Here is a 55,824-nt window from a genome sequence, read left to right as displayed (position 1 = left end):
GGAATTCTAACTGCAGCCGGTATGAAGGGGCATTATTGGGTTGTTGCCAACGTACATGGAATGCTCTTTGTTGTCGATATCACGGCAGATCAGTTTGGCATGGACAAAATCGTATACAAAGGGTTAAAGGATGCTCCAGAGTACATTGAGGGCCACCAAATCACCATTGATGACCATGTTCATGAGACCCTTCATCAGATTATAGAGAGTCAGCGTTCAGAATATAACCAGCCGTGAGCCCTGTAAGAAATGACAAAGAACAGGAGTCCTGGCTCGCCAGAGCTCTTTGTACTGGTTAAAAACCCAGATATCATTCCCCCTGGGTTATATGAGTGATAGACTATCACTCATATAACCTTTGGAGGTAAGAATGTCTGAATTTGAATCCCTTGCAGAAGAGCTGGTAGAAGAAGCACGAAATGAAGAGGCCAAGCAACAGCAACGGGACCTGACACTGATAGGTAAAGTCCTGGAAATTTATGATCAGAAGTTCGTTGCAGAGCTTCTCCGTAAGCTGGGTAATTCAGACTGGACCAGGGAGACCCTGAACCGCTGGATTAATGGTAAATGTGGACCTCGTTCGCTCACAGTAACCGAAGCGTCTCTGCTCGAAAAGATGCTCCCTCAGCCGCCTGCTAACCACCCCGATTATGCATTTCGCTTCATCGATCTCTTCGCCGGTATCGGCGGCATCCGTCATGGATTTGAGGCCATTGGCGGCAAGTGTGTTTTCACCAGTGAATGGAACAGCTATTCAGTCAAGACTTATAAGGCTAACTGGTACTGTGACCCCGACGCACATATCTTCAATTCAGACATCCGGGATGTCACGCTCAGTCATAAAGATGATGTCAGCGAAGAAGCCGCCTACGCCAATATCGACAAATCGATACCCGATCACGATGTCCTGTTAGCTGGGTTTCCATGCCAGCCTTTCAGCCTTGCCGGTGTCAGTAAGAAAAACTCACTTGGCCGTAAACACGGTTTTGAATGTGACACCCAAGGGACCCTATTCTTTGATGTGGCCCGCATCATCATGGCGAAAAAGCCAGCCATCTTTGTCCTGGAAAACGTCAAGAACCTCAAGAGCCACGACAAAGGCAAAACATTCCGCGTCATTATGGATACCCTGGATGAACTCGGTTACGACGTCGCCGACGCTGAAGCAACAGGTGCCGAAGATCCAAAAGTTATAGATGGTAAACATTTCATCCCGCAACACCGGGAGCGTATTGTTCTGGTGGGGTTCAGACGTGACCTGAATTTAAGCCAGGGATTTAGTCTTGGTGACATTTCTTCTCTGTACCCGGAAAAAAAGGTCCTGTTCAGAGAGCTTCTTGATAGTGAAGTAGAAGATAAATATACACTAACGCCAAAGCTGTGGGATTATCTCTATAAGTACGCCAAAAAACACCAAGAGAAAGGCAATGGTTTTGGTTTTGGACTGGTGAAGCCTGAAAATGATGATGCAATTTCTCGCACAATATCAGCGAGATATCACAAGGATGGTTCAGAATCGCTCGTTGATCGTGGTTGGGATAGCGAACTCGGTGAAAAGAACTTTAACGACCCAGAGAACATGACCCGACGTCCTCGTCGTCTAACACCGCGTGAGTGTGCCCGGCTAATGGGATTTGAGCAGCCAGGGAAAGTAACTTTTAGAATCCCCGTATCCGATACTCAGGCTTACCGCCAGTTCGGAAATTCCGTCATCGTGCCGGTATTCGATGCAGTAGCGAAATTGCTGGAGTCACGGATCATCGAGGCTGTGAAGGCGCGGAAATAGAAGGTATTGAAAGAGCCCCAAGGGGCTCTTCAAATATCTATGCTGGTATCATCCCATTGCGCATACGACTCTCGCCAGATGTGGGGGGATGTCACCAATAGAGTTTTTTAAGTTCATCTATAAACGCAGATAGTGACATTAGCTCACCCCTGATTTCCTCGGGAAAGGCCTTATGCAACCCTACCGGTACAACGAGCCGTATCCCCTCAGACTGCATTTCCCTGAACTGTGCCACAGATACGCCCTGCTGTAAGGTGAACAGGTGTACTGTATCAATTCTGTCAGCCTCATTCAGTACCTGCCGCCAGCGGTCCTTACAGGTGGTTTTAACCCCCAACATGCGTAACTGTTCAGCAGGGTAATAAGGATCGCGATAGGCAGCACCGGAAGGAAAGATGAAATCGGGTTTTTTCTTACCTTCCGTGATAGCCTGAGTTTCAAAGCTCATTACACCGTGTTCTTTGAAAAGAGATTCAAGATGGAGCTCAAGACTTTTCCCGGCACGAGACTTCCTCCGGTTACTCACTGAGTTAGCAAGCGTAATAAAATCATTCACCGTGGCAAAGCCTTCGGCTATCTGACCCAGCACGTGCAGTTCCTCAACGGCTAGAAAAATTTCAAACTCAATTTTCCGCCGCCACGTCAGTTGAGTGTCCGGATCGTCAGATTTTTTATCGTAATGACATGCGGCAAAACCAATAATTTCCCTTCCTGAAGGAAAGTGATGGGCCCATTCCGGCGGCAGCTCATACCTGGTCCTGGCTGGGGAGTGCTCGGTAACGAATCCCCCAATTATTTTGTCTCCAGGACCAAATATTGTTCCTCCCGGGATAACTTCTCCAATAATAGGTTCAAGAACCTCCTCCTCGGTCAGGTCTTTGCAGACCCAGACATCGCAATAACTGGAAGATGTGCCGGGGATATGGTCGAACGCGAGAAGGGCCAGAGCTCCTGTATTCTCCGGATTCTGGAGCGGATTTTGTCTACCAAAGCCCGTCAGCCGTTTTTCATCCCGGGTGCCACCGAAAAACTTATTGTTATAGTAAATGGCCCTTACATCATTAAGGTCAGGGCAATCAGGATGAGATGACATGTGCACTGAAAAAAGTGCTTCTGGATTTCTTAACTGAGTATCACGGAGTGAAGGGAACAGCTCATCAATGACTGCCCCTGGCATGTAAAGACCAGACTGGTGGGATCTTGTCGCGCCGGTATCGTTCGCGGATAGACGCTTCACGTATACCCAGACATTAGCAGAGCATTTTTCTTGCAACCACTCAGCCAGAATACTCATCCAAACTACTCCATCATAAACATTCACTGTTTATGAAAGATGTTACGGATCCTGAGGTTAGAAGCAAGGCTAAAAGAATCGGAGTGGGCTGGAGTGAGGGGATGATTAACAGTGAATTGCTTATACGTTCAAAAGGTTATGCTCATAAAAATACACTAATACTAAACCTTAATAATTTATAAAATCGTTAGTTACCCGGACTGTATATCAACACTACCTTCACATCATGTTCCTCAACGTACGCTACATCATTAAAAAAATCAGTCAGAAAAAAATGGCGATGTGTATTTCATATAATTTCTCACTGTTTATGAGATGAAGGACTCCTCCAGCATTTAAATATAGCATACGAACAAATCAGGGGATTGACGAAGCAACTTAAAATGTAAGAATAGAGATGCGCGATATTCATCATCAATGACAGACTCACATGAAATAGCATTAAAATCGTTCATGCACGTCTGAAACAGGCATGATCAATATTATTTTTCACAATCAAAACCGGGATTATATTGACTAAACATTTATATGTGGAAAAATAGACTAATCCCGTATCACTCTAAAAGGTAACATATGAAAATCCGAGATAAGATTGCTGCTGAATTGAATTACCAGGCATCTGTAGAAGGAGAGACGGGTAATATAAAAATGTGTCGTATTATTCTGGAGTCTGTGAACAATGCTGTTGTTTTCAATACAATGACAAAGGTAGAGAAGGCACCTGACTCTGACGCAAAAACCACCAATGAGCAGTATTTCCACTATGTTCAACCATGGGTTATCCCGTTCATTGAAAAAATGCATACAGCCAAAGACGAATGACGACAGCATCCCTGGAAAGGAAGAACCTATGGCATTACTGATTTCAGCAGATGATAGTATTCGAAAGCTATCCCCTCAGGACCTTGACGGTAGCCGTGATAATGAAGGTGTATTCTCGCTCGCCGATATGCAACAAATGGTAGGCGGTTACATTCAGGCAGTGAGACTTAATCCTGTTATCGTACATGAAGATACGCGTTACACCTGGTTAATTATCAATGAAGAAGGGAAGCTTCTATCTTTGCCAATTAACAACAATGCGACCCTTATGGCAGTCACTGCTATCAGGCATGATGATTACATCGTCGGTGATGCATTGATGCTTGAAGAACACGAATTTCAGTAACTTTTTGTGATACACTATTCTCGTTATTATTCAATGTTCGTTAGTTAAATTTGCCTGTCGATGACAGGCTTTTTTTTGAAATAAAAAGCCCGGAACCAGGCTTTAAGTGGAGTACCATCAGACAGAAGAAAGTTACTTTTTGGATTTTTCGCTACCAGGATGGAGTGCTAAGGCATCAGGCTTAACATCAACCATTGCCATTAAACATTCTTTATGCCCGTATGTGCTACCGCCTGATTTGTCGATATACACAACTCCATTTTCTCTCATTCTCTCCCTTCCATAGCGGGCCGCATACGACTCTGGCATATTTTTCGAGCAAATCTCACAGGGCCCCAGATAGTCACTACCCCTGGCCGTTGCCCTAATGACTTTTACCAGTCGACCCGTTGGTACGTTAGAAATCATTTGATTAAACCTCAAGCATTATCCAAAGGGCGATTAAACATTACCCTTAAGAAAATTGAAAAGAAAAAAAACTAACACACTAGCACCCAACATATAGATCGTGATGATAAATATTCTGGCTGAAATGGTTGGGGTCATTCTTGCGTTAAATGCACTGATGAATAGTGCGATTGCCGCAATGATTTTTATAATATACTCAGGGATAACATTGTTTTCACCTAAAATCTCGTATACCTGTGAGCTTAACAGGCAAAAAGAAAGAATAACAAGCGGACTCAACCATTTAAGGTTGCGAATTAAATACCAATCCTCTTTGCTGTTTTTCATACTCATTCATACCCTCTAAATTTAATTATCGACCAGATTCTAATTTCACATTACTTTTTTAGCTTTGACAGTAACTTTTTGAACGGGGTGTACTCATACACGATCAATGCAGTCAATAAAATCAAACTCACAGAAAGAATAAAAAGGTGAATGCAATTTATATAAAATTCGAGCTTTATGCTCAATTTTTTCAAGTTTTCAAGTTCCTTAAACTCATTTCCGACATCATACATGTCCTGATGACCTGCTAATTTTGCCGAACGAAAGAGAGCGTCTTTTTCAATGGCGGTTTGAGTTTCCAGGGCTTCATTTATCTCACTCTTTTTTAACATTAATTTATTGAGTTCCGCACCAGCGCTCGAAATATCCGTCTCTTTGTTTTTTCTTTCAAGAATTACAATTAAATTCTTAATGTTAGAATTAAGTTCTTCAATGTCACTTTGTTTAACTGTTTTCAATAACATCGTAGACGTTTTATTTGACAGTTCATCCAAATCTGGATGACCTGCGTACTCCTCTGAAATCTTCGCTGAGGCAGTGTCTCGCTCATTAATCAGCTCGCTAATGTGTTTCAACGGTCGAGAATCATTAGATGAAAATGTATCTATGGGTGGCTCATCAATACTGCGAGCAACGCTACCAGAACTCATGAATATCGTCAGCAGAAGGGCGGGCAGTAGGGCACGGGGAACATTTGAAAATTTTGAGGGTTTCATAATAGCTTCCTGAATTTTTGAGATGTGAGTAGTTTCACGATCGTAAAGGAAAATTCTGTCGATTTCCGGTCTTTGCTGACCATAAAAAGGATTTAGAACTTTTTATTTTCTTTAGTTAGCCTAAGCATCCCCCCCCTTTAACAGATAGGGGGGGGTAGAGGCTATCAGCATCCCATCATCCGTTCCATTTTTTCCATTTGAGCTAAGTCCGCCAACTCACGACGTTCGCGGCGTTCTACGACAAGAGCTCTTTTTTCCCCAAAAGTCAGAGCACTGATAATGGGGACCTTAATTTTCCCACTGCCTTTACAGGTGGTGCAGGCAACATCATATGTACCGTTTACTATCCTGTGCCGTTCCTCTGGCTCCATTTCGTAAAGCTCAGCGCTGGTAAAACCATCCGAAAACGCTGGGTTGTCAATGGTACCGTGGCCTTCACAGTGATGACAAATTGCCCAATAAAACTTACCCATGCATGGCTCCCTTTATCAGCTGTTACACCATTCATCGTAAGTTTTTAGTGGCTTTCCGGTAGTGACGTCAATACCTTTTCCATTATCTGCACAAGCAAGGTAAATTTGGTATTCACTGTCGTTATCACCACGAGAACGAGTCTGCCAGTTTTCATTTTGTTCAAGTTTCATGACACACCTCACTTTAATTTATTAGTGTTATCCTACTCTATTTGACTCGTCCATCAACCCCCTAATTACTAAACAAGAAATATTTTAATGCTATTGTTTAGCAACTTTAAATCGTGTTTAACAACAAGCGTGCGTTAAAGAACATTACCAGCGACAATAGAAATAAAATAATACTTAATGCCACTTCTTTTAAGGCTTCATTTACAACTATCTTTCTGAATCCTGAGGAGAAGGGGGCGGAAGGATTCAAACATCTCAATGCTGGGATTAAATTCATAATGGCGAAAATTAAGAGAGTAAGTCCAGCCGATACGAACAGTGTAATCACACTGTATGATACATGCTCATGCTTATAGAACATATTGTATGCTATCAAGGTTATACCTATGAGTACAAGGAATAAACCTGTGATGTTAACAATAATGAATATGGCGTCCTTTCTGTTATATAGGGAAGAAATCATCACTCTACCAATCATCAACAATACAATGATGTCAAGAATTACATTTAATGAAAATATAGCGATATAATAAAAATCACTCATATCCTTTCCTTTTCCCTACAAACAAAAAATGTTGCTTGTGATGTAATGTTAAATATATTAAAAATCATTGATTTGAAGTCATATCATAATACTGTCCATAGGTTAATTTTATAAAATCAGGGGGAATAGACACTTCATTTTTGAATCCATCAACTCTATTCGGAATGCAAAATACCAGAGCATCATTTCTTTCAAAGAGCATACCGCATTTCGTTGTCAGCATAGCCGTTGCATGCTTGCGGAAGGAGGATGGACCGCCTTGTGCTGTTCGCATCACGCCATAGTGGTTGATAATGTAAGATTCCCAACAAGGATACGAACCGAGCCTTTCATTTGCTGATTTAATAACCGAATCCAGTTTTTTATTGTAGTCGCGACCTTCCTTTGTGTTGCCTTTGCCGCGTACAACTATCACCGGTTTATTATTGAATATAGATCGCTCTTTAATCGTTATGGGGCACGGAAAGGTACACTCAGCATCCCAGGCAAAGGCACGCAATTTATCCCCTTTATCTCCCAATCCGTATGAATTAATGAATGCAATTGCCCCGACTGACCTGCAGGCTTCATCAATAACCATGGAACGTTGCTCTCCGACAGTTTCATAGGACTGAATTAACTCCTTAACCTTTGGTCCTTCAACAAGGTAATAATCATAATACTTAGCCTGGTCCGACATCGTGGTCCCTCTCGTGTTATGGATGGTTACTGCAATCAAAGAAAGTTACTTTTTTGCGGCAGTAAGCCCAAGAACTTCTTTCATCTGTTTCTGTGTCCATATCGTTTTGGTAATGGTCAGATCTACATCACCGCGATAGGCTGTACCATCTGGCAAAATCACCAGGCTAATTATTTTTTTCCTGGTTTAGAAACTTCAAACCGATCTCCACTTCTCTTTACGGTATAACCCTTTAACAGAGCCTCCTGAACGATTTTTTCTTTTCCTTTCTTAGCCATAACCCCCTCCCGGCTTTTATAGCATAGCAATCAGGGTAAATTATCAAATATCAAGGACAACATCGCCACAGGGACGACAGCAGCATGGCAGAATTTCATCCGCACCTACGTAAGCCAGGGGGAAGCAGTTGTAAGTGACTTTTCCTGATTTTTTCTTGAGCCTGCATGCACCACAAAAACCTGAACGGCATTGTGATTCAACAGGAACCCCCGCCGACTCTAGTTGCTCCAGGATAGAGTTTGCACTATTTTCAGAGGTTATAAGCATTTTGCTTTTCTCAGCAAAGATAGTCTGACAATTGATATAACCTGACATAAGCCGCCCCCTTTTATCTTTATCATATTATATCATTTTACCAGGCTACCATAACCCCCTAATTATGCGATGAGTGAAAATTAACCCGGAAAAGTTTTATCATCAGAAATATTCAGAAATTATCACATCAGAGCCAGCCACATTGGAAAACCACAATCATAAATGGCGGGTGTTTATGAAAAATAATTTTAAATTTTCACGCTCAAACTAAAAATGACCCCTTGATGCAGCGTTTTAATATGCAATCATGTATTCAACAAAGGAGAAAATATGATCCATTCATTTGAAGAAAAGAACCTTGAGAAGTTATTTAAGAGCGGGAAATCGCAGTCAGGTCTTCCAACGGATATTACCAACAGTCTGAAAAGGGCGCTTGAGGAGCTGCATAATGCGGCAAGCGAAGCTGACCTGATCCGTCTTAAAAGTCGTAACTATGAAAAAATTCACCATACACGTTTACGAGAACGTGAAAGGGCGGGAGATATGTCATCTATCCGTGTCTCTTCAAAATATCGTCTGCTGTTCACCTGGGCCGATGGTGGCGCAAACCGGGTGAAACTTACCGCTCATGCCCATGCGTAAGGATTCGTTTATGCAGCATTGCACAGCACGTCCTAATGACGAAGTCCGGGCTATCGATCTGTTTACATCCTTAGGTCGGGAAGGGGTGCAGTTTCGCCTGGACAGCCTCGCTATATTGGCAGCATCTCGCTGGGAGCAGGCGTTACCTTTGCCTCCTGATTACACAGGAACACCGATTGATTTTCTGTCGGATGCGGAACGCGAGGAAAGGCATATCCTTTTAACCGGTCAGATGCTTTGCATCGATGAGATAGCTGAAGCACGTGAACGTATAAAGCAGCGTATAGCCAGTCGTAAAAAGCTATGCGGTACACGGAATGCTGACTCACATATTGAAAGCGTTTGAATGGGACTACCATGTTAGAGAAAATTTATTATCTGGCCCTTTTTCTGATTGCGGTTTGCATTATCTGTGGTTTCGTTTTTGCATGGCGCAGACGTAGCCCTATGGCCCTGACGTTGACTATCAGCGCTCTTGTGATCTGTATTGCTTTTCATACGCTGGAGAACTCTGTTGCGACAGGTAAGGATGAGTTATTGCCAGGTGCCAGGGACTTTACACAGTGCGAGCTGGTTGACCAGCAATCAGCTGAAATCAGCGGTTTTGGCTATCCGGTCGTTGTTCTGATTTGTGATGACGGCCAACAGATTTTAGATGCAGGGATATACACGCAGCAGCTGAAGCAAAAACAGGATTGCGCCCCGGGCAGTGAGGTAACAAGCTGTCATTAACTGCCAGAAAAGTTACTTTCCCAAATAATTCTTATCCGCTGCAGTATTTCCTGTTTTCCAGCGAGAAAGTATCCGTTAGTATCTGTTAACATCATTGAATCAAACACAGAGAGAACAAAAAAAATTAACCGCCATAGAGGTATAAATGACTTCCGACGACAATCAGAATAATGCAAGCGGCAAAGGTGTGGATGATTCTGTTAAATCAGGCCAGAGCCAACAAAACACAATTAGCATTCTTAAACCAGGATCAAATAACGACCTGATTGACCAACTTCGTGGTGGGCCTCTGGACAAAACATCCGTTGACTATGAATACCACTCACCGGATCCTACTGAAACTGCCCAACGTCTTGCTTTAATTAGTTATTTGATTGCCGGGGAAGAAAAAAATGGTGCCTTTTAAACCTGTTAATTTGCTTCAAATTATGTCATCTCACAAGATGGAGACAGATGATGTTGCACTAATCGCCGGTACCGATTCTGTTGTAGTGGAGTCCTGGTTCAAGGATGGGGTCGCCAGTGAGACAGCCCTGCACAACATCGCATGTGCAGTCGGAGTATCGACGGAATGGATTCGGGGCTTTGTCTCCGGTGAGGATGAAACACTTAAGGCAAACAGTGAAGGCCTGACGAAAGAGTTGCAGAATCTTCCCCCTGAAGAAATCTCCGTTCTGGCAAAAAGCTTCAGTTTGCGTTTGAAAGATATCAGTGAACTCGATAACAAGCAGCAGGGGCAGGCTCTTTCAACGGTCAATAATAATGCGGTTTTCAATAGTGATACCGAAGAACTCCTTGCGGTATATCGGTTATTGCCAGAAACAGAAAGACGAAATCTATATCGTGTGGTTTGTTTGAGACACAAAGAACTAGCACGGCTTTACGAAAAATATATTAATAATAAACAACTTATTTAATAATGCTACATGGCTACAGAACTGGACATTAGCAATAGCCGGTGTCCGGTTTTTATCCGCACGCGCTAGTTTTAAATGAAACTAACAATCAGTCATAAACACTGGGCAAAAACAAATTATTTCCATTTCAATCTCATTTCACCCCTGGTCATAGCATTTATTTCTGGCATAATAGCTTTATAGTGAATAACACAGCTTGCCCTGAATTGTTACTCTCTTACTAAATTATCAAGGATAAACTAATGATATCTAAAAACGAGGCATTAGATTTTTTAATGATGCCAAGCCAGGGTGCAACCTTTAGCGTTTTTGTTGGTGCTATTAGTTTATTATCAATCCATACACAAGGGTAAAACATGACGAACAAAGATGTCAGCAAAGCGATTTCAGTCAAAGACAAAGAAGCTCTTCATTTAGAAGTTGTAGATGGAAAACTAGCTGTAAAAAGAATATGCGAAGATTTTGTTATCGTAAATTTGAATGATATCCCTTCGAACCGTGAAGAACTCATTCATTTCAATAATAAATATTTAGCTCCAAACGGACTCGGTATTGATGCAGAGTCACTTTCTGATGTAAAAGTCGAGCAACTTATTGAAACAATAAAAGAAACATTCACTAAGGAGAATGGGGTTGCCACTATGACTGACTATACTGGCCCTCTTAATTAACCCAACACTAGCTATCAGTGAGGCGATATGTCGACAGAAAACAGTGCAAAGATCACTTTTACTTTTAACGGTAATGCTCCTCAACACTGGATAACTACATTAAATAGTCAAAGGAAAGGTACCTGGATTGATCCGCAATCCAGCGGCAGCAAAGTACTGCTGGACATCCTCACTAGCAGCGGCATTGATGCGGACAGCGTTCGCGGTGATGATGTTCTGGTGTTTTCAGTTCCCTCTCAGCGTGAGATTTTGTCTGAACTTCTTGGTATCTATGCCGTTTCTGATGCCAGAGTGTTGCTTATCGCCGCTACGCCATTCTGTCCGAACCTTTCTCGTGTTGTGGTAACAACCCACCAGCTTCTTTCGGACGGCAGCTCTGTTTCCAGCGAACAAAAGGCATTACGCAACCTGTTTTTTATGACACAAAACGGCATCTGTATTCAGAGTGATTTATCTTTGAATCTTGACCCGGCCAAACTACCTGGTTCCCGTTTCTTTGCCTGTGAAGATGATATGGAACAAGCAGGAATTCAGCGTTGGGGAGAAAATGGTGGTGATGCCTGGCGTGCAATGGCAACGATTATGCATGGAAAGAAAATTCTCATCAACGGGGCCGGACAAATGCTGGAACTAGGGAATACCCCGGAAGAGCGGATTAACGCCGTCAATAATTAAATTCATTTATAGGTTGTACCTATGGAAACAACATTTTTAGGAAACAACGAGTTTATCAAACATGGAGGCCAGTTATTCCTAAAAACTGAGGAAAGCTGTTTCGCTTTTTATAATATAGAATGGGCGAAAAAAATCTTATCCAGTGATAATGTTAAGTTTCAAAATGGAAGGATGTCCCATGACGTCGCCCATGATGTTCTTGAGGAAGCTCAGGATAACTTATTATGTTTTTTGTGTGCAACATTACCTAAAATGTCCACCAGCTAAAACTAACTGTTTGCGTGAAATGACGCTATCGAGCCCCCCCCTAACACAGGGGTTCTCGTAGCCATAACAAGAATTCCATCTAACACTGCAATCAAAGGGAAATGGTTTTTGGGGATTCGAAAGTTATACATCCATAAACAGTGGATGTTTATAAATCATATAATTTTTTATCGGATTATTTTTTAATCTAATGAAAATCACCCCTGGCACTCAATTATAAATATGAGATAATGATTTTACGAATTCAACAGGGGTATGTTATGTCTCGTCTGAACCTGGATTTAATTGAAACTATTTACTCTGATGCTGACCGTGAACTCACCAATGATGAGTTGTATCGGGAGGTACAGTCTCGCCTTTCAATTTCAGATAATGATTTCAATTCAAAAGAAAAATTCGGTTTGGCCGGTGTTCCTCATAACAAAATTAAACACCGTATCCGTTGGTTCCAACAGACACTAAAAGCCATGAACGTCATCGAACGTTTAAGCTCCGGCCGCTCTCTATGGCGTCACTGCAGGAAAAAAAATTCCGGACTTTCCGAAGCGCGGGAAGGGACACGTATAGTGGCATTCAGTACAGATCTCGGGGTAGCGATTTTAGGCAACTCTACAATGGTGTTGCCTGGCAATACCGAACCGGTCCATCTCTGCCTGACATCTCCACCGTATCCACTCAGAAAGCAGCGGGATTATGCCGCAGCCTTCAAAAACGACAGTGACTATATTGATTTCATCGTGGAAGCCATTAGACCAATCGCCCGCCAGCTGGTTAACGGTGGTTCTGTCGTGCTGAATATCGGTCAGGATATTTTTAATCCGGGTCAGCCTTCACGTTCCCTCTACCCGGAGCGCCTGCTACTGGCCTTGTGCGAAAAACTTGACCTCTACCTGATGGACCGGGTGCCGTGGGTGAATATGAGCAAACCACCCTCACCGACATATTGGGCCTGCCGTAAGAAAGTTCAGCTGCTGGCCGGTCATGAAATTATTTTCTGGCTGACCAATAATCCTGATGCTGTCCGTTCCTGTAACCAGCGCGTTTTGCAGCCCCATACAGAGAGCCACAGCGCGTTGGTTGCCAGAGGCGGAGAGAACCGTACGACCATCTACGGTGACGGAGCCCATGTCGTGAAACCAGGTGCCTTTTCTCAATCCACTGACGGGGCTATTCCCAAAAATGTGATAATCCGAGGCCATGCGTGTGCTGACACTCGCCGCTTTCACAAGGAAGCTAAACGGTTAGGGCTTCCTGGACATGGGGCGATGTTCCCTACGGCCATCCCCGACTTCTTCATACGGTTTCTGACGGAAGAAAACGAGCTGGTGGTTGATCCTTTCGCTGGCTCTCTAAAAACAGGCCTTGCCGCCGAACGGCTCAACCGCAGATGGATGTGTTTTGATAGTATTCTGGAATGGTTACGAATTTCAGCCACCGGCTTTTTTTCTGACTTCCCGGGATTTGAGATGAACCCGATTATTGATAACGGCGAGTTGTTCGCGTAAGCGGGCGTTAGAACATTTTTCATTCTGCACATCGTGGAGTGAACGATCACAGGAGATGGCAATATGCCTGACATTATCCCGCACCAACAGCAGCCGGAACAATTTCATAAATTCTACTCCCTCAAGGGGGGGCAATACTGGCGTGCCAAAAACGCGATTCCTGAACAACGTATAGAGCAGGATGAGGTTTTGCTGATTGAGTCGCTTCGCTGGGTCGATAATGCACTCCATACCGTGATCCTCCGCACCCATCCGTCAAAATTCGACAAAAACTTTGTTTTCAAATTCACCGATGCTGCTGGCCGTAGCTACAGCACGACGAAATCGTTTAAAGAACACCGCTTTCTGTTCGACGATTTTCTGGACAAATTTGAGTTTGCCGATGACGGGCAGGAAATCCGTGGTCAGGAACTGCTGGCCGCTCAAAACCGGGTTAGCCAGCTGACACAGCAAATGACCGACACCATGTCCGATCCTGATGCTCTGCGTACGGAACTTCTTGGCAGGATTGAAGCGAAAAAAGCCAGTTCATCAGCTCCTGGGGATGAGAAAAAACAACTGCCTATGGTTCCGGGCCTGTCGTCATCTACGGAGTTAGCATCTCTCGGTTCCGCTCTTTCTTCCGGAATAGATGAAACAAAAATAGTACAGCTCAAGCAGGCAGTTGAGTTCAGACATGAAATCGCGCAGGCCCAAATCGACTGGATCAAAGAAAAGAACTCTGTGATTTCGAAAGCCGTCATGGCTATTACACCCTATCTGGAAGAGTCGGCCGCCGCACAGTTGGCTATTGCTGAAGATAGTCGTGAAACGCTGAATAAGCTGATGGACGGTATCAAGTCCCTTGACCTTTACATCGGTAAAGATGTGGTGGTTAACACGATCAGAGAGGGCGATTCAGCACCGGCACACATTCCCTTAACGTTCGTACAGCGTAAGCTGGCCGTCGACGAGGAAACCGCTGTTTTTCTCGATATCGGTGAATGGTTTGATTTTGAAAAGCTGCCACTTTTTTTCCAGGCATTAAAGAACCATCCGGGGCTGGTGGAGCAGATCTTCCCGTCACAGCGCTGCGTGGTCTGTATGACCACGACCCGGCGCTATATTGATTATCAGGACCGCTGGGCGAACTGGGAGCTTAATGCCAAAAACCAGACCGTTTTCCTGATGGTTCGGGACGGCGAACGGCTGTTCCAGGTCTACTCCGGTGTTGAATCTCACCTCGGCGCTCATACGCTTTTCCCGACCACCGATGAGCAGGGAAATATCTTTCGTGGCGTTGACGGTTCGCAGGTGACGTTCAATGACGTGTCCTACACGGACAAACTCAAAGCCCATGAGATGGTTGCTCTGCATTATTACCGGTTTCTTATCCTGTGCTGCGGGCTCGACCACCGGCTTAAGCTCTTTGGCGAGTTCTACGACCCTCAGGACCGCTTAAGTTTCGTCTCTATGGCGTTCCAGGAGACGTATTGTCGATTCATTTACGATCATGATGGTACTGGTCTTCTGGACGATCCTGATGCGAAAGTGCGCCCCTCTATTGAGGAGTATATAACCCAGGCCAATAGCCATTTGCGCTCAGGTTCAAGGGTGTTCTGCGAGTGGAGAGCTGTTTGTACACCAAATACCGCGCCAGGTGTTGTGAAAGTCGATACTGGTACCAGTTACCGATCCTATTATTTTACCGCCGATTTCATCGATGATGAGGGAATGGCAGTGGCCTTTACCCGCAACAATGAGATTTGCGTGGAGGTTCCGGTCAAAAAAGATATCTACCGTCGCACCCGGGCTAATGATGTACGTGAATTTAATGCGAAAGTATCCCTCACGAATTTTCAGCGTGATCCGTGGGATGACGCCAGCAGCGTGGGATTCCTCTGTCTGGACGCGGTAAAAGCCGATGATCTGGATTATTACATCAACAGCCGCTCCAGCCGTAGGGATTTTATGTACTACATAAAGCTCTTCAAACGCCTTTCAGCTGTCCTGAGAGCGGAAGAAGAGCAGGAGATGCCATATCGACAAAAGCTCCTCAGAGCGCTGGTTGATGGCAACATAGGCACTAAAGCTAACCGTGCTGAAATCGTCGACAAGACAGTTATCACCTGGCGGGCTGACAAAAAAGGTCAGCCGCTTAGTGAAGGAATTGACAACGAGAAAAGCTGGAAGGCATTACTTGGCATGATGGACCTGATCGCCTGGCGCGGTTTGAGCCATAAAGAGGCCGCAGTGGAGATGGCCATCTCCCGGGGTAGCAAACCGTTACGTCTGATAGTCATGACAAATGCCAGACTGGCTCTGTACGTAACCCCTACAGACGAGGAACGTGATGATCGCGTGGAAAAACATAAGTGGGCCATGCTGCTGACCTTCAAAATGTCAGCAAAAGGGCTGACTCTGGATTCCAGCAAGCCTGCTTTGCTAAGCAAAAATAGTGTCTGCGAAACAACCCTCTATGAATGGCCGGAGGCCAATGAGTGGAAAGGGCTGAAATCAGTGTTCTCCAGCTTCCACGAAAAACAAAGAGCTTTTGAATACATTGAGACAGGTAAAGAGGACCTGCGAAAACTGTCTCCGGCTAACCCTGCTGAATTTGAGGCTGGGGTACGTGAATGGATGACGGCCTACTGCGAAATGAATGATTACCGCAAAACCGGGGGCCAGGTGCAGCATCCGAGATTGATGATACCGGTAGGCATCTACATTGACCGGGGAGACTGGCAATATATCTACGTCACTACAGAGAGTGAGGCCGCAGGGTATTTTTATCACAACGCCAGCGAATCCCTGAAAAAGGAACTTTTTCAGGAGTATGTATCACGCTTTGCTCATCAGGAAGGAAAACTCGAAAGGCTTGAAACTCGGGGGAACCGGCTGGCATTGGGCATGGCTAACAAAACTCCCGACATCGGGATGTTCAGTGCAGATCGCAATGTTGAAATGGATAGCGTGAAATATGGTTCTCTGTCTTACAGTGCTTACAGCCAGCTTCAGATGATAGAAAACCGTTTATATTTTGTCATTGAGGAAGCTGAACGTGGGGTACATCGTCGGATTTATATTGCCGATAACCTAAAAGACGATAAGGATGAGTTTATCATAGACAAACTCCTTGGTTCTTCACATCTACAGGAGTCGTCTGGCGTTGATGTATTCGAAGTTATGCTGCCTAAGTCGCTGTCAGAAGGGCCACTGCCGGTATTGAAATCAAGTGGTGAAATCTACCGTATTCACCACTGGTTCGACATTTGTCCAAAAGGGACTGACTCGAATGTATCATTGAGCAATATTGATGCCCCTGTAAATACTGTTACCAGACACAGTTTTGATAGCAGGGAGGCGGCAATTATGCATATCCTGAGGCAGGATAATACAGTTAGGAAAAACACCTCTGGTGACATATTTAATACGCCAGAAGGTATTAACGAAAGATGGTATTAGGAGGGGCTAATGTTTAGCATGTTCTTTGTTTTAACCAGTATTGTTGTGTGGATTATGCCGGTGATGACCATCGCCGGAGCAATTTTCCGTAAGGACCTGTTAAACCGGAATGAATGGACATTTCTCGTATTCTTTAGCGTTATTGCTGCATCGTACGTGTCATATTCCAGCTGGCAGGACAGAAATATGGGCCTGGTACCAATAGGGAAAGAATATTTATCTTGCCAGTTAAAATCGCGTAATGAACCTGACCTCACAAGTTTCAGGACCGTGACACTTGATTGTGGCGGAGAAGAAAAAATGGCTAAAGAGGAATTTTATGATGCGGCCGTAAAAGCCGCCACAAAATACGGTTATGAGTAAATCGTCAAGATTCACTTTCCTCCATTTTACCCCTCAGCAATTTCAATTTCGTTCAATCCACCAGCACAGGCCCACGGTCCCGGTAAACCCGGTACCGGGACCTGTGCCGTGAGACCACTTTAGACGGGTCACATCACTTCAAAGGGAAGCTGTCGCCGTCTCAGTCACCCGGTCTCAAAATTTTTACAGGCGTTCAGCCTGCAAAAACTTTGAGCTGCGGCTTCCTTCTCCGCCCTTTTTCGTTCTGTTTTCCCCGTCTGCGTTTGTCTCACGGCACAGGTCAAGCCGCATACTATCCTCAACTGCTGGAGAACTCGCTATGAACGTTTTTAACAATCTGTTTAATCGTCACTGCCAAAACACTCTGCTGGCGCACGGCTGGCCCGCCGATCTGGAGCTGGACTATTCATTACGTTATTGCCAGGGAGATGGTGTGGCATTTTACGGCGTGCTGCATGACAAAGAAATTTTGACTTTGCTGTCTGGTCTGCTGAGAGATAACCACATCACCGAAAAGCTGGCAGAAGAGGTTGCCGAAGTAATAAAAGACAGCGACACAACACTCACCCTTGAGCGCAACAGTTTTGGCTACCGGTATTCTCATGCTAATACCATCCGGGCAGAGTTAGAGAATTACCCAGACGACATTGGATATGAAGAGCGCTTTAATGACATGCTGGAGAGTGTCCGTGGGAGCATTGAGCAGATTTGTAGCACACTGGAAGGTGACGGATATAAAATTCATGAAAGCATAACGCCTTCGTATGAAGGAGACCTGGTTATGTCACGTTCCACCGCCAATTTTGAAATCATTGTGACAGAAAGCGAAGAGGAATACTGGGACACATCTGATACCTGGGATGATGAATGCAAAGATTTATGCATCGCAGATATTCTGAGTGGCAAATGTGAACTGAAAAACCTAGAAATCCAGGTCAGAGGTAGACACACAGGCAAGGTCTATGGGCAACATTATGCCGAACTGGTATTTATTAATAAAAACAGCCCGGTGCGAAGCTGGTTTGACAGGGAATGGTTAAGAACAGCGCTTGATGATGCACGTGGCAATATTGAAGAAAACCGTAGTGAACTGAAAAACATAAGGTCATAATTTATATTTAAGGAGGTGCGACTATATATGATGTCGCACCTTTTTAAAATATTGGCAAACACATAAATGCCTGTCACATTCAGAAAGGAAAATCATTGTAGCACTATTCTGAAATTCATAAGGAATTACAGCGTTGAGAATATCCGATGTTTACTGGCTTAACTTTCGCTGAAAACTACGGCTGTTCAGTAGATACAGGTATCGGAATGCCCAGAGCTTCCATCATTCCGGCCCCCGGTCGTGCAGTGGAACAGCGAAACGAGATTGCCGCGCTTCGCCTGTCCATCCGGTGACGGCGAACGGAAAAAACTATTCGTCCGCGATGGACGATTCCGGTTAAAGTCCTAAAATGGTCAATGTCTCCAGGCTTTCAGGGATTGGGATCCGCCTGGCCCGCTTATCCAACATTTCACTGATCCTTTCTGGATCAAACAGGATCCAACCTTTCAGCAACCCTATCCTTAAGTCAATTAGCCCCTCAGAAGCCCGTAAACGCTCTCTGAGGACATTTTTCAGAAAAAAGGTATCTACCTACGTATAAATTCTACTATTAATCCTGTGGCGTTTCAGGGGCATTTTGTCATTGGGGGGGGATTGTCTTCACTGTTAGCTGTTCCCAAATACTACCACCAGCATTACCAGGCAGAGATACAACACACATTGACTTTTTTTTATCATATTAATAAATAACAGTTTTTAAAACAAAACATCAGCGTTCGTACGTTGCCTTTTACGCTTGTTTGCCGTTGTTTATCTCGATCTGGAATCCAGCTTCGGGAGGATCAGGGGGGGAATGCCCGGAAAGAAGCTATTTTGCTGGTTTTGTAAGCAATCTGGAGGGGCAAGACACTTATCACCGTTATCCACAGGGTATAACCAATAATAGATCCCAATATGATCCAAGATCTAACCTAAATAAAACCCAAAGGATCCCCGCTCCTTCATCCCATTGATTTTATGATAAAAATCGTCACTTTCCCTCATCGTTCGTACGTAGTTTTGTCAACGTTCGTACGTGATTATGTCATTGCTAGGTTGAAATTCGTCATCGTTGGTATGTATTTTTAACATCGTTCATATGATATTAAGTAATCGTTCGTACGTTTGCAGAAGGATAACCTGTGAAGAAAGTAAACAAAGAAATATCTAAAGATATCAGTGGGAAAGGTTATTTTTCTTTTGAAGTGACAGGACAAACAGGCAAAGTTACTCACTTCGCACCAGGGAACACAGGCACTGTCCAGCCCGTTGCGCTGCTAAGACTAGGGGTATTTGTCCCGACTCCCTTGGCTACAGGCAAAACACGTTCCATTGATAAAGTTGTGACTATGGACGTGTCAAACGAGCTCCAGCATATGGAGGTCGCTTCCAGTGAAGGGTACAAGGAGATCTCCCTATCTAGCCCCCGGCTGGATATGAACACCGATTTTCGAGTCTGGCTGGGAATTGTCAGGACGATTCACGATTTTAACGATGTCTCAGTTTCGGGAAGAATAAAATTACCTTTCTCAACGTTCCTCAAAAACTGTGGATTTGACCCGACACGATCGAATAAGCACATGAAAGCACGTATCGACGCCTCGATGGTTAAGCTAAGAATGGTGACATTTCAGTTCAGAAACGAAGATTCCACGCTTACTACCGGCCTGATAAACTGGGCACGTTATAACATCAAAACAAATGAGATCGAGATAGAAGGTGACCCCCGCATCAAAGAGCTTTACGCGATTGATTATAAGGTTTTTTTGCGGCTTAAGGCACTGGACAGCTTACAACGAAAAGAGTCTGCACAGGCGTTGTATACCTATCTGGCGAGCTTGCCGAAGAACCCGGCCCCAATCAGCATGAAACGATTCCGAGACCGACTGCGGTTAACTTCCCACGTCTCCGCTCAGAATGAAATTATACGGCGCTCACTTCGTGAGCTACATGAGATAGGTTATCTGCAATACCATGAAGAGAAGGTCGGTAGAAATATCAAATTTCATATCCTAAAAAGAAGCCCATCTCTCGGTGCGAAAAAGGACCCTATTCAGGCACCGGCACAAAATGCCCCGATCCTGGATGACCCGTTGCTTGAAAAACTGAAAATGATGAAAGCAGCTGGATTTACCGGCGAAGAGATTGCTGCAGTTCTTGTTTCCATCGATAAGATGAAAAAGATAAACGGCAAGCATCATGATGAAGAGGCTGAAGACGCGGATTTTAGCGAGGAGTGAGACTGCTCAACTAACAGAGGGAGTCTTGGCTTTCTGAGACTCGTTCATTTCCTGATTGCCTTCCTTCAGACGCAAAAAAACCTGGGGCATTCCCCATCTAATTATCAAAACGTCATCGTTCGTACGTTCACGGTTGACGGATGCGTGTATCCGGACCTATTGTCATCGTTCGTACGTTAACGTGCTTTGCTCGTTAAAAACACTCCCGATAAAATGGCAGATGCCAGGAACGTTCTGGAACAAAAACAGATTGTATGAATTGATATTTAAATTAATAAAAATCAATAAGATATACTTTCGTGAGCTACATATACACCTTCCCTAAACTCATACTGTCTTCTAAATACAGTTTCCGCTAACACTAGCGCAACGCCAAAAAGTCATCGTTCGTACGTATGAACGATGACGAAATGGATCAGAGGCATTGTTCTACTGAACAGGCAATCTGATAACAGATGTGTGCGGAACTAGCCTCAGGCCTAAACCTTTAACGTTCAGCGAGCTTTAATTGGTATTGATACTCGTACGGCGGTACTCCCTTACTAAAAGTAACTTTTCAAACTTAAATTGCCCGATGTGCTGTCCTGTTTTGAAACTCACCAAAGTTTTCCAGACAGCGCGCTTTAGAGACTCAATCGCCCACCACTTTACTTGGAAAAAAAGTTACTTTTGGTGATAAGCCCTGTCAGAGCAGCTGATCCTGTTTCGTCGTGCATCCGGACGAACATATAAATGAGAGACTGGACAGAGCAAGGCACCGGAGGCCAAGATTGCTCCTTCTCTCGTACGTCTGGCTTGTCCTGGCCTCAAGTGATCACTCAAGGCTTATCGCAATCAAAAGTAACTTTACAAACTATCCCACCAGCTGAAGCACCGGAATGCCGTTGCTCATCACAGGTTGAACAATTTTACAATGTGCTGAAATGATTTTTCGGGATTAAGGAACGTTTTTTCGTGATGTAAGCAATAAAATGTCATTTCATATCAAGGCTGTATGAATATACAGTGTCTGGATATGACCGTCGCCGGTTTTTGTCCGATTGGGGAAATAATAAATATCCTGGAAAAGGCCTTTACAGCGTTAAAGACATAGATATGCATTTAGCCCATGCCTATAATGAGTAGCCGAAACATTAAAATAGATATGAGGTAACAGAATGATTAATATCAAAGAAATTCCACTTAGGGATATCCTTGTTGTGGGGATTCCTGTTCTGTTGTTTTTGACTTTGCTGTGCATGCTTAAAAGTCACTTTCCAGACGTTGTTAACGTCATCGGTACATTATTCGTTTTTATTTTTTCGCCAGCACTGGTGGCACTGTTGACCATTAACCGGGGAGTGTTCGTGTACTTTGCCGGAGCGCTCGTTACACAGGTGCTTACTGCTTCTCTGGTGTATTTTGTTTCTTCCCGCGACTTTAGCGAATCTGTAGGCCTTGGAGCGTGCGCAATAGTGATTTACGTAATTGCTCAGTCGAAAATTAACGACATTAATCCATAGTTAAGAAGGGAAAAACATAACTCCGCACATTAGTTCTGGTGGCGGAAAGCAGAAAGCCTCGTAGTTAATTTTCAAGGAAGAGTAAACCACGAAATTAACGCGAAACGCCCTTAGACATTTTATCCCCCTCCTTTGCATAATCACTGAATGTTTATGAAATAAAAGAATTTTTTTCCTCTATTATTCAAATAAGGGCTTTACACAGGGTTTTAATCTGTATAATTGTTGCTGCCAGACACGAATACAGAAGAGGGTTTTATTGCATATGGGTGGTCGTGGAAGTTGCCGAAGAAAGCGAAGCCTGCGCTGTGTCCCCTGCTATGCAGGAAACTGGCACCGCTACAGAGACGGGCTGGACTATAACGGATGGGAAGATGTATCAGTGATCGCAAATAAAGGGTCGGGGTATGTGTGTCAATGCAGACAATGTGGTCACACCTACATCTCCTACTCCTCTGCTGCCCGTCGCCAGTATCAGTATCAGGTTAACAGAAGCAGCGATGAACCCGGTATTCGGGAAAATAATTTTAATTCAAATGCAAATTCACCCTCTTAATTCTGAAACGCCATTGTGTATCGGGATAAACTTTCTGTGCATGCTGGTTTGCATCAGCGCATTTCATGAGTGCTGTTGCAGACATGCAGATGAAATCAGATTTGATAATTTATAAAGAATGAAGGGCAGGGCTGATTAATGAAAACGTCTATCGCACCGATTCTGTTCGGGAGGAATATTGCCAATATTTCGGAGAAGCATTTTACTCCCTGGTTTTGTCCTTATGACCACTACCCGGGTTTGGTTCTGGCCTCAACGATCACCGTTCCTTATTCACCCTCACCGGACTGGTTTCTGGGTGAAGAACAATGTGGAGGTCACAGTTGTAACCAGTTTCGTGCAGCAATAAAGCCTTTGCAGATCATACCTCAGTCACAGGTACAAGGGGATCTGGAACTCATTGCCAGCGAGGGATTTGAGCCAGGCACGCTCGATTATTTTAGCCTTGCAGACGATGAGGTGCAGAAACGGGTACGGCTGAATTATCAGTCATTCGTTATGAATCTAGGTTTAACCTGCTCGGATGAAAATGTTCTTCTGCTGACGCAGCCACTGTATCCACTGGATGCGACGGAATCCAATCTCAGAGCGTTAACTACAGACCAGACTTGCCTGAGCGGACTTACTGACACCACCGGACTGGTCATTTTTGTTGTGGGGGTGAACTGCGACTAGGAGAGGGTAGAAAAGGGTAGTATCACGCTAAGCCACTTACACATTAACGAATAAAAGTCACTTTTTGAGGTAGATATGAAAAAAATCACACGCGATGCATTACTGGTACCCTTCATCGGGCTGCTGATCCTCTCCTACCACATGGGCTATTTCCTTTCCGACTGGCCTTACTGGCAGGTATACGCCATGCTGGCGGTGGCCTTCTTTGCAGGCCGTTTCTGGCTGAGAAAAAAAACGTCGAAAGATGAACCTCAGGAAGGCAAAACAGCCGGTGAGTAAATCTTTTCCTGAACTGGCCTGTTCCGGTAATAACGTCCAGGCCATTCAGTCAGTTGACGGAATAACATAAAAGGAGCCTCTGTATGAGCAACATGACAGTGTCGTTTTACAGTAAAAAACATCATGACACCGTAACCAGCGCGATTAAAGCCCGTGCCACATCATCAATTGAGCTTCTCTGTACACCGACGCTTAATCAGCTCCTGGAGCTGACAAATGCGATCTGCCTGTGTGCCGGGATTGAAAATCAAATCGGCCTTTTCGTTGACGACTCAAATAGTGACGAATCCGGGCACGACGAACAGGAACTTACGACACACGTTGCATGGCTGTTTAACCAGAAAAGCCATGGTACTGCCCGTAATGCAATTATTAAAAAAGACATTACGGAGGTGAAAATTGATGACCCTCTGACTTTGAATGAGATTCTGGCGATCATCGAGGCAGTGTGTCGTTGCGGCGGTATTGACGATGACGTAGTGGCTATTGCCGAGCCTATGGTAACGGTCATTGACGGCGCAAAATACGATAACGCCGCTGCCGTGGATACCATTCATTGACCGAACGGAAACCGGAAAAGTAACTTTTCCATAGAGGTGTTTATGCTGTTTCGGAAACTTGTTTTGTCAGGGGGAGGATGTATCTTGCTTCTGGCCTATCACGGAGGCTATTTGTTAAGAACCTGGCCGTGGCTGTTCTATTATGCAATGGTCGCATGGGGGGTTGCATTCAGCTGGTATTTTTTCGCGACCCCTAAAGCCGATTTGGTTCCGGAAAAGATAAACAAAAACGAAAAACAAATACCCATCGCTGGTCAATCACAGACTAACCGGTATAAACAGAATGATAGTGATTCTTCACTGATTAGCCATAACATTAATTTCTCATCTACAGGAATCAATCATTCGGAAAGTATCATAAACAATGGATCAGATTGCAGTTATTCGGACTCGTCAGATTCAGGATGCAGTGGGGGTGATTAAAAATCCTGGATAAATAATTAAAATCCTTACAAATAATTAGATGAGGAGGAGATATGGCATACACAGGAATAACAGATCACGCCAGACTCAGACTTATGCAGCGTTCACGACTTCCCCTGCATGTACTCACTGACATGATCGACAAAAGGGAATATGTGGATCTGGGTTCCAAACCCGGAATATTAAAAAAACACATTCTGATTTATAGTCGACTGGATGAACGTTGGTACGTACTAATCAGGGACATAACATCAGGATGTATCGTTACGGTATTGCCGGAAAATTACCATGATTCTTCATTTATTAAAATCAAAGATTCAGATAAAAAATCTGCATATGATTTAGCGTTTAAAGTCAGGGCTTCTAGTCCTGAAGTTATTAGTATAAATCTGTGCTTTAATGATTTCGATGGTTACCGACATTCAAAGAATATTTATTCCATACCGCTTTCACAGGTGGATATGTCGCAAGAGTTATTTTTAAAGTCAAAGTTTATAAAACAGATAAAAAGAAATATTAGGGAAAATATTGCACGAGGGCTTTCCTTTGATGAACATACCATAGAGCCTGGTTATACGCCGTTGTTCCTGAACGTGAGGTTCAGTGCGGATACATACAAAATATTATATTTCTGATTACAGGGGAAACTCAATGAATGACCGAGTCGTCTTTTTAAACATCAATGCAGAAGATAAAACCCCATTTATTACTGAGGTAGAAATGCTTATTGGGGGAGTCCCACGGCTTATGTATCCAGATGGCACAGAGCAGTTTGCGGATGATGAAAGCGAAACTGTTCTGATTTATTCACCTCGACTGACCGAGCAGGAACTAGAAGCATTTTGCGAATCGAACATTGAGCATTACCGGACTTTTCACGAGAAAAATTTAAAACACATACTGAGGGGAGACCGCGTATCAATAACCCATTTCTGGGTTGAATAAACTAAGTTAGGTATTCACGATTTGGAGGGAATCATGTATCTGCATCTTGTACCAACACTATACCACATCATTTCAAATAAATGCCGACTAGAATCAGTGACGATCCCGGAACTGAAATTCGAGATTAAGGATGATGGACTTTCATGCGGAAGACCGTATCCAAATAAACGGCTTTATGTTGGCATGAAAAATAATCGGAAAGCCATGGTTGGGCTACTTCTTGAATATGACAAACAACTCAGCCAATTTACAACGGAATATAAATGGGTTATTGATAACATTGGTGTTGTTCAGCACCATATTAAAACGATTGTGCTGGACAGTGAATTTGACCTTATTTCACAACACATAGGGTTAAATATTGGTCTGGATGAATTGAAGCCAAGACTCCATCCCTCTTATCACAAAATCGCACCAGTTAAAATACAACCTATGATGGAATCATACCGAACAGGCGAAGCGGTTAATAAATTGCAGCATGATGTATGGGAGAATAATGTTCTACTGTTCAGGACAGAGACATTGCTTTTGCATACTCTGGAATCAGAAAGACTCGCTAAGTATAGTTTTTTCATCGACAGGCTTCCTCAATTAAGTTCTAAAATTTGCATCTGAATTAATTCAAAAAGCTCCGATTTTATTGAGGGGCTTTCCTTTTCATGAAATGCCAATTTAAAAACCCCATACAACTTATGACCTAAACTTGAAACACAATCAGGAAAAGACGACTACGCAATGATGGTTGCTATGGGGGGTTAACCCCATTCCAATTTTGATTAAAATCACTGAGTTATTTTGACTTAATTTTTCTCCCTTATTTGCATCTTATGTAAACAGTGGGGCATTATAAACTCATGACTTTCTGCCCCAACACCTCAAGATCTAAGAAAGTAACTTTTTTATTGGTTTTTTAAAAATGGGGGTTGATGGGACGAAAAAAAAAGGTATCCTGGTTTCAACGAAGAATAGTTTTAATGCTTGCCTTATCTACCCGGGAGTTCATATGTCCTTAGAAAATACATTGACCGCTGAGTTAAATTCATCAGAGAACGCAGGCGGTATTATACCTTCTGTTGCTATTGATTTAATTATTGCTCAACGTGCAGCAGGTATTGCGGCATTTATGGAAGGTTTAGATAAACTCAGGGAAGCGGAGCGACTGTTCGCTGCTGCGGCTGAAAAGGACTGGTTCACGGGGCTAGATGAGATTATTTCGACCGGTAGGCGTTGCCTTAAAGAACATGAGATAGAGGCGGTTCGACGCCGGGTGGCTCGTAGCGTTGATAGCTCTATCTGGCAACGCTTGATGACCCAGACAGGTATGTTTACGTTGATGAGTGGTGATCAACATGACAAATGGACTGCTCAGGTATACAGCAAAGATTGTCCGGAAGTCACCCTGGACAATGTCATCAGTACGTTTCAGCATCTTAATGCAACAAAAAATGAAACGTTTGTTACAGGTATTATTGATGTTTTCCGTAAGCTGTCCTGGGACTACAAAACAAATAATCCTTGCCGTCTGGGCAAGAAAATTATCCTCGAAGGTGTTTTATCCATAAATGTCTCACCAACCCGATACGCTTCGGTCAGGACTAATGCGCAGAACTGGATTAACGATCTCGCCCGTGCTTTCTGCCTCATCGACAAGAAAAACGTGCCAGATTCACGGATAGCAGAAGGGTGCCAGTACAGGGATTTTATCAACTTAAACAGTTATACGTTAAACGGTGTGTTTACCTGCGAGTGGTTCACTATTAAATCTTTCTGGAAAGGTTCAGCTCATGTGACTTTCACACGCCCTGACCTCGTTGAAAAAATTAATGAAATTATTGCAAGCCGATACCCCGGCGCTCTCCCACCCAGAGTATGAAAGTAAATTCCAACTATTTAATCATACAAAATTCATTATTAAGGAATCCTGATATGGGAATTCAAATTAAAGAAAGTTACACCACTGCTGTTATCAGCACCGCGCACATTGCTAAAGAAGATACTGAGTTATTAACTGATGCCAGTTATAATCCCCGAACAGATAGTGGACGTAGCTGGATCCACGTAAACGAATATGGTTATATTATTCGGACCAGCGTTGAAAATCCGGGGTGGAAACAGCTTTTACGAGACGATGGTATCTCCTGGCCTACAATTGAAAATATCGAAAAAGTGATTAATGCTGGGTACGAATGTGTTCATTTTGACCGTGACGCAGATATCGTTGATGGTCTGATGGCGTGGGAATGGTAACTACTCATTACCAGGGCTCCTTAACCTATAGGGAAGGGGCCCATATATAATTGGCAGTACAGAAAAAAAAGGAGTCATTAATGGATATGCTTAACGGGTGCAGTTCAGCTCCTCAGGTTTCAACATCAACCGCTATTGCTGGTGGACGCGAAGTCATTGTGACCGGTTGTGTGACAAAGCAGGGCAGAGCTATTCATTTCTGCAATCATAAGCTACTCAGCGGTAGCAATAATAATCTCTGGTTCCCAGTGGACACCGTAGATGACTGGTTTTCCGGCATTGAACGAGTGCTGGTTATGAATGGGCTTGCTGAGAATGTCGTAAACCTCACGCCGTTAATTGAAGGTTCAGAATATTTCGACTGGAAAGTAAAGTATAACCTCCGGGTTATCTGACTCACAAAAAGTTACTTTCTTGCTTAACGCTTATGAACAATCAGAGAAATCAATTGGCTGTCCACCAGCTTCTGGACAGCCGTTCTTCTAATTAGATCTTATCCAGAAATTACAAGATAACTCCATTTCTGTCCCGTTAATTGTCGTTTTGAAAAAATCATAATGATAAAATCAAATTCACCGTAGAGCTTGTCACCTGCCTGAAAAAAAACAGGGGCTTGATAAGGCGATTTAAAAATGTATCCTGGTTTGATGAATAGTCATTTCCGGGTGAAGGGAGAATTTAATGGCTGTCCAAAAAATTCATACTGGCATCGTGATTACCAAAGACGGCGAGGTAACAAAGAAATTTCATGAAACACCGACCATGTGGGTGGTCAATAAAACTGAATGTTATCGCAAGGATAACGGCATACGCCATTTTGGTGAAAGAACCCGCCGCCGCCTTGTCCTCGAATCCATAAAACCAATACCTGAAGTTAAAAATTAACTAACTTAATTATTTAATTAGTTGACAAAAAAGGAAAAAATAATGAATAGCCATTCTCCAAAAGTCGTCATGATGGACAGTGACGAAGCAGCCAGTATTCAAACATTAACGGGATGGGTCGATCGTCAGGGGCGTTTCTGGGGAGATAACGAACATCAGGCCCGCTGGAGTGGTTCAACGCACCGCAAATGTGGAAAACATCCGGAACAACATCCTGCATACCCTTCTAACAGTTATTGTGAATCATGCAGAAAAGAAGATCGCCAGGCTAAGTTTGCAGAAATGAAGCGGGTGGCCTGGCGCGGCGAACCGTTGGTGATTTTCGATACGGATACCTATTTTTTTGATGCCGAGTCGCTGGAGGATTATTGCCGTGACCATGACGTTTTACCCGGTGATCTGCAACTGGTTATCTGTCTTCCAAACCATATAGATCAGTTTGATATCCTGCAACATTGCGAAGAAATTCTACCCGAAGATGGTGAGATAAGCTTTATCCCTGAAGCTGTCCAGGTGGCGGTTGAGGCGTTGAATAAAGCGATCAAAGAAAGCGCAGCGGTCTCATGGAGCCAGGGCTCCCTGGTAGCTGTTTTACCGGATGACCTGCTGAATGCCGGTGAGAAGACCGCAGGGCAGAAAGAACAAACCGCCTGATAATGGCGGTGGGCACCACCGATAATTACGGGGCTTGTAAGCCCCTAAATTAGGGCTGACAGATATGTTAATGCAGACAGAAAAGGCAGTATTACAAATTGCGGAGTATATCCCCCGAGCTTGCCGCAATATGAAACTCTTTGAGGCAAAGGCCCGACTTGCAACCAAAATCGCATTGTATATTGTTGACGGCTGCTGTGACGAAGTACTCAATCTGGCTTTCAAACCTGCACTTAACTGCCGCACCAGGGAACAGTTTTTTAACCATATTCAGCAAATTAAAAACGGAGCTGGCAATGTTCGCTTTTAATGACGTTAATACTCCGCATGAATGCTTCAAGAAATGTCGTTGCTACCTCCCCCCAAAGCAACGCGAACAGCATCGTTTAACCCAGCATGTTTCTGAATTTGACGAGCATCCCGCTGACCAGATTGACCAATACAAGGACTACCCCGATGCGTAAAGATAACAATGTCCTCCCTCCAAAGATTAACAACGGTGTTCTCCGGCGATGGAATGCTCAGCGTGGGCAAAGAAATAGCAGGGGTGGGAGATATAAACGCTTCCCTTCAGTTCACAACTTGAACGAGTGGGTCGTTGATCGTTTGATCTCAGAAATTATCGCAGAGGACAGAGATGCCTGATAACACCGAACTGACACATGATGAAATCATTGCTGCGTTGGCACAGCTGAAGCAGATCAGCGAATACCCAACTCCCTCTACTCAATACGCACGCGTCTTACTTAAATATATTACTACGCTGGTGGAGTCGCAGAAGAAGGCGCATTCAGTAATGGCTGGAGTCGTAACCGCAGCATGTATCCGGGGAGTCAGACCATTTGATGGAATTGAGTGCGATCCCCCAACTCTGGAAGAAAATGCGGAAGCGTGTGGCGATGCCATGTCTGCTCGAATCAGAGAACTGGAATCTAACCCACCAAAACCTAAGGAATTAGCCGAAGCGCTTTTTCTGATTGCAACTTTACGTGAGCAAAGCGACGGTTGGGAGCGTAAAGCCATTAACAGTTTCGCTGAGCGTACGCAGATGTTCCAGCGCATTGCCGAGTTGGAAAAGAGAAACCAAGAACTGGAGTCAGGGCTGTTAATTCCAGCCGAAGTTGAGAGCCAGGACCGAGCATCTGGCATGAACGCTGAGGCAATTTGTGTCGACGGGAACAAACCTGGCATGATTGTGGCGGTGCACATTGATGCCGGTGACTTTGTTAATGTTAATGGTCTGATATTAAAGGTAATTGAAACCGACTTTGACGACCACGACGTAACTTTATATTTGGCTGGTGGTGAAGAGTTTAAATGTGCTGCTGGTTACCTGATAGAAGTGGTTCCTGTACCAGAGGATGAAGAGTAATGGCTAAGCGCGATTTTATCCCAGCTGGCGCGACCTGCTGGCAGGGCGGTTGTTGTACTCACAGGGGGATTACCCGTCGCCATCGTTATGTTACCGGGGGCGATGGGCGGAAATTCGAATCGTGTTCCTATACTGACGACTGGTACGCACTTGGCGACACGATTGACTCTTATGGGAGACCATACCGGTATCGAATCACGGGTGAGAAGGCCACGGTTCTTACTCAGTTCTGCTTAGAAAATTTAAAGCCAGAGTAAAACAGACAATGAAAAAATATACCGAGCTTGACAGAATAATCATGGAAAAAATCGGTGTTACCCCGATCCCTTTTCACCTCTTGTTTTCCCACGACGACATCCCGGCCGAATGCAAAAAAATTGCCATGAAAGAAGGAAAAAGCGAGCCATTTCGCATCCTCGATCGTCGGCTTCAGGCTCTACGTAAAGCCGGAAATATCCGTAGCACTTCTAAAGGTTGGGTGAGGACTTAACAAATGACCACTAAATTACCATTAACAGACGAACGCCTCTCCACCATCAGTGATTACTTTGTTGCGATGGAAGAACATTACAGTGACCCGGCAGACAGAGAGAATTTTGAAATTTTCAGTGATGCTAAAGCCTTTCTGGCAGAGCTACAGCAACGTCGCAAGGCTGCAACAGGTCGCGAACCGGTGGGCATTAAGCTCCCCCCTAAGATGTCGAATGATCGCATAAATGCGCATGAATTAAGCACAGGCGTCGACGTCTGGAACCGATGTATTGATGAAGTGGCAAAGCTGAACGGCAAATGTATCCCGTCAGTTCCATCCGGGCTTCACCCAAATACGCAAAAGCTCGTGACCGAATTCTGCACCGAGCTGGCTGAAAAGCTTTATAAGGCGCAACTCAAGTACGGCCACTCAGATAACTGGTCATACGCAAATTGGGAAATTGAGTGCCAGACAGCTTTCCACGAGCATATCGCCAAAGGTGACCCCCGCGACGTTGCCGCGTACTGCGCATTTATGTGGTATCACGGCTGGAGAACCGAGGTCGAGCGTCGAGAACAGGTCGTGCCAGATGAGGTCGAGCATGTAGCCGCCGTACTAGAGCTTATCGGTGGTTTTGAGGCTGCTGATATCGATAGCGACACAGTAGATTTACGGTTTGAGATCGACGATGTGGACACTGGCTCTGACGTATCCATTACTGAATATGCCGCACGCGGTTCCGCTATTATCCGTATGCTGGCTGGCAATGCTCCGGTAAATCCAGACAGTTGCATTCTAGAGGCGCTGGAGAACATACAAACCGAGAATGAAGTGGCACGAGACCAGTTAGTCATTCTCCAGCTGACGCTATTAAAGCAGCAGAGAAAGATTGCCGAGCTGGAGTCCCGCACCGTGAAGCTGCCGAAACCTAAAGATTCTGACCCGGGTTGGAAAATTGATCCGGAATTTATCAGCAAAGTTCAGAACGAGATAGGGTACGATGACCAATGCGAATGCTGGGAGGGTACACCTTCCATGGAGGTAGTAGAGGCCGTTTTGCTGGCCGCCGCTGGCATCAAGATGGAGGTTGAATAGATGGCATTCATATCTCAACTGGGAACAATACCAAAGAGTAGCGGAAGAGTGCCAGGTTCTAAGTTCGTTTCGTTTAGAAAGACAAAATCTGGTGCTACTGGTGGGCTTATTACTAAGGACACTGGACTGCGCGGAACCAAAATAGACATTCAGATTGATGAGGATAATAAAACTATCCGTCTTGGCGAGTACGAGAACGGAGTGATGGTAACTCAAAGACAGGGCGTATTCAGTTGCTCGGTTAGCGTATTTAATGCAGTGGGAAAGTGCCGAATATCCCTGACTGATGGCGGGGACGGGTGGTGGTACGGAAGTTATAAATAAGTAGGCAGCTAACCACTATTATCCGGTTTATAACAAAAACCAGGTTCTCCCCCTGCTGGAATCACTTGGACTTAGATTTTTTAGGCGGATGCATGAGTAGAGACGAAAATATTCAGGCTGTATTTGATCTAAAAGCTGGTTATACACTTGGGCTCGCCGACATCGAGATTCTTAAGAGAGTGGCCCGGATGGCGCTGGCCGCAATGGACGGCGAGCCGGTAGTGTTTACCGACGAACGAAACCTTCATCATATTGCCATGGGCCGAGAAACCTCTCTGATTTGGGGCAAACAGAACCATGAGGCGGGAGATATCCCGCTCTTTCGCCACGCTAAGCCAGCGCCGGTAGTGCCGGTAGTGCCGGATGCATTGATTAAAGCTGTAGATTTTTATGAACAGGTTAAACGTGAAAATCCGTCAGTAGAAACGGGAGCCTGGAAAGATGCCGTGGAGTGGGTACTGAAGGAAGCCTGCCTGGCTGCTAAAAAGGATGAGTCATGACACAGAAAATCAGATTAACAGACGCGCAAGTCTATACGCTGCGCCGAATGAAAAGCGGCACCAGATACTTTCTACAGGGCGATGGAAGGCGTGGAGATGAGGACAACGGTACGCGCAGAGTCAACTGCCCGTCGCTTCCCGTCCTCTTTAGAAATGGTCTCGTTGATTTTTGCAGTGATTGCGTAAAGCAGAATTACACCTGGTATAGCGTGAAGTTGACGCCTGAAGGAGCAAAAGCCGCAAATGGTTCTCAGACAAGGAAAGAGCGCGGTTTGCCCTGATGAGGGTTGCTTACAGTGCCATGATGCAATTGATCTCGGATACCTGTCAGCATAACAGTCAGAAAAAGTTACTTTCTTTTCTCCCCAGCAGTGATAATCCCCGGCACTATCGGGTGTTTTTAGATATTCTCCATGTTTACTTTTTCATGCTTCGGGGAGAATATTTTAATTCATCGTTAATTATTTCTCAGTGTTTATGAAATCACCATGGTTTATTTTTTGTGGAGCGACCATTGGATGCCGTCAGAAAAAGTTTCTTTCCTGGTGATATGCAATTAGGGGCTTGCGAAAACGATTCGAAATAGTATCCTGGTTTGAGGTCGAATAATTTTATCCAAGACTGGACACCACATTCCGGGAGCGATGAACATGAGCAAGGTACCTGAACAAAAAAAGCATGTAATTAATTTTGAATGCGACCATTGCGGACGCAGCTATGACGATACTGATGTTTGTACTTCTGACGATTGCCCTGATAATGAAATCGCTATGCCAGACCTACTTAATTACTGGACAGTTGATGAAGTGGCTGAATGTCTCGACGGCGTGGGTGATGATCTTTACAGAAAGCTATGGTCGTACATTACAGCAGAGACTGATGGTAACCCGCCACTGGCTAAAGTTGCCTGGGAAGCGTTGACTCATGAAGAGAAGGCTGAAATGGTCCAGGCAGTGGAACAAGAGTTCCCTGACGGTGATTAAGTTCAGTAATGTGTGACAAACAAAGTGTCGTGCCGGTAATGGGTAAAGAACGGAAATAATACACAGCAAACCCTATAAATACCTTCCACCAGCAGCAATGGACATTTACGCTTGTATCCATTCTGGAAGAGCAGGCGACAGGCCTGCTTTAAAAAAGAACAACTAAACAGCTGGTGGATTGGGATAATTTAATCAACTTTAGTGTTATCTGAGTGGTAACGCGATATTTTCACTTAAATATTTCATGGTGAATTAAATGAAAGCATTAAACGAACTACAGTTACGCCAGATATCCGCATGCCCTGGGAACATTGAGTTACAGGATTGGTTGAAAATACTTGTTGCTGATAATGCAGTGCTCGTTCGTTCTTTAACGGTCATCGCTAATTCAGATGAGCATCATGGTAAGACGATGGTCTGTGATTTTGATTCGTTGATTTCTGTAGCTACTGCTGGTCTGAAAGAGCATGAGCAACTCCTTAAAGGGAACACTTCACCTGATTGCGAACAACAAGAAACAAACATCCCTATGTTCTACGTGGATGGAGAGGCGGCAATACGTCTTCTCAAGGGGCATACTCGTTATGCAGCCATGACGACTGAGCCAAAGTCTGGTAAGACGTTGCCGCTTTACATAAACGCTCAATCTGCGTCAGTCGCACCGGCAGAAACAGAGCGAAAAGGTAAAAGGCTCCGCGTTGCAGAAGGGAGGTATGCCGCTTTTTTCCCTCAAGAGCGGCCACTCGATGGAGCGCAGATCATCGCATGGGATGAGAACGGTAATTTGTTAGGCATTGGTTTTGGACGAGACACACGCGATACGGGAGTTGCTATCATCGTCAACGGAAAAAAATACGACTCAAACCATGTGATTCACTGGTGTAGTTAGCCATTCGAATGTGGCCGGTATGTAAGGAAGATGAAAATTATGACCAGTACCAACAGAGTTCGGGACGCTGAAATCTTTCGGGCCAGAACGGGGGAGTATCCGGTTGACATGTACATCAAGTGGCTGAAGGATGGCGCACTGGATTTCGATGCCGACTATCAACGTGACTATGTCTGGGGGCATGAGGAACAACAGGCTTTTTTACAGGGGCTGATATCCGGCTTTCCTCTGGGGTATGTGGCGCTGGCGAGAGCCCCCGACTGGGCGTCCCGGGATGGTGCATATATTGAGGTTGTTGACGGCAAGCAGCGACTGACAACGTTAAGGCTGTTTATCAACAACAAAATTTCACTGGCGCTCGCAGGGGGGCCGGTTTTCTGGCAGGACCTAACTCGTGGTGAGCAACTCGCCTTTGGTGCCCCCACGTTAACCGCCGTGGTGCTTGATGACGCCACGCCACAAGACCGTCTTGACTATTTTATTGCAGTTAACTTCACCGGCATGCCACAAAGCGAGGAGCATAAACACAGGGTTCTCGCACTCAAAGGAAATATTCAGTAACGATCAGTCAACTTGTCAGTTAACGAGAGCATGATGAGTCAGTTGCTGGTTTGCACCAACCCTTTCAGGATGTATATCGGGAGGTCTGTTAAGTGGATCAGAATCAGGTTTTAGACGCAATCAATAATGACGATGTTACAGCACATGAATTGTTGAGCGAAGCAATGCCAAACGCCGCCTCCCGTTTTTACCGGACGGCAAAAAATCTCTCCAGACTCCTGGATGAAATTCACGAGCATTTCCCGGATGCATCGTATTATGCCGCATCCGGCACGTTATGCTTACTGCTGGGGGAGAGCCATAGCAAGTCTGACGTGGCGCAGCAGGAGCTTTTAGCCCATGCAGCTCCTGGCTTGAGGGTTGAAGGGGGGGACTGGTAGTGGAGAATACTTTCGGTAAAGAGTGACTGGTAAACGTCATTGTGGGGGATATTAGTTGGCCGATTATTTTGTCAGTAGCCGTAAATCCTGAATACCGTTACTATCCGTAAATCGGCAGTCTTTCCTTGAACGTTGAGCCGTATATTAGCATTAATACCTAAAACCCCCTCCGGCTATTCGCCGGAAAATCAGATACTGGGAAAGGGAGGAAGAAAGTGATGCTTATGAATTTTTTCCATGAAGGTGGTTAGTATGCGTAAATCCGTTTCATTTGCAGTGGTTACTTTTTTTACTGGTATCAACCTCGTTATAAACCCGTTCCTGGAGGAACCTGCATTATGGGGGGCGCTCCTTGCAGGCATTTTCATTCTGATAAACATTGTGGCGGAAAAAATGCATCTTTGGAGTGGCGTTGCGTGGATTATAGCCGCTGGCATAATTCTCGCCATGATGATTAATGGTTACGTTCTAGGCGATAAATTCAAATATCTTATCTGCGTTTTCTCTTTCTTGTCTTCTGCCTGGTATTCCGTTGTAGAGTTTAGGAAGAAAAAAGCAGCGCAGGCTTCATAATATAAGGGTTTATGCGCGAGCAGATTAATATACTTTTCGCGAAATCTAACCTGATTTTTTGTGTTTAACCAGAAAGTAAAGGCTGAATTATGGTAACTGAAAAGGAACTAATTGCATTTGACCTACTACAGAACTTCGGCGAACGATGGAAATACCGATATTCAGCTGGCGCTAAATATATATTTGCCAGCAGTAAGGCTCGGGCAATTGAAGGTGCTACAGAAGCATTCAGGAAAGCTAGACCGGGTGAGCTTTTAACACGTGAGGAACGCTATGAGAAAGCAAACCAAGATGATATCGAACAGTCGGATAATCGGTGGAAACACCTTAACCTTGACGATCTGCAAGCGCTTTTCTCACGAATGGGAGGTGATATTAAGTCGCTACAGGGGGCCTCTCTACGTGAGTTCACCGGGAACGGCGGTCGGCGTACGTCAAGTGCGGTTGCGGCTCAGGGGGCACGGGATACAGCACTAATGTGTATGCGACTTGAGCGCTACATACAATGGCGGCGGGAAAAATAGACTTTCTTGGCTCCATATCCCTGCATCAGCTGCAATACTGTGATAATTTTACGTCATCAACGTCTCGGAAATTCAGGTAGGCCGTATGAACGCTATTTTTTCTGATCTCCCAGTCAAAGACGGTAAATCCGGCTCGTGGACATTGGATACTTTCACTATCACCGAAAATGACGCAGAACGTCTTGCTATTCGTGCCGACTTTTCAGGCAATCAGGATGAATTTATTCCAGCGGGAGAGTATCGTCGTCTCTCATACAACAGTGATGTCGTGATGTCCAACACACCGATGGAAATACGGACCTGCATGGATTTCATCGAGCGGGCGACAGGCCACGTGCTTATCAATGGACTGGGCCTTGGAATGGTGCTTAATGCAGTATTAATGAAAGCAGACGTCACGCACGTTACTGTTATTGAGAAAGAGCAGGACGTGATCAACCTTGTCGCCGCGAGCTTTGCGGACGATAAACGCGTAGAAATTATCTGTGCAGATGCGATGACTTTCGTTCCACCAGCAGAGGTCACCTATGATGTATGCTGGCACGACATATGGCCTCAGTTCTCAATGGGGAATCTTGATGAAATGGAAATGTTGGAAAGAAAGTACCTTTATCGTTGCCAGTGGCAGGGTTCCTGGGGTAAGGAACAATGCGAGAAAGAGTTAATTAATTTTATCCAGATTGAGGGTGAAATTGAAAAATGGCTGCAAAGGGTTTAATGAAAATAAATCGTCGTATATAACACCGGCATGACCCTGTTTTTACTCAGAAGTTATGGTGTGGTATATTTAGGTGTTATTGTTGTTTTTTCTGGCTTAATTCGAATTAATGGATTTTCTGGTAACCCCCATATAAATCAACCTCCGCCTTTGTTGTTTAAATGGGGTTGCATACGCAATTAAATAATGTATCCTGGAGTTCGGGTTATCTGTGGTTTTCGTACGTAAATTGCGCACCACTACAAGGTAATATATCTGCTCACTTTATTATGGGGTTTATTATGAGCGCACAAGATTCTTTGGAAATACTTCTCGCCTGGCTTGAGGATAATGTTGAAATGGAAACAGATATCATCTTTGCTGATGATATTGACTCCGCAGCCATGATACCCGCAGTCCAGGCTGCTATCGCTGGTTTAAAATTTGATATATTTAACGATGAAGTGAGAAACCTGTTAAAGGTTAAACATAAGCAGGTTGTTAAAGACGCTCTGGACGCAAGCTCAGACTTTCTGGATACGGATTGCGTCATGGACCGACTGGGTATTTCATACAGTGATGCAGAACTCCGGACTTCCGGTGCTCTGGAGCTGCATAACGCTCTTCTCGGATGGGCATCAGAATGACCGAAATAGCCCAATGCCCGGCAGTTAAGCAAATTAACTTTTATATACTGGAGGCCTCACCGGAGTTGCTGGTGGATCGCCGGGTATATCTTGAAGTTGTGCTGCTGAAAATCTGGCGAAGCCGACTTGAGACAATCCGGTCCTGGAATTGTGTTTCTGATGAAGATCGCATTCTGGCTGAAGCATATCAACGTGGCATAGATTTTCTGACGAAAACAGTCAGGCTCGTCACCCTGGATTGATTCTTTAACTCAACTGTGATGCAGAGGACGGAACATGTCTGAGAGCAAAGCCTTCAGGCCCGATGGCGGTGGAATGAGCTTAGGGCGCATTCAGGAAATTGCCGATAACCCGTATTGTGATGAAGAAAAACGGTGGCTGGCTCAAACGTTTCTGGCAAGAGCCAGTCAAAAACCAGCTGCATATGTGGATGCTGTTAATCTGCGCCAACTCCAGAGGGGGGAAGTGGAATCAGCGGTAATTTTTACCAATATGGAATGTACCGCCCTATATCTCAATCCACCTGCCATTCTTAACGGCGTCGATACAGCACAGGTGACGAGAAGTGCAGACCTGCTCGATTTAGAGCTACGCATTGCAGAAGCAAAAAAAATGGGTCTCGACACGACCTCGGTTGAACAGAAGTACCACGAGTTAATTGAAGAGATTCGATCGAACAGGCATCATTCCGGGAACGAACGTTGACCTGCTCAGTATGGTTATGGTTTGCAGTCAGATAAAGTAACTTTTAAATATAAAACACCATAAATAAAACGGTTAAAAAGGTGGTCGAATGAAAACCAACGAACAATTACTCAGTGCACTGATTGCTGCACTGGAATGGATTGATGCAGTTCCTTCGGATACGGTTCTGCCTGCTATGCCAGGATTTGACCGCGACGAAGTGAACGAGTTGATCGCAAACGCCCGCAAAGAGCTGCAATCAAAGGTGAGCTAAACAGATGAGCCGTACCGTGCATAGCAGGAGACTTGTACCTGCTATGTTTCCGGCGACGTGGTACTGAACCTGAAAAGTAACTTTTCCATCGACGTTCGGGGGCCTTTTTTTGAACAGGAATCAACATGACGGGTCAAGCGTCTACGATTTTCACAATCAGATAAAAATGGTTTCTTCCTTCCCCCACAAGCTTTGCCACCATTCCCAGCGCCGCTTTTGTCAAAAAGTTACTTTTGAAAGCACTGACTCAGCACCTAAAAAAGTTACTTTTCTGCCCTTGTAAACGTGTCCGATCGTCTTTTCCACCCTCAAATAAAAGTAACTTTTGACAATTTATGCCAAAAACCAATGAAACACGCATCTTTCCTATGCCCCTTCATTTCTCGTATCTCATTCAAAATGCTCCAGAAATTATGAAATACGGGAAACCACTGCAAAAATTTTCTTCCTCTAAACACTAAAATCCGCCTCCTGGTTCCCTTGTCACAAAGAAATCATGTGTAGAATTTTTGCCGTGAACAAAAAAAAGTAACTTTTTTCACGCCAAAGTGAAAATAGGGGCTTGATGGAGCGTTTTGAAAATGTATCCTGGGTCTAACAACGGCAATGACCGTTAAACCACATACAACAGGAAGAGGAAAATTCAATGACTACTGCAACTCTGGCAACTCCAGCTAAAACCAAAAACGAAAATGTTTCTCTGCGTACCTTCTTAGAAAAAAACGGTATCGGTGGTCGTCTGGGCAATGGTCTTGTTATGGACCCGACGCATCTGAACATCATCCCTGGCTTTAACACCCGTACTGCTGGCCTGGGTGAGGCTTACTGGGAACTCCCGGAAGTTAAGGACCACCTGGCGCGTCTGGCGCAGCAATATGCCGATAGCCCACTGGAAATGGCCGCTATGGTTGTCCAGGTTCGTGATGGCCAGGTTGTCATTCGTCAGGGACACTGCCGTCACCGTGCAATCCCTCTGGCTAATAAAATTCGCGAAGAACGTGGAGAAGGCCCGGTAGATAAAATCCGTGTTGACGAGTTTCGTGGCTCGGATGGTAAAGCAGAGCTCTTTAACCTTAAAGGTAACGATCAACTGCCGGTTTCTATCGTTGCGCAGGCAGAATCACTGTACCGCCTGCACAACGATAGCGAAGAGCCTATGAGCATTGAGGAACTTGCCGAAGCCCGGAAAGTCTCCGTTACCCATGTTCGTAAATTGCTCAAAGTTCACACCGCCCCGGAAGCGTTAAAAGGTCTGGTCGTAAAAGGTGTTGTCGCATATTACGCTGCTCTCGACGTGATGGAAAAACATCCTGATAACTGTGTTGCTATTATTCAGGAAGCGTATGATAAGTTTGGCAAAGCCACTGACAAAACCATTGGGCAGGTCCTTCTTGCTCAGCGTGCAGGTGAAAACGGCACCAGCGGTGAATCTGATGGCAACGTGACAACCATTACAGCGACTGATGCAGGTAACGCATCTAATAGCACTGCTGGCGCTGCTGCTGGTGCAGTTGATGGCTCTGCAGGGAATGAGGCTGGTGTTGCTGGTGGTGGCTCGGAAGAAGGGGCAGGGAGTGACAATACCGAACCGACGCCGACTCCGGCCCCGAAACGCGAACCTAAACAAAATTTCAAAACTCAGCTGTCGGTATTCGACGTGCTGCCGAAAAAAATCTCAAAAGAGATCGTCGATAACTCGCTGGAAGTTATCAACCGTATCGTTGTTGATGCGAAAGAAATTCCGTTTATGGAAGACGGTGCGGAAGTTCTCACTAAAGCTCAATATCAACTGACTCTAACCTATGAAGAGTTCGTGCAACTGACAGCAGCCAAAGACAGCTACGATAAACATCTGGAAAAAATCCAGAAAAAAAACACAGAGCAGTAAGGTAATAACCGTAACCGGGGAGATATCCCCGGCTAACATCCTGTTTATTTCATTTCGAATACATTACCGGCTTGTTTTCAGATAAGCCAGGGGACATACATAAAATGAATTTTATTAAGCTTATTATTTTATTTGCCGTTGTGGCTTTGCTGGTTTATGGATTCAGCGGTTTATCAGGAAAAGATTCCGTCGCCTTTACATTTCTGAGCTTTGGTTTTTCAGCTGTTATAGCTGCATTTTTCTGGATAATGATTGTGTTGCTGGTGGCTCTGTATTTGTTTGCTTCAAGCTCAATCAGTATTTATCCAAAAATGCTTTTCCTGGAAGGTACACTTTTTGGCTGGTGGTATTTTGTTTTCAATTTTCTTATACCAGACGGACAGTCTCTAACCTTGCTGGGCGTAAATATCTATAACCTTGGGGGTTATTTTATATACGGAACGACCGTGCTTATTGGTATCGGTATTGTGATGATGATGTTCCGGCGGTCAACTAATCAGGTTGATAAGGTGAAAAAGCATGGCTGATTTCGCTTCAACAAAACAAAATTCATCGTTCGAGCTTTGGTTTGAACAACTCCAGATTTTGGCTGAACTGAATGGTGATGTCGCTGGAGAAAAGGCTGACTGGGTACAGGCCTATGAAGCGGGAATGGCTGTTGATTCTGCGTACTATGAAGCCTTTGGTGACAGTGATGACTGACACGAACAATCAGGAAAGAAACGGTTCAAAATTTCTGTTTGGTGTGACTTCTACCGACCGCATTATTCAGACTGAGCAAGGCGATGGATTCATTAATTCATGTATCGCAGCTCACGGGATTATCACCAAAATTATTTTGACGAGCTATCGTGCTGCTGGTGCTCTTACGGAGATGGTTCTCTTTAATGAGCAAGGTGCTACCTTCGTTATTACCATTGAGTCAGGGGTGTTTACACCTTCTGGATTCGTGCTAACTGATGAAGATATCCAGATAGCACACAAGCAGATCACATTATCCGACACAACAGACATATTAATCCTGGCAACGAGGATGGCTAGACGTGCAGGGCTTAAGCCCGTTTTTCCTGAACAATCGGAATTTAGTTCGATTTTAGAATTTACAGTCAATTAACGCACATTTATTAAGGTGAAAATATGAGTTCTGATGGTGTTGAATTGTCTTCTATATCCGATGGTGTTGAGTTGTCTTCTATATGGGAGGCGGGTTCCTGGTTTCCCGTTCGTGAGTTTGGCATTCTGTTATTAGTCATGCTGTTCCTGATGATTGTTTTTGGTATTTTTAGGAAAGATTTTTCCCATTTAAAACCACTGCTCACATTGTTTGTTTTGTTAATTGCTCTTGGCGGGACGATACTCTTTATGACCTTATTCTTTTCTGCCAAAAACAAAAATGAAGCTGAATGGCGAGACTGGGCAAAAGACCACTGTAAAATTGTTGCTAAAAAAGATGGGTCAACAACTACTGGTGTCGGTATATCCCTGAAAGGGCAGGCTGGCCTGTTTATTGGCGGAGAGCCAGGGCAGACCGGTTACAGTTGCGATGATGGCGTGACTTACTGGAAAAATGAGTAAGACCAACCATTGCGATATCCTTTTTACGTTCTATTTATAATCTGTTTGCGATAAATATCTATTTACTATTTCAGCTACCTGTAAGGAAATTTTATATGATGCAACATAATTCTTTACCTGAACTGGTTCAGGCGAATGTGGATGGCTACAGCCGTAGTATCAATAGTTTTTTGCAGCAAACTAAGGTGATGCCTCTGGCTTTCATCATTGGCGAATCTGGATCCGGTAAAACTTGTCTGGCTAATCTCGCATTACCAGGGGCTTTATATCCCACTGCGCGGGAAATCGCAGAATGTGACAATATCTCTGAAGACTTTTCAGGGGCTGACATAGTCATTGATGATATTGAGCTGTTTGACGCAGATAAAATCCACGAATGCATTCTGGCGGTTCGTGCATCAGGACATAAAATCATAATCACCGCCAATCCTGCAGAACATACTTTGTGTACAGGTCTCTTTAGTCGTCTACCTGTGCCTACTCGGTGTTTTTTTGCGAGGTTGCATGATCGCCATACTCTTCAGGAGATGAAGAGAGAAAAAGACTCCCTGAATATCCCGGCTACTGGTTCGAATTTTTCAGCCTAACTTAAACCCCGGCTTCGCAGTTTGGCTGGTATGTCCCCCGCTAGCGGGGGTTATCGGCAGTAATTTGATGCCCTCATTTGCACCTGAAGTATGTCCCCTGGATGCGGGGGTTATCGGATGCTGAGCCAGCTTAAACTGTGTGTCTGTCCCCCGTTGGCGGGGGTTATAGAGCAGTTGGTCTTTTCGGAATTGATTGTTTTCGGTGCGGGCCCCGTAAACGGGGGGATGGACGATAGCGAAAGCTCTCCTTGATTCCTCTCTTGTGTGCCCACAATCTCGCGGGGGGTGATGCGAATGAATTTTGGCGAGCAGGGGGCGCATCCCTGATTTCGTCTAATGGATTAAATCAAATAGTAGCGTGTCCCTAGAAATTTCTTCTCCTGCATTCATGAGGAAGCAACTCAATATTAGAATATTTTCTCAAGGAAAGTTACTTTTCTGTCGTATAGACGTTTGCACAAATTTCAACTCAATAACCTAATATCCTAGATAGCTCCACTGTATTATGCCTGGTTCCAAGGGGTTACATACGAGTTATCTGGTCGTTTTAATCTAAAGTTGTTGTACGGAAATTCTCCATGGCGCTCTACTATCCATATTTCGTTGAGCACCTCTTTGCGCTCTGAGTTCGGATTAACGATGAATGCTTGTACGGTATCATCTTCCTGATCGATGACAATGCATCCCGACCGAATGTCATCGTCAGATGAGGTAGGACAATCTTTATTCCCATATACTTCTGCAACACTTCCGTGATCGTTAATTTTCCAACCAGGAGAAATAGCTATGGATGGTAACTTAAATGCTCCCTCTAAGAAAATCTGCTTTATATAAATATCAACTGAGTCTTTAACTTGATCGCAACCAGTAAGCAATAAGCCTGACATTATTGTTAGAGTGATAAGTTTCATTTTCATTTGCGATGTCCTCCTTTTTTTAAATTTATCACCTGTCGAAGATTTAATCATTATTTTATGAGTCACAAATGTGAATTAAAGGGCTTATGCAATCAAAATGGAGTGTTCGGTCAGATTCAACAGTTGATATCAGATGGTAGACGCCTTGATGCTTGTGTTTGGGTTTGCTCAGATGAAAAACAGCCAGTAATTATGGATTTACGAATGACGTCGCTAACCTGTTACCTGATGGGCTGGGAACCGCCTGAAACATAATTTATACTGTTTATTTATACAGTTATATTTTGTGGCGAGGTTAGTTATATGTTATTGGTTCCTAAAGAAAATCTGGTGAAACTTAACATTCCACTGTTTCTTGAGTTATGCCCCGCTGGTTTTCCAAGCCCGGCCCAAGACTATACCTCCAGTGAGTTAGACCTGAACGATTATTGCATAAGGCATCCCTCTGCAACCTATTTTGTCAGGGCACAGGGGAACAGCATGCAGGATGTGGGGATGCGGGATGGAGATTTGCTGGTGGTCGACCGTTCACTACGCCCTCAGAACCGAGACATTGTGATTGCCGAAGTGGACGGGGGCTTCACAGTTAAACAGCTCCAGACTACTCCGAAGCTGGCCCTTCTGCCCATGAATAATGCCTATTCGCCTATTTACCCTAATCCTGATGAACTTACTATTTTCGGAGTGGTGACACATTGGGTTCACCGTGCCAGGGGTAATATCTGATGTATGCACTGGCTGATGTAAACAGCTTTTATGCAAGCTGCGAAAAGGTCTTTCGCCCAGACCTTCGGGATAAGCCTTTGATTGTTTTGAGTAATAATGACGGCTGCGTAATCGCTAGGTCAATTGATTATGTGGAATTGCAAGTAACACTGTGATGCAGATGAAGCGAACTTCATCTGACTATAATGTTGATATCGTTTTCCGCAACAATCAGCATCACAGCAGGTAAACCTTCCACACTCATTTTTTGATGTAACTTTTTGATTAAATTATCATCTTCATTACTGGCTTTCGCTGAAAATCCTTGAGGATGGGAGTGCCATTCACCAACATAATCGACAACACGAGCGGTCAGCTGCTGAACCCGTTCTAATGCTTCCTTTTGTCCCTCTTCTCCTCGGACAAAGAAGGCTGGTGAGGATTTACTGTCGATAGGTTCTGGGAACACATCAACCAGAATAATAGTCTTGTTCTTAAAATCAGTTATGCCCACAATAGCGCCCCCGGTTTCATTCGGTAGGGCCTGTAAACGGGTATGTCTCAGTTTTTGTTCTAAGCCTTGATCGTATCTAACAATCCATTCGCCAGCAATTACAGATACCACAGGGTAAAGCTCAATTTCATGAGCGCTCACTGCACCTGAATTTTCATCAGACACCCAGATACATAATCGAGCATCATCCTTAAGGACGGTCTGCCGTAGTTGGCGCGACAGGATACCAGCATGAACGTGAATACATTCGTTAGACATACGTACAGAAATATCCCTACATCCACCACCGACCCAACGATCACCATAATTGTGCTGTAGGTGAGTGTTTCCCCACTCGCTGCTCAAAATTGCCCGGTAGTATTGCCCCTCAATTGCATCAATTCGGCACTGTCTGTCTGTATCCTCTATTAACATCACGCTGGCCTTGCCTGATGGTGTCAGAAACAGACTAACTGTTCTGGGTATATCATCTTTTAACGCTAGGGTCCTAGGCACCTCAAAGGTGGTACTGACATCCACAACTAAGTGAGCCTCATTCACAGCTCTGGCAATATCATGATCGTCATCAAGAATACTTTTATTGATCGCTCCGGGGAGAGGTTCATGTGGATAAATACTACCTGCGAGGTGCCGAAGAATATCAGTTTTAGGGTATCCAATATGATCATCAACCCCAATATGGCGGGGCAGATTATGTGGAAGGAGTTTGTCAGGATCGATAAATGTCCAGTGTCCCCAGCCGATTCGTATCCAGATATCAGCTAATGTGCCGCCAAGAGCCCCAACGCCAGCCAGAACACCATAGAAAGATGCATTATCAGAATCAACAGCAGAAATGTCTCTTGCTCGTGCAGCATTCATAGCAGAACGTATTTCGACAGGTAACAGTGGTAACTGTTGCCATTGTGTACCTCTTACGCCACCAAGTAGTCGGAAACGGTGCTGTATTCCCCGCTCATTCCTGGGGGCAAGTATGTCTAATACGCTGGCAAGTTCGTAGAGTGAGCGTTCCACGATATAGCCCATAACATCAGTACGTTCTGTTTTACCATCCCTTAAACGAGGAACCCATAGCAGAATTAGCAAACCTTCCTTTTCACCAGAGCTAGGGCGAAGACCTGTATCAGGTATAGCATCATAAACAGCATCAGCGAGTGGCTGGAGAAGTTCACTTCCCCAGGATTGAAGCTGCTCTTCCAGTTTTTTCAGATTGTCAGGATATGAAGCAACTAATGAGGCTTCAACTGGTGGGACGGCAATGGTTAATAAGCGAAATGGTCTGATGCCCTGATTAGAATGTTCAGGTACAGCCCTTAAAATTATCGGCTTACCATTGCTGACCATCTGGAGGCTGAGTTTATGAGCTGCGGCATGATTATAATCAAGATAATTCGCTGGTAAAATAAGTTGATAGGGGCTCATATAAAAAAGTTGCTCAAGAGGTTGGTCTTCTCGATGCAAACGTTGTTCAGCTGATTCTCTGAGCCACCAAAATATTCGCTCAATAAATCTTTCAGGTGTCCAGTTGCGTTCGACGGCGTTCCAAGATACATCATAAAGGCAAAGAATTTTTGGAGAGTCTGGTACACCTGCATGTTGATGAGATAAAACAGGAAAATCTTTACGCAATGCATGAACTAGGATCGGGATAGTGAACTTAGGGTTTATCTCAATAGCTAATCGTTCTTTACGACGAATGCCGGCCTTATTGCCAGAAGTTACTGTACCATCAGCAACATCAATGACTAGGTATTCCGAGCGGTCATTGTTTTGCTCAGATAAACGTAATTCTCGAACAGTTATATAGGGATGCTGTTCGCATGCTGTAAGCAATGAGATTGTTTGCGGATATAGGCTATCACGCCCCGATGAATCGAGGCGTTTACCCAATTCGAAATATTCGATCATTGGTTTATTACACCTGCCCGGGGTGCGGCTGCCGTAGCAGCGCTTGTCGCAGCAGAAACTGCACCAACAATAGCGGGAATCAATTTTCCATCTCGTGCCACTTCAAACTCAAGAACAGTTTTATCTTTAAGGTCGCCCGTGCAACTGAACCAACCATCAACATTATCCAGAATATCATCGTACTCACGTTTAGCTCGAATACACGGAGGATCATAATCGTCATCAAGTATCTGTTTGCTGCTGGAAACTATTGTCGCTCCAGAACGCGCTTGCCCTAAAGCATTACGGGCCGCATCGCAAACCAGAGCATCTTCTCCCCATTGTGACCAGCTATAATAGGAAAGTGAATGCCACGAACAATGATGTGGTGTGAGGAGAAGATCATACTCCAGCACCTCAGGATTGCTTTTGTAACGATTCCATAATCGCTCCCAGATGAGAACTTCTGCATCCCCACCGAGTAAAAAGTGCATAGGATTACGAGAATATGCGGAAGGCAGTATTTTCATATTCATAATGATACTGGATTCATTTTTAGAAAGGGCTTCTTCCAGATTTTCATCATCTTCATGTGGTGCGGGTGCCAGAAGCTGTGCAGAGAAAACGTCTGAAACTTGCCCGTCAATTCTGGTGAATGTATCACCAGCTTTAATAAGAATGGCACTCAGATCATCCGTTTTACCGTTAATATCTTCACCCATGATAAGAATGCGATTACCGCTAAATGCGTAACCATGTTCCCGCCAGTATTTTACACGGCGCCGAGCTTCCGTATTAAATGCCTGAGCATCTTCGCAAAGTGTGTGATTTTTCGAACGACGTCGAAAAATCAATGGTGATGACCACAACTCTCGGATGATTATGCGTTTTTCTGAACGTTTCAGATGGTCATCTGGATAGTCTTCAGGACGGCCCAGCCAAAAATGTTTACGTAGCCCCCCACAATGGTCCTGATCCGGATGACTCAGCATAAAGACGTCAACAAAAGGGCGATCGTTATTATCGTACTTCAATCTGTTACGTAGCGCCGAGGCAACATCAGGTGTGTCATCTTTGGGGTCATCAGCAGCAGAACGGATATGTACATCAGTCAGAATGGATGTACCCGGGGTATCAGCCAAACGCACCAGTGTCATATCACCGTTGCCGACCTGGAAAAAAGTAACTTTTGCTGCCATCGACATCTCCTTCAGGGATACGAAAGATTGAGGTTAAGAACATCTGTTGCTAAGATACATCTAGTAATTATTCGAGTCTAGTAACTATACGTATATTTTTTAGACTCAAATTGTAAGCACAGGAAATGATTGATAAATGATTGATAAAATGGTGCGAACTGGTCATTGGGGCCAAGAGAGACGACTTGAATTCATCGATTTTCGCCTACTGTGGGAAGGTCGACTTAACCGTGCAGATATCACTACATTTTTCAGAATTTCTGTGCCGCAGGCTTCATTAGATTTGGCTAAATATCAAGAGATTGCACCAAGAAACATGGTGTATGATCGAACTCAGAAGGCTTATGTAACTACCCCAGATTTCAAACCTGTTTTTTCAAGTTTTGACAGTAATCATTACCTGAATGAACTATTAGGGCGAGAAAATGGAATAGTGGATCCTTGTGATAGTTTCATTGGATGGGCCCCTCCGGTTGCCAGCCTTCCTCTTCCGGCTAGGAAAGTACAACCTGAAATATTGATTGATTTAATCCGGGCCATGCAAAGAGAACAGGCTTTGGTTGTTGATTATCGTTCGATGACTAATGAACCAGCGGTTCGTATGTTATACCCAACTGCATTTGCACATGATGGTCATCGGTGGCATATTCGCGCCTATTGTTTTAAATCTGCAATGTTTAAAGATTTTGTCCTTGGCAGATTCTTTAATATTATTGAATTTGTTTCCCCACCGACATCAATTCCACAAGATGTTGACTGGAATACATTTATTGATGTGGTGATAGGTCCAAATCCTAACTACGATACGAATAGACGGCTATCTATTGAGCATGATTACCAAATGGTGCATGGCGAGGCGAAAATTCGGATACGTCAAGCACAATTATATTATCTTAACCGTCGGTTAAATTTGGATGTGAAAATCGATTCTTCAATAGATGATAAGCAGCAAATCATCATGCTAAGAATAGAAAAACCTGAAGATTCTATAGGATAAAGTTAACATGAATGTAACTGGTATTAATAAAAACAATAAGGAATGGATGATTGCGATAATAATCACCTACCTTTTTATTCTGTTATGTCTGGCAACATACGCTATTGGGGCTATGTCTCTGGGGTGGTTGCCTGCACCTTACGCACCATTGCCTATATTGGTGGTTGTTTATATTGTTTTCGTGCAATTTACATCAATAAATGCATTAGAAAACAATGGGATCCAGATTGGCATGTATGGTATTTCATCCGCCCACTTACCAGTACAATTGCAGGTGCAATCAGTTACTTATTTCTTAAAGCAGGATTGTTAGTTCTGGAATCTAGCTCCAATGCAGGGTCCAGTGAAATGGGTTTCTTTGCATTGGCGTTTATTGCAGGCTTTAATGTCGATAAGTTTGTCGCGAAAATTGAGGAAGTTGCAAAGGCCGTGTGGGGGATTGAAAAAACAAGAAGTGCAACTAATCATGAGGTAAAAGACTTAGATAAAAAAGAATAACTTGGATATTCAAATTAACCGGGATATTTTTTCGCTATTTTATCTTTTTTGCTTGTCTGGTGTTTCAATGTTTTTTAATTTCTCTAATAATTTGTCTATCGCACCAATATCATTATTTACTGCTGCCTGTTCATCATCCGTCAACGGGATCTCCTGCATCATTTTGAGTAAATTCTGACGCCCCTCTATATATTGCGCTTCTGATGATGATTTAGGCAGGTAGAACGAACATTTTGCACAAGCCATACGGTGTGGGCACTGTTCAAAAAAGTCATAACTACACAATCCGTGCCCAAGGTCATAATATCGCCATGGTTCTCCTTTCTGCATTTGTCCGGACGAAATTGCATCCTGATCGATCAGCACCGAAACCATACGACGGTTTCGCTCAAAGTATCCTGCTTTAGACAGAGACCCTGCCAGTTTTGTCGGTGTGATATCGATATAATGCTGTGTCGAACTGGGAGAGGAATGTCCGAGCCAGCGCTGTAACTCAAATAATCCTAGTGGTTCCCGGGCATTAAACAGCTGGCTGGCTATAGTTGCCCGCGCTCTGTGGCTAGTGATAGTCCCCCTGATATCTTCGTTTGGAACACCAGCTTTCCGACAAAGCATCGGAATTAAGGATTTATTAATATAACTCTGGCTAATCCGAGCAGCTTTATGCATAAAAAGATAACTGACAAGTTCACCCGTTTTTAAATCAAGTTGGTCTGGTTGTATATTTCGTTCTTTTTCCCAGCAATCAATGTATTCCCCTACGATTGGATCAACAGGTTTGGTGAAGGCCGTGCTGGTTTTGTTCACGGGGACATCCAGCAAACATATCCGAGAGCCGCCCTGATGTTCATCATTTTGCCAGCGTATACAGCCTGTTCGCATCCGCAAAATTTCATCACGACGCAACCCACCAAACAGCCAGAGAACACATAATGCACGAACCATAGAAAATGGGTAGCGATAGTAAAGTTGTTCACCATAATGCAGATCCTGCTCCTGCAGGTTCAACCCTGCCCAGACAAGTTTACTCCATATATCATCAGCAACGACTCTTGGTGCAGGGCCAATACTGGCCCGGATAGCGCGGGGTAAACGGAACGTTCTGACAGGATCAAATCGGACGATAATAAGCCCCCATTCCTGAAGGTCTCGAAAAAAAACTCTGATAGCCTGTAAAATCCCCGCCCGTGCAGAGGCTGTCATTAACTGGCCTATTCGATTCTGATACATATGGCGCGGTTCAGACCACTGGCCTATTTTCATTTGACACACTGCAGCTACGTATTCAAGTGCGATGTCCCGGCTCCAGTCTGCAGGAGAATGTATATCAGGGTGAGTGGCTTTCAGCCAGCGCCCACACTGCAGGATGCGGTACCATGTACTGAGTTCAGATGATGGTGCTTTAATAGCGGTTTTACGCCAGCGTTCACACCATCGCAACCATTCTTCCGGAACGTTACTGGTTGCACGATATTCCCCGTGAGGCCGTCTGCGCTCAAGAATACGATGGTCAATGCCCGCGGGGAACAGCCCCATCGCAGCAAATATCCTTGACAAGGTGGCCGCAGAGCGACGCATATAAACAGGCCCGTAAGTTATTACTCGCTTAAGTGTTTCCAGTTCCAATTTTTCAGGATCAACCTGCCGCTGACAAAGCATAGACAGCAGTAGCGCATTACGAATGTTATTGTCAGCAGCGACAAAGCCGAGGCGCTGCATGTTCTCCTGAAGCTTGTTTACCGCCGCCTCTGTCGCCGGGCGGCCAAAAACTTTGACAGAAAGCCGATAATGATAAAAGCAGCCAGCCGCCTCAAGTCGATTAAATCCGCACAGTAACCAAGCAATCGCGAGGATATACTGTCGACAATTACCACAGCTGCCATATTTTTTGCGAAATACCTCTTCACTGCTGCACAGCACTTCGAGCCAGTCGTCCTGGGTCCATGACCAGTAGTTTTTTTCCAGCCGGTGCATTTCCAGAATGATGTCATGAATTGCAGAATTGGTTGTTGTGGATGCGGCATTCATCCACTTTAATGCTGCTCTGAGTGGAATTATCAGGCGAGAAAGCCTTTGTCTTACACAGTTCGACCAGTTTTGTTTATGACGTCCAACAACATACTGAGCCAGGTTTATCAAAGTATCTCGTTCAATCGGCTGTAATTTGGGAGAACAATCCCAGTCAGGATCAGGTTGCCATTCTTCGTAGTCAAAAGGGGCTGGCGCATCATATTCAGTTTTCATTGCCATCCGTATTGTCCCCCTTTAAATTGTGTAACCGATGTTCATGTATCGACGCCATACCTGCGTTAAATTTTTCCGTAAGATCACGCGCACTAAGATGGATATAAAGTAACGTTGACTGGATACTCTGATGGCCGGCAAACGTAGCGATCTCATGAATATCCCAGTCAGCTCTGGCGAGATCGGTCAGACATAGATGTCTGAAGGTATGCGTACTCAATTGGGGTAGCCCCGCCTGCATTGCCAACGACCTTACGATCTTGGACCAGGTCCACCGGGTTATTGGCGCAGTTCTGTTGCGACAGGAATAAGAAAGAAACAGTGGGCCACGGGAAGTATTTAATTGTCGCCGTTCTGCTAACCAGAGGAAATATAACTCTCCGGTTACGACAGAATAGGGCACAACCCGACCTCGCTTAGTTTTTGTCGTTTCAGCCCGAACTGTTAGCAAGCGACGAGAAGGGTCAATATCGCCGGTAGCAACGGAGCACAACTCTTCCCGGCGCAGGGCACAGTCGTACGCAAGAGATAGCATAAAAGGGGTTCGAGGTTCAATCGTGTAAAAAACCACGTTAAGGCAATAATTCATTGTTTGAATTGAAATTTAATGGCCTCAACTCTCCCTTCAGAATATTTTCCGGCAGCGTGAACGTATAATGTCCCAGCATGTTGATATGACCGTACATCAGTGGCGACAGGCGTGAGATATGCTCGTCTTCCGGGATCTCACCAGCGCTGCGCAAATGTGATAGCGCTTCCTGCATATAAAGCGTGTTCCACAATACAACTGCGTTAGTGACAAGCCCCAGCGCACCCAGTTGATCCTCCTGCCCCTCACGGTAACGTTTTCTAATCTCACCACGTTGGCCGTAACAGATCGCCCTTGCCACGGCGTGACGGCCTTCTCCCCGGTTAAGCTGAGTCAGTATCCTGCGACGATATTCTTCATCATCAATGTAGTTGAGGAGGTACAGCGTCTTGTTGACCCGTCCCACCTCCATAATCGCCTGCGCCAGCCCTGACGGACGGGAACTTTTTAAAAGCGAGCCCACAAGTTCTGAGGCGTGGACTGTACCCAGCTTCAGAGAACCGGAAACCCTCATCATTTCATCCCATTGGGTTTCTATCTTTGACAGTTCAACGCATCCCCGCGCCAGCTCATCCAGTACCCCGTAGTTCGCATTTTTATCTGCACGCCAAAATACCGCCTCACCGGCATCTGCCAGGCGGGGCGAAAACTGGTAGCCCAGCAGCCAGAACAGGCCAAAGATAATGTCGCTGGACCCTCCAGTGTCCGTCATAATCTCCACCGGATTCAGCCCCGTCTGCTGCTCCAGAAGCCCTTCCAGCACAAAGATAGAGTCACGCAACGTACCGGGGATAACGATGCCGTGAAAGCCGGAATACTGGTCAGAAACAAAATTGTACCAGGTGATCCCACGCCCTGAGCCAAAGTATTTTCTGTTAGGGCCAGAGTTCAGCGTTTTTACAGGAGTGACAAAGCGCATCCCATCTGCAGAAGCCACTTCTCCGCCGCCCCAGCGCTCAGACAGTTCCAGCGTGGACTGAAAATCGACCAACCGGGCATTAGCGCTGACCAGCGTTTCAGCCCGAATGTAGTTTTGTTTTACCCAGCTCAGACGGTGGCGGGTCAGTGCCGGAATACTGTGTTTGATCAGCGGTTCATGTCCGATATTGCAGGCTTCAGCGAGCAGTACGGCACACAGGCTGATGTTAAGATCCTGAGCACGGGCTTCAGACTCACTCACATGAGTGAATTCGCGGGTAAAACCAGTCCGGGCGTCAATTTCAAGCAGCAGCTCTGTCAGATCAACAGGGGGGACCAGCTGCCTGACGCGGCTGTTCAGAAGAATCAGCGGCTGCGGTTCTTCCAGTTTTTCCAGACTGCTGATGGTCAGGGACGGATATTTACCCTGATGACAGATGCTCACGGCAGCATTCAGCTCAAAGCGTGAGGCCACCGTTTTCCAGGTTTCGTCCAGTTCGGTTGCCAGCTGTTTAACGGCATTTCCACCATCGGTGGGGTGTCCAAGCGCCCGGCATACGGCGATCCGCTGAGCCTGCCATTCTTTCCCCTGAAGAAACTTCTGACGCGGATCGCCCCAGCGATCGCTGTTCTCCAGCCAGATATCGCGGCGACGCAGCGAATCCTGAAGGCGTTCCAGCAGGCACAATGAGTATCCTGCACGCTGTATCCGGCCTTCGGAGTCGTACACCAGACGTTTCCAGGGACCTGTAATGATCTGCTCAGGCGCATTCTCCAGGAGGCGTTTTTTCGAACCACTCAGTTCGGCCAGGTAATGTATGGCCGATAGCGTATTTTCGCCGGCAGGGGCAGACTGAAAATGTAAATCACGCAGCATCGCTGGCAGAAAGCGCTTAACCCGTCCATATTGCTCGACCATTTCATCCTGGAAATTTGTGTCCTGCGGGCGGGCAAGCTCATTGACTTTACCTACGGATTCCGCCAGCCGGTTCTTTGGTACGTGGCTGAAAATAGTCTGACGCAGCGCTGCGTCATCCATTTTATCATCCAGTAAAAGCGTACATGCATGTGCCAGAAGTAGCGCCGCGCGATCAAGATCTTTGAGCGTTCTGAGCCGTTTTTTCTGCCCGGTTTGCTTCGCTGAACGCGTGATATTGAGGATCAGCAGATCCAGAACATCGACAGCCTCATCGAGTGCCAAAATTTCCTGTGCTTTAACAAACGCGGTCAGGATGGCCAGCCGCCGTTCCTCCGGCATTCTGGCGATATATTTTACCGAAGCCATGCCAGCATAACGAGCCAGGTTGCGGAGTTGAATTGCAGGCAGCCCGGCAAAATTCAGCCGGGAAAACTCCAGGCTGCGCAGGCGTGTGTAGCGCTGAAGTGCGTCAGTAAAGGCCGGACCACTGACGTTGACGGGCCCTTTTCGTATCTGCTCCATCACGGAAACCCGCTGTCCTTCCGGTATGACAAGCAGACCGGCCAGTTGCTCAGTCTGCCAGCTGTCAGGTAATGCAGCCAGTCTGCGCCACAAACGCCTGCTTGCCCGCTCACGAATTTCGCCAATGAGCCTCGTCAGCGCTGAGGCTGCGGGCAACAATACTTTATTCTGGAGCAACCATGCCGTGGCAAAATCGAACATCAGACCGGGGCGCTCGTTACTGAGCCATGTGCGGATATAAAGCAGACGTTTCAGTCTGAACGACCAGGGGAAATCGCCAAAATCATGGTAGTCAGAGTGTTGCCTGATCAGCCTTTGATGCTCCCAACGGGTATTCTCTCTCTGGGCGTATCGGGCCATGATCTCAGGGCGATGAATGTTCAGCTGTAATGCAACGTAATTTCGGACGCCGGGAGGTATTTGCAAGGGATCGGTCTGGAAGGCACTGTTGCAAAGTTAGCGATGAGGCAGCCTTTTGTCTTATTCAAAGGCCTTACATTTCAAAAACTCTGCTTACC

Annotated in this window: 68 protein-coding genes and 2 pseudogenes (1 of these 70 only partly in view); 56 read left to right on the top strand and 14 right to left on the bottom strand. The window is 44.9% G+C overall.

Annotated elements, in window-relative coordinates:
- Both L2I46_RS22180 and L2I46_RS22175 read left to right on the top strand, forming a co-directional pair.
- Positions 1 to 237, top strand: the 3' portion of a protein-coding gene (locus L2I46_RS22180) for a hypothetical protein (RefSeq protein WP_024266216.1). Its footprint begins 198 nt before the window's first position; the window shows 237 of its 435 coding nt (coding positions 199–435); the start codon falls outside the window, past its left edge; it ends in the stop codon at positions 235 to 237.
- A gap of 133 nt (positions 238 to 370) precedes the next feature.
- Positions 371 to 1,786 (top strand): DNA cytosine methyltransferase, encoded by a 1,416-nt coding sequence (locus L2I46_RS22175; RefSeq protein ID WP_017901033.1) that lies wholly within the window; start codon positions 371 to 373, stop codon positions 1,784 to 1,786.
- Positions 1,787 to 1,877: 91 nt separating this feature from the next.
- Here the strand turns inward: L2I46_RS22175 and L2I46_RS22170 are convergent, their stop codons facing one another.
- Positions 1,878 to 3,080 (bottom strand): type II restriction endonuclease, encoded by a 1,203-nt coding sequence (locus L2I46_RS22170; protein ID WP_017901032.1) that lies wholly within the window; start codon positions 3,078 to 3,080, stop codon positions 1,878 to 1,880.
- Positions 3,081 to 3,653: 573 nt separating this feature from the next.
- On the opposite strand from L2I46_RS22170, the gene L2I46_RS22165 reads away from it, so the two are divergent.
- Entirely contained in the window at positions 3,654 to 3,902 is a 249-nt protein-coding gene (locus tag L2I46_RS22165) for a hypothetical protein (protein WP_017901031.1), read from the top strand.
- 28 nt (positions 3,903 to 3,930) lie between these two features.
- Complete coding sequence (locus tag L2I46_RS22160) at positions 3,931 to 4,248, top strand: DUF3846 domain-containing protein (RefSeq protein ID WP_017901030.1); 318 nt, start codon at positions 3,931 to 3,933, stop codon at positions 4,246 to 4,248.
- A 441-nt stretch (positions 4,249 to 4,689) separates the two neighbouring features.
- On the opposite strand, the gene L2I46_RS22155 is transcribed toward L2I46_RS22160, so the two are convergent.
- The 7 genes from L2I46_RS22155 to yfaE form a co-directional block, all read right to left on the bottom strand.
- Positions 4,690 to 4,989, bottom strand: coding sequence for a hypothetical protein (locus tag L2I46_RS22155; protein WP_017901029.1), 300 nt, complete (start codon positions 4,987 to 4,989; stop codon positions 4,690 to 4,692).
- 44 nt (positions 4,990 to 5,033) lie between these two features.
- Complete coding sequence (locus L2I46_RS22150; protein WP_017901028.1) at positions 5,034 to 5,699, bottom strand: hypothetical protein; 666 nt, start codon at positions 5,697 to 5,699, stop codon at positions 5,034 to 5,036.
- 164 nt (positions 5,700 to 5,863) lie between these two features.
- Positions 5,864 to 6,172, bottom strand: a complete 309-nt coding sequence (locus L2I46_RS22145) for a hypothetical protein (protein ID WP_017901027.1) — start codon at positions 6,170 to 6,172, stop codon at positions 5,864 to 5,866.
- A gap of 15 nt (positions 6,173 to 6,187) precedes the next feature.
- Entirely contained in the window at positions 6,188 to 6,343 is a 156-nt protein-coding gene (locus L2I46_RS22140) for a hypothetical protein (protein WP_024266223.1), read from the bottom strand.
- A 106-nt stretch (positions 6,344 to 6,449) separates the two neighbouring features.
- Complete coding sequence (locus L2I46_RS22135) at positions 6,450 to 6,887, bottom strand: hypothetical protein (RefSeq protein WP_017901026.1); 438 nt, start codon at positions 6,885 to 6,887, stop codon at positions 6,450 to 6,452.
- A gap of 64 nt (positions 6,888 to 6,951) precedes the next feature.
- Complete coding sequence (locus tag L2I46_RS22130; protein ID WP_014839960.1) at positions 6,952 to 7,566, bottom strand: hypothetical protein; 615 nt, start codon at positions 7,564 to 7,566, stop codon at positions 6,952 to 6,954.
- 321 nt (positions 7,567 to 7,887) lie between these two features.
- Complete coding sequence (gene yfaE, locus L2I46_RS22125) at positions 7,888 to 8,160, bottom strand: class I ribonucleotide reductase maintenance protein YfaE (protein WP_017901024.1); 273 nt, start codon at positions 8,158 to 8,160, stop codon at positions 7,888 to 7,890.
- A 270-nt stretch (positions 8,161 to 8,430) separates the two neighbouring features.
- On the opposite strand from yfaE, the gene L2I46_RS22120 reads away from it, so the two are divergent.
- From L2I46_RS22120 to L2I46_RS21885, 48 genes are all read left to right on the top strand, one after another.
- Positions 8,431 to 8,742, top strand: coding sequence for a type II toxin-antitoxin system RelE/ParE family toxin (locus L2I46_RS22120; RefSeq protein WP_014839961.1), 312 nt, complete (start codon positions 8,431 to 8,433; stop codon positions 8,740 to 8,742).
- A gap of 10 nt (positions 8,743 to 8,752) precedes the next feature.
- Positions 8,753 to 9,088 carry a hypothetical protein gene (locus L2I46_RS22115; protein WP_017901023.1) on the top strand — a complete coding sequence of 112 codons (336 nt, stop codon included), beginning with the start codon at positions 8,753 to 8,755 and terminating at the stop codon, positions 9,086 to 9,088.
- A gap of 11 nt (positions 9,089 to 9,099) precedes the next feature.
- The gene (locus L2I46_RS22110) at positions 9,100 to 9,474 is read left to right on the top strand and encodes a hypothetical protein (protein ID WP_017901022.1); all 375 of its coding nucleotides are present in this window, start codon (positions 9,100 to 9,102) and stop codon (positions 9,472 to 9,474) included.
- A 145-nt stretch (positions 9,475 to 9,619) separates the two neighbouring features.
- Positions 9,620 to 9,880 (top strand): hypothetical protein, encoded by a 261-nt coding sequence (locus L2I46_RS22105; RefSeq protein WP_024266227.1) that lies wholly within the window; start codon positions 9,620 to 9,622, stop codon positions 9,878 to 9,880.
- Positions 9,867 to 10,391, top strand: coding sequence for a hypothetical protein (locus L2I46_RS22100; RefSeq protein ID WP_017901021.1), 525 nt, complete (start codon positions 9,867 to 9,869; stop codon positions 10,389 to 10,391). Before L2I46_RS22105 ends, L2I46_RS22100 begins: the two co-directional genes overlap by 14 nt.
- A 356-nt stretch (positions 10,392 to 10,747) precedes the next feature.
- Positions 10,748 to 11,062 carry a hypothetical protein gene (locus L2I46_RS22095; RefSeq protein WP_017901020.1) on the top strand — a complete coding sequence of 105 codons (315 nt, stop codon included), beginning with the start codon at positions 10,748 to 10,750 and terminating at the stop codon, positions 11,060 to 11,062.
- Positions 11,063 to 11,089: 27 nt separating this feature from the next.
- Positions 11,090 to 11,737, top strand: coding sequence for a hypothetical protein (locus L2I46_RS22090; protein ID WP_014839962.1), 648 nt, complete (start codon positions 11,090 to 11,092; stop codon positions 11,735 to 11,737).
- 21 nt (positions 11,738 to 11,758) lie between these two features.
- Positions 11,759 to 12,004, top strand: coding sequence for a hypothetical protein (locus L2I46_RS22085; RefSeq protein WP_024266234.1), 246 nt, complete (start codon positions 11,759 to 11,761; stop codon positions 12,002 to 12,004).
- 260 nt (positions 12,005 to 12,264) lie between these two features.
- The gene (locus L2I46_RS22080) at positions 12,265 to 13,509 is read left to right on the top strand and encodes a site-specific DNA-methyltransferase (RefSeq protein WP_017901019.1); all 1,245 of its coding nucleotides are present in this window, start codon (positions 12,265 to 12,267) and stop codon (positions 13,507 to 13,509) included.
- A gap of 63 nt (positions 13,510 to 13,572) precedes the next feature.
- Positions 13,573 to 16,953, top strand: a complete 3,381-nt coding sequence (locus L2I46_RS22075; RefSeq protein WP_014839963.1) for a hypothetical protein — start codon at positions 13,573 to 13,575, stop codon at positions 16,951 to 16,953.
- 9 nt (positions 16,954 to 16,962) lie between these two features.
- The gene (locus tag L2I46_RS22070; protein WP_017901018.1) at positions 16,963 to 17,316 is read left to right on the top strand and encodes a hypothetical protein; all 354 of its coding nucleotides are present in this window, start codon (positions 16,963 to 16,965) and stop codon (positions 17,314 to 17,316) included.
- A gap of 319 nt (positions 17,317 to 17,635) precedes the next feature.
- Entirely contained in the window at positions 17,636 to 18,427 is a 792-nt protein-coding gene (locus L2I46_RS22065; RefSeq protein WP_014839964.1) for a hypothetical protein, read from the top strand.
- Between the two features lie 1,121 nt (positions 18,428 to 19,548).
- Positions 19,549 to 20,646, top strand: coding sequence for a RepB family plasmid replication initiator protein (locus L2I46_RS22060; protein WP_024266240.1), 1,098 nt, complete (start codon positions 19,549 to 19,551; stop codon positions 20,644 to 20,646).
- 1,157 nt (positions 20,647 to 21,803) lie between these two features.
- A complete protein-coding gene (locus tag L2I46_RS22055; protein ID WP_024266243.1) occupies positions 21,804 to 22,148 on the top strand; it encodes a hypothetical protein in 345 nt (114 codons plus the stop codon).
- Positions 22,149 to 22,842: 694 nt separating this feature from the next.
- On the top strand, positions 22,843 to 23,379 hold the full coding sequence (locus tag L2I46_RS22050; protein WP_014839965.1) for a hypothetical protein: 537 nt from the start codon (positions 22,843 to 22,845) through the stop codon (positions 23,377 to 23,379).
- Positions 23,380 to 23,454: 75 nt separating this feature from the next.
- A complete protein-coding gene (locus tag L2I46_RS22045) occupies positions 23,455 to 23,658 on the top strand; it encodes a hypothetical protein (protein ID WP_017900715.1) in 204 nt (67 codons plus the stop codon).
- Positions 23,659 to 23,741: 83 nt separating this feature from the next.
- Positions 23,742 to 24,218 (top strand): hypothetical protein, encoded by a 477-nt coding sequence (locus L2I46_RS22040; RefSeq protein WP_017900714.1) that lies wholly within the window; start codon positions 23,742 to 23,744, stop codon positions 24,216 to 24,218.
- A 476-nt stretch (positions 24,219 to 24,694) separates the two neighbouring features.
- Entirely contained in the window at positions 24,695 to 25,276 is a 582-nt protein-coding gene (locus L2I46_RS22035) for a hypothetical protein (protein ID WP_017900713.1), read from the top strand.
- Positions 25,277 to 25,292: 16 nt separating this feature from the next.
- On the top strand, positions 25,293 to 25,586 hold the full coding sequence (locus L2I46_RS22030) for a hypothetical protein (protein ID WP_017900712.1): 294 nt from the start codon (positions 25,293 to 25,295) through the stop codon (positions 25,584 to 25,586).
- Positions 25,587 to 25,619: 33 nt separating this feature from the next.
- Positions 25,620 to 26,201, top strand: a complete 582-nt coding sequence (locus L2I46_RS22025; protein ID WP_025999287.1) for a DUF6012 family protein — start codon at positions 25,620 to 25,622, stop codon at positions 26,199 to 26,201.
- Between the two features lie 388 nt (positions 26,202 to 26,589).
- Entirely contained in the window at positions 26,590 to 27,459 is an 870-nt protein-coding gene (locus tag L2I46_RS22020; protein ID WP_062878131.1) for a DUF4942 domain-containing protein, read from the top strand.
- Between the two features lie 53 nt (positions 27,460 to 27,512).
- On the top strand, positions 27,513 to 27,833 hold the full coding sequence (locus tag L2I46_RS22015) for a DUF5983 family protein (RefSeq protein WP_014839967.1): 321 nt from the start codon (positions 27,513 to 27,515) through the stop codon (positions 27,831 to 27,833).
- 80 nt (positions 27,834 to 27,913) lie between these two features.
- Positions 27,914 to 28,228 carry a hypothetical protein gene (locus L2I46_RS22010; protein ID WP_017900709.1) on the top strand — a complete coding sequence of 105 codons (315 nt, stop codon included), beginning with the start codon at positions 27,914 to 27,916 and terminating at the stop codon, positions 28,226 to 28,228.
- 286 nt (positions 28,229 to 28,514) lie between these two features.
- Positions 28,515 to 28,718: a hypothetical protein gene (locus L2I46_RS22005; protein ID WP_087525964.1), complete on the top strand. Its 204-nt coding sequence runs from the start codon at positions 28,515 to 28,517 to the stop codon at positions 28,716 to 28,718.
- Between the two features lie 42 nt (positions 28,719 to 28,760).
- A complete protein-coding gene (locus L2I46_RS22000; RefSeq protein WP_025999286.1) occupies positions 28,761 to 29,372 on the top strand; it encodes a hypothetical protein in 612 nt (203 codons plus the stop codon).
- 64 nt (positions 29,373 to 29,436) lie between these two features.
- Positions 29,437 to 29,682: a hypothetical protein gene (locus tag L2I46_RS21995; protein ID WP_014839969.1), complete on the top strand. Its 246-nt coding sequence runs from the start codon at positions 29,437 to 29,439 to the stop codon at positions 29,680 to 29,682.
- Between the two features lie 327 nt (positions 29,683 to 30,009).
- Positions 30,010 to 30,744: a hypothetical protein gene (locus L2I46_RS21990; RefSeq protein WP_087525963.1), complete on the top strand. Its 735-nt coding sequence runs from the start codon at positions 30,010 to 30,012 to the stop codon at positions 30,742 to 30,744.
- A 265-nt stretch (positions 30,745 to 31,009) separates the two neighbouring features.
- The gene (locus L2I46_RS21985) at positions 31,010 to 31,234 is read left to right on the top strand and encodes a hypothetical protein (protein ID WP_014839970.1); all 225 of its coding nucleotides are present in this window, start codon (positions 31,010 to 31,012) and stop codon (positions 31,232 to 31,234) included.
- Between the two features lie 3 nt (positions 31,235 to 31,237).
- Complete coding sequence (locus L2I46_RS21980; protein ID WP_017900705.1) at positions 31,238 to 32,311, top strand: hypothetical protein; 1,074 nt, start codon at positions 31,238 to 31,240, stop codon at positions 32,309 to 32,311.
- Positions 32,312 to 32,727: 416 nt separating this feature from the next.
- Positions 32,728 to 33,135: a hypothetical protein gene (locus tag L2I46_RS21975; protein ID WP_017900703.1), complete on the top strand. Its 408-nt coding sequence runs from the start codon at positions 32,728 to 32,730 to the stop codon at positions 33,133 to 33,135.
- Complete coding sequence (locus L2I46_RS21970) at positions 33,132 to 33,416, top strand: hypothetical protein (protein WP_017900702.1); 285 nt, start codon at positions 33,132 to 33,134, stop codon at positions 33,414 to 33,416. The genes L2I46_RS21975 and L2I46_RS21970 overlap by 4 nt, the downstream gene beginning before the upstream one ends.
- 369 nt (positions 33,417 to 33,785) lie before the next feature.
- Positions 33,786 to 34,118 (top strand): hypothetical protein, encoded by a 333-nt coding sequence (locus L2I46_RS29650; RefSeq protein ID WP_305955157.1) that lies wholly within the window; start codon positions 33,786 to 33,788, stop codon positions 34,116 to 34,118.
- A gap of 256 nt (positions 34,119 to 34,374) precedes the next feature.
- Entirely contained in the window at positions 34,375 to 35,007 is a 633-nt protein-coding gene (locus tag L2I46_RS21960; protein WP_017900701.1) for a hypothetical protein, read from the top strand.
- Positions 35,008 to 35,046: 39 nt separating this feature from the next.
- Entirely contained in the window at positions 35,047 to 35,568 is a 522-nt protein-coding gene (locus L2I46_RS21955) for a DUF262 domain-containing protein (RefSeq protein WP_017900700.1), read from the top strand.
- A 92-nt stretch (positions 35,569 to 35,660) separates the two neighbouring features.
- Complete coding sequence (locus L2I46_RS21950) at positions 35,661 to 35,948, top strand: hypothetical protein (protein ID WP_009654227.1); 288 nt, start codon at positions 35,661 to 35,663, stop codon at positions 35,946 to 35,948.
- Between the two features lie 252 nt (positions 35,949 to 36,200).
- The gene (locus tag L2I46_RS21945) at positions 36,201 to 36,521 is read left to right on the top strand and encodes a hypothetical protein (protein ID WP_009654204.1); all 321 of its coding nucleotides are present in this window, start codon (positions 36,201 to 36,203) and stop codon (positions 36,519 to 36,521) included.
- An 89-nt stretch (positions 36,522 to 36,610) separates the two neighbouring features.
- Positions 36,611 to 37,045, top strand: coding sequence for a hypothetical protein (locus L2I46_RS21940; RefSeq protein WP_017900698.1), 435 nt, complete (start codon positions 36,611 to 36,613; stop codon positions 37,043 to 37,045).
- An 85-nt stretch (positions 37,046 to 37,130) separates the two neighbouring features.
- Complete coding sequence (locus tag L2I46_RS21935; RefSeq protein WP_017900697.1) at positions 37,131 to 37,763, top strand: hypothetical protein; 633 nt, start codon at positions 37,131 to 37,133, stop codon at positions 37,761 to 37,763.
- A 281-nt stretch (positions 37,764 to 38,044) separates the two neighbouring features.
- Positions 38,045 to 38,389 (top strand): DUF957 domain-containing protein, encoded by a 345-nt coding sequence (locus L2I46_RS21930; protein WP_025999285.1) that lies wholly within the window; start codon positions 38,045 to 38,047, stop codon positions 38,387 to 38,389.
- Entirely contained in the window at positions 38,386 to 38,631 is a 246-nt protein-coding gene (locus tag L2I46_RS21925; protein WP_017900695.1) for a hypothetical protein, read from the top strand. Before L2I46_RS21930 ends, L2I46_RS21925 begins: the two co-directional genes overlap by 4 nt.
- A gap of 34 nt (positions 38,632 to 38,665) precedes the next feature.
- Positions 38,666 to 39,094 carry a hypothetical protein gene (locus L2I46_RS21920; protein WP_017900694.1) on the top strand — a complete coding sequence of 143 codons (429 nt, stop codon included), beginning with the start codon at positions 38,666 to 38,668 and terminating at the stop codon, positions 39,092 to 39,094.
- 88 nt (positions 39,095 to 39,182) lie between these two features.
- Positions 39,183 to 39,347 (top strand): hypothetical protein, encoded by a 165-nt coding sequence (locus tag L2I46_RS21915; protein ID WP_014839972.1) that lies wholly within the window; start codon positions 39,183 to 39,185, stop codon positions 39,345 to 39,347.
- 646 nt (positions 39,348 to 39,993) lie between these two features.
- The gene (locus L2I46_RS21910; protein ID WP_017900693.1) at positions 39,994 to 41,235 is read left to right on the top strand and encodes a hypothetical protein; all 1,242 of its coding nucleotides are present in this window, start codon (positions 39,994 to 39,996) and stop codon (positions 41,233 to 41,235) included.
- Between the two features lie 104 nt (positions 41,236 to 41,339).
- Positions 41,340 to 41,762, top strand: a complete 423-nt coding sequence (locus L2I46_RS21905; RefSeq protein WP_009654205.1) for a hypothetical protein — start codon at positions 41,340 to 41,342, stop codon at positions 41,760 to 41,762.
- Positions 41,755 to 41,937, top strand: coding sequence for a hypothetical protein (locus L2I46_RS21900; RefSeq protein WP_009654202.1), 183 nt, complete (start codon positions 41,755 to 41,757; stop codon positions 41,935 to 41,937). The genes L2I46_RS21905 and L2I46_RS21900 overlap by 8 nt, the downstream gene beginning before the upstream one ends.
- Entirely contained in the window at positions 41,930 to 42,349 is a 420-nt protein-coding gene (locus tag L2I46_RS21895) for a hypothetical protein (RefSeq protein WP_017900692.1), read from the top strand. Before L2I46_RS21900 ends, L2I46_RS21895 begins: the two co-directional genes overlap by 8 nt.
- Positions 42,350 to 42,372: 23 nt before the next feature.
- Complete coding sequence (locus L2I46_RS21890) at positions 42,373 to 42,810, top strand: hypothetical protein (RefSeq protein WP_017900691.1); 438 nt, start codon at positions 42,373 to 42,375, stop codon at positions 42,808 to 42,810.
- 95 nt (positions 42,811 to 42,905) lie between these two features.
- Positions 42,906 to 43,397, top strand: a complete 492-nt coding sequence (locus L2I46_RS21885; protein ID WP_017900690.1) for a hypothetical protein — start codon at positions 42,906 to 42,908, stop codon at positions 43,395 to 43,397.
- 503 nt (positions 43,398 to 43,900) lie between these two features.
- Here the strand turns inward: L2I46_RS21885 and L2I46_RS21880 are convergent.
- Positions 43,901 to 44,314 carry a hypothetical protein gene (locus L2I46_RS21880; RefSeq protein WP_017900689.1) on the bottom strand — a complete coding sequence of 138 codons (414 nt, stop codon included), beginning with the start codon at positions 44,312 to 44,314 and terminating at the stop codon, positions 43,901 to 43,903.
- Positions 44,315 to 44,617: 303 nt separating this feature from the next.
- On the opposite strand from L2I46_RS21880, the gene umuD reads away from it, so the two are divergent.
- Together umuD and L2I46_RS21870 are read left to right on the top strand one after the other, a co-directional pair.
- Entirely contained in the window at positions 44,618 to 45,040 is a 423-nt protein-coding gene (gene umuD, locus L2I46_RS21875; protein WP_014839973.1) for a translesion error-prone DNA polymerase V autoproteolytic subunit, read from the top strand.
- A pseudogene (locus L2I46_RS21870) lies at positions 45,040 to 45,168 on the top strand (Y-family DNA polymerase); the annotation flags it as partial. The gene umuD and the pseudogene L2I46_RS21870, both read left to right, overlap by 1 nt.
- Before the next feature lie 44 nt (positions 45,169 to 45,212).
- On the opposite strand, the gene L2I46_RS21865 reads toward L2I46_RS21870, so the two are convergent.
- Entirely contained in the window at positions 45,213 to 47,441 is a 2,229-nt protein-coding gene (locus tag L2I46_RS21865) for a Mov34/MPN/PAD-1 family protein (RefSeq protein ID WP_014839974.1), read from the bottom strand.
- Positions 47,438 to 48,619 carry a hypothetical protein gene (locus tag L2I46_RS21860; RefSeq protein WP_017900685.1) on the bottom strand — a complete coding sequence of 394 codons (1,182 nt, stop codon included), beginning with the start codon at positions 48,617 to 48,619 and terminating at the stop codon, positions 47,438 to 47,440. Before L2I46_RS21860 ends, L2I46_RS21865 begins: the two co-directional genes overlap by 4 nt.
- Positions 48,620 to 48,755: 136 nt before the next feature.
- On the opposite strand from L2I46_RS21860, the gene L2I46_RS21855 reads away from it, so the two are divergent.
- Positions 48,756 to 49,616 carry a WYL domain-containing protein gene (locus tag L2I46_RS21855; protein WP_017900684.1) on the top strand — a complete coding sequence of 287 codons (861 nt, stop codon included), beginning with the start codon at positions 48,756 to 48,758 and terminating at the stop codon, positions 49,614 to 49,616.
- Positions 49,617 to 49,658: 42 nt separating this feature from the next.
- On the top strand, positions 49,659 to 50,114 hold the full coding sequence (locus L2I46_RS21850; RefSeq protein WP_236948230.1) for a hypothetical protein: 456 nt from the start codon (positions 49,659 to 49,661) through the stop codon (positions 50,112 to 50,114).
- Positions 50,115 to 50,153: 39 nt separating this feature from the next.
- Here the strand turns inward: L2I46_RS21850 and L2I46_RS21845 are convergent, their stop codons facing one another.
- The 3 genes and pseudogenes from L2I46_RS21845 to L2I46_RS21835 all read right to left on the bottom strand — a co-directional run.
- The gene (locus tag L2I46_RS21845; RefSeq protein ID WP_032447056.1) at positions 50,154 to 52,364 is read right to left on the bottom strand and encodes a tyrosine-type recombinase/integrase; all 2,211 of its coding nucleotides are present in this window, start codon (positions 52,362 to 52,364) and stop codon (positions 50,154 to 50,156) included.
- Positions 52,348 to 52,893 (bottom strand): tyrosine-type recombinase/integrase, encoded by a 546-nt coding sequence (locus L2I46_RS21840; protein ID WP_226327255.1) that lies wholly within the window; start codon positions 52,891 to 52,893, stop codon positions 52,348 to 52,350. Before L2I46_RS21840 ends, L2I46_RS21845 begins: the two co-directional genes overlap by 17 nt.
- Positions 52,894 to 52,930: 37 nt before the next feature.
- Positions 52,931 to 55,747, bottom strand: a pseudogene (locus L2I46_RS21835) (Tn3 family transposase); the annotation flags it as partial.
- Positions 55,748 to 55,824: the final 77 nt, after the last annotated feature.

The sequence above is a fragment of the Klebsiella sp. 2019SCSN059 genome, from assembly GCF_021739525.1.
Classification (GTDB): Bacteria; Pseudomonadota; Gammaproteobacteria; order Enterobacterales; family Enterobacteriaceae; genus Klebsiella; species Klebsiella quasipneumoniae.
This window is presented reverse-complemented; position numbering and strand designations above follow the sequence as displayed.

Bases quoted from the DNA above. Each gene is read 5' to 3' on its own strand.
- L2I46_RS22110 (WP_017901022.1), top strand. From the start codon at position 9,100: ATGTTAGAGAAAATTTATTATCTGGCCCTTTTTCTGATTGCGGTTTGC.
- L2I46_RS21890 (WP_017900691.1), top strand. From the start codon at position 42,373: ATGAGTTCTGATGGTGTTGAATTGTCTTCTATATCCGATGGTGTTGAG.
- L2I46_RS21850 (WP_236948230.1), top strand. From the start codon at position 49,659: ATGGATGATTGCGATAATAATCACCTACCTTTTTATTCTGTTATGTCT.
- L2I46_RS22005 (WP_087525964.1), top strand. From the start codon at position 28,515: ATGGCTGTCCAAAAAATTCATACTGGCATCGTGATTACCAAAGACGGC.
- L2I46_RS22045 (WP_017900715.1), top strand. From the start codon at position 23,455: ATGAAAAAAATCACACGCGATGCATTACTGGTACCCTTCATCGGGCTG.
- L2I46_RS22120 (WP_014839961.1), top strand. From the start codon at position 8,431: ATGATCCATTCATTTGAAGAAAAGAACCTTGAGAAGTTATTTAAGAGC.
- L2I46_RS22015 (WP_014839967.1), top strand. From the start codon at position 27,513: ATGGGAATTCAAATTAAAGAAAGTTACACCACTGCTGTTATCAGCACC.
- L2I46_RS21905 (WP_009654205.1), top strand. From the start codon at position 41,340: ATGAATTTTATTAAGCTTATTATTTTATTTGCCGTTGTGGCTTTGCTG.
- L2I46_RS21925 (WP_017900695.1), top strand. From the start codon at position 38,386: ATGACCGAAATAGCCCAATGCCCGGCAGTTAAGCAAATTAACTTTTAT.
- L2I46_RS22100 (WP_017901021.1), top strand. From the start codon at position 9,867: ATGGTGCCTTTTAAACCTGTTAATTTGCTTCAAATTATGTCATCTCAC.
- L2I46_RS22135 (WP_017901026.1), bottom strand. From the start codon at position 6,887: ATGAGTGATTTTTATTATATCGCTATATTTTCATTAAATGTAATTCTT.
- L2I46_RS22095 (WP_017901020.1), top strand. From the start codon at position 10,748: ATGACGAACAAAGATGTCAGCAAAGCGATTTCAGTCAAAGACAAAGAA.
- L2I46_RS22030 (WP_017900712.1), top strand. From the start codon at position 25,293: ATGAATGACCGAGTCGTCTTTTTAAACATCAATGCAGAAGATAAAACC.
- L2I46_RS21960 (WP_017900701.1), top strand. From the start codon at position 34,375: ATGAAAGCATTAAACGAACTACAGTTACGCCAGATATCCGCATGCCCT.
- L2I46_RS21990 (WP_087525963.1), top strand. From the start codon at position 30,010: ATGCCTGATAACACCGAACTGACACATGATGAAATCATTGCTGCGTTG.
- L2I46_RS22000 (WP_025999286.1), top strand. From the start codon at position 28,761: ATGAATAGCCATTCTCCAAAAGTCGTCATGATGGACAGTGACGAAGCA.
- L2I46_RS22105 (WP_024266227.1), top strand. From the start codon at position 9,620: ATGACTTCCGACGACAATCAGAATAATGCAAGCGGCAAAGGTGTGGAT.
- L2I46_RS22145 (WP_017901027.1), bottom strand. From the start codon at position 6,172: ATGGGTAAGTTTTATTGGGCAATTTGTCATCACTGTGAAGGCCACGGT.
- L2I46_RS22070 (WP_017901018.1), top strand. From the start codon at position 16,963: ATGTTTAGCATGTTCTTTGTTTTAACCAGTATTGTTGTGTGGATTATG.
- L2I46_RS21860 (WP_017900685.1), bottom strand. From the start codon at position 48,619: ATGGCAGCAAAAGTTACTTTTTTCCAGGTCGGCAACGGTGATATGACA.
- L2I46_RS21880 (WP_017900689.1), bottom strand. From the start codon at position 44,314: ATGAAAATGAAACTTATCACTCTAACAATAATGTCAGGCTTATTGCTT.
- L2I46_RS21940 (WP_017900698.1), top strand. From the start codon at position 36,611: ATGGTAACTGAAAAGGAACTAATTGCATTTGACCTACTACAGAACTTC.
- L2I46_RS22160 (WP_017901030.1), top strand. From the start codon at position 3,931: ATGGCATTACTGATTTCAGCAGATGATAGTATTCGAAAGCTATCCCCT.
- L2I46_RS21895 (WP_017900692.1), top strand. From the start codon at position 41,930: ATGACTGACACGAACAATCAGGAAAGAAACGGTTCAAAATTTCTGTTT.
- L2I46_RS22130 (WP_014839960.1), bottom strand. From the start codon at position 7,566: ATGTCGGACCAGGCTAAGTATTATGATTATTACCTTGTTGAAGGACCA.
- L2I46_RS21885 (WP_017900690.1), top strand. From the start codon at position 42,906: ATGATGCAACATAATTCTTTACCTGAACTGGTTCAGGCGAATGTGGAT.
- L2I46_RS21980 (WP_017900705.1), top strand. From the start codon at position 31,238: ATGACCACTAAATTACCATTAACAGACGAACGCCTCTCCACCATCAGT.
- L2I46_RS22025 (WP_025999287.1), top strand. From the start codon at position 25,620: ATGTATCTGCATCTTGTACCAACACTATACCACATCATTTCAAATAAA.
- L2I46_RS21845 (WP_032447056.1), bottom strand. From the start codon at position 52,364: ATGGCAATGAAAACTGAATATGATGCGCCAGCCCCTTTTGACTACGAA.
- L2I46_RS22085 (WP_024266234.1), top strand. From the start codon at position 11,759: ATGGAAACAACATTTTTAGGAAACAACGAGTTTATCAAACATGGAGGC.
- L2I46_RS21995 (WP_014839969.1), top strand. From the start codon at position 29,437: ATGTTAATGCAGACAGAAAAGGCAGTATTACAAATTGCGGAGTATATC.
- umuD (WP_014839973.1), top strand. From the start codon at position 44,618: ATGTTATTGGTTCCTAAAGAAAATCTGGTGAAACTTAACATTCCACTG.
- L2I46_RS22035 (WP_017900713.1), top strand. From the start codon at position 24,695: ATGGCATACACAGGAATAACAGATCACGCCAGACTCAGACTTATGCAG.
- L2I46_RS22115 (WP_017901023.1), top strand. From the start codon at position 8,753: ATGCAGCATTGCACAGCACGTCCTAATGACGAAGTCCGGGCTATCGAT.
- L2I46_RS21935 (WP_017900697.1), top strand. From the start codon at position 37,131: ATGAACGCTATTTTTTCTGATCTCCCAGTCAAAGACGGTAAATCCGGC.
- L2I46_RS22140 (WP_024266223.1), bottom strand. From the start codon at position 6,343: ATGAAACTTGAACAAAATGAAAACTGGCAGACTCGTTCTCGTGGTGAT.
- L2I46_RS21865 (WP_014839974.1), bottom strand. From the start codon at position 47,441: ATGATCGAATATTTCGAATTGGGTAAACGCCTCGATTCATCGGGGCGT.
- L2I46_RS22010 (WP_017900709.1), top strand. From the start codon at position 27,914: ATGGATATGCTTAACGGGTGCAGTTCAGCTCCTCAGGTTTCAACATCA.
- L2I46_RS22075 (WP_014839963.1), top strand. From the start codon at position 13,573: ATGCCTGACATTATCCCGCACCAACAGCAGCCGGAACAATTTCATAAA.
- L2I46_RS22175 (WP_017901033.1), top strand. From the start codon at position 371: ATGTCTGAATTTGAATCCCTTGCAGAAGAGCTGGTAGAAGAAGCACGA.
- L2I46_RS22040 (WP_017900714.1), top strand. From the start codon at position 23,742: ATGAGCAACATGACAGTGTCGTTTTACAGTAAAAAACATCATGACACC.
- L2I46_RS21985 (WP_014839970.1), top strand. From the start codon at position 31,010: ATGAAAAAATATACCGAGCTTGACAGAATAATCATGGAAAAAATCGGT.
- L2I46_RS21945 (WP_009654204.1), top strand. From the start codon at position 36,201: ATGCGTAAATCCGTTTCATTTGCAGTGGTTACTTTTTTTACTGGTATC.
- L2I46_RS22065 (WP_014839964.1), top strand. From the start codon at position 17,636: ATGAACGTTTTTAACAATCTGTTTAATCGTCACTGCCAAAACACTCTG.
- L2I46_RS22155 (WP_017901029.1), bottom strand. From the start codon at position 4,989: ATGAGTATGAAAAACAGCAAAGAGGATTGGTATTTAATTCGCAACCTT.
- L2I46_RS21910 (WP_017900693.1), top strand. From the start codon at position 39,994: ATGACTACTGCAACTCTGGCAACTCCAGCTAAAACCAAAAACGAAAAT.
- L2I46_RS22020 (WP_062878131.1), top strand. From the start codon at position 26,590: ATGTCCTTAGAAAATACATTGACCGCTGAGTTAAATTCATCAGAGAAC.
- L2I46_RS21840 (WP_226327255.1), bottom strand. From the start codon at position 52,893: ATGCTATCTCTTGCGTACGACTGTGCCCTGCGCCGGGAAGAGTTGTGC.
- L2I46_RS22080 (WP_017901019.1), top strand. From the start codon at position 12,265: ATGTCTCGTCTGAACCTGGATTTAATTGAAACTATTTACTCTGATGCT.
- L2I46_RS22090 (WP_014839962.1), top strand. From the start codon at position 11,090: ATGTCGACAGAAAACAGTGCAAAGATCACTTTTACTTTTAACGGTAAT.
- L2I46_RS21915 (WP_014839972.1), top strand. From the start codon at position 39,183: ATGAAAACCAACGAACAATTACTCAGTGCACTGATTGCTGCACTGGAA.
- L2I46_RS29650 (WP_305955157.1), top strand. From the start codon at position 33,786: ATGAGCAAGGTACCTGAACAAAAAAAGCATGTAATTAATTTTGAATGC.
- L2I46_RS22055 (WP_024266243.1), top strand. From the start codon at position 21,804: ATGATTAATATCAAAGAAATTCCACTTAGGGATATCCTTGTTGTGGGG.
- L2I46_RS21900 (WP_009654202.1), top strand. From the start codon at position 41,755: ATGGCTGATTTCGCTTCAACAAAACAAAATTCATCGTTCGAGCTTTGG.
- L2I46_RS22150 (WP_017901028.1), bottom strand. From the start codon at position 5,699: ATGAAACCCTCAAAATTTTCAAATGTTCCCCGTGCCCTACTGCCCGCC.
- L2I46_RS21975 (WP_017900703.1), top strand. From the start codon at position 32,728: ATGAGTAGAGACGAAAATATTCAGGCTGTATTTGATCTAAAAGCTGGT.
- L2I46_RS21855 (WP_017900684.1), top strand. From the start codon at position 48,756: ATGATTGATAAAATGGTGCGAACTGGTCATTGGGGCCAAGAGAGACGA.
- L2I46_RS21920 (WP_017900694.1), top strand. From the start codon at position 38,666: ATGTCTGAGAGCAAAGCCTTCAGGCCCGATGGCGGTGGAATGAGCTTA.
- L2I46_RS22050 (WP_014839965.1), top strand. From the start codon at position 22,843: ATGAAAACGTCTATCGCACCGATTCTGTTCGGGAGGAATATTGCCAAT.
- L2I46_RS22165 (WP_017901031.1), top strand. From the start codon at position 3,654: ATGAAAATCCGAGATAAGATTGCTGCTGAATTGAATTACCAGGCATCT.
- L2I46_RS22170 (WP_017901032.1), bottom strand. From the start codon at position 3,080: ATGAGTATTCTGGCTGAGTGGTTGCAAGAAAAATGCTCTGCTAATGTC.
- L2I46_RS21955 (WP_017900700.1), top strand. From the start codon at position 35,047: ATGACCAGTACCAACAGAGTTCGGGACGCTGAAATCTTTCGGGCCAGA.
- yfaE (WP_017901024.1), bottom strand. From the start codon at position 8,160: ATGTCAGGTTATATCAATTGTCAGACTATCTTTGCTGAGAAAAGCAAA.
- L2I46_RS21970 (WP_017900702.1), top strand. From the start codon at position 33,132: ATGACACAGAAAATCAGATTAACAGACGCGCAAGTCTATACGCTGCGC.
- L2I46_RS21930 (WP_025999285.1), top strand. From the start codon at position 38,045: ATGAGCGCACAAGATTCTTTGGAAATACTTCTCGCCTGGCTTGAGGAT.